The organism is Burkholderia sp. A9 (genome assembly GCF_000801975.1).
In genome coordinates, this window is the sequence record NZ_JSZN01000003.1 from 112,919 (window position 1) to 169,379 (window position 56,461).

The 56,461-nt window shown below is 67.0% G+C and carries 52 protein-coding genes, 2 tRNA genes and 1 pseudogene (2 of these 55 cut by a window edge); 25 read left to right on the top strand and 30 right to left on the bottom strand.

Annotated features, from left to right (window positions below; all coding sequences use genetic code 11):
- The 4 genes from metX to PI86_RS01490 all read left to right on the top strand — a co-directional run.
- Positions 1-495: the 3' end of a homoserine O-succinyltransferase MetX gene (gene metX / locus PI86_RS01475; RefSeq protein WP_014895714.1), read on the top strand. The gene continues 651 nt to the left of window position 1, outside the view; the window shows 495 of its 1,146 coding nt (coding positions 652-1,146); its start codon lies off the left edge, out of view; its stop codon occupies positions 493-495.
- A complete protein-coding gene (gene metW / locus PI86_RS01480; protein WP_014895713.1) occupies positions 492-1,100 on the top strand; it encodes a methionine biosynthesis protein MetW in 609 nt (202 codons plus the stop codon). Before metX ends, metW begins: the two co-directional genes overlap by 4 nt.
- A 116-nt stretch (positions 1,101-1,216) precedes the next feature.
- A complete protein-coding gene (locus PI86_RS01485) occupies positions 1,217-2,638 on the top strand; it encodes an AmpG family muropeptide MFS transporter (protein WP_039317979.1) in 1,422 nt (473 codons plus the stop codon).
- A complete protein-coding gene (locus PI86_RS01490; protein WP_039317982.1) occupies positions 2,628-3,659 on the top strand; it encodes a M48 family metallopeptidase in 1,032 nt (343 codons plus the stop codon). The genes PI86_RS01485 and PI86_RS01490 overlap by 11 nt, the downstream gene beginning before the upstream one ends.
- Here the strand turns inward: PI86_RS01490 and PI86_RS01495 are convergent.
- Complete coding sequence (locus tag PI86_RS01495) at positions 3,614-4,594, bottom strand: AraC family transcriptional regulator (RefSeq protein WP_052319345.1); 981 nt, start codon at positions 4,592-4,594, stop codon at positions 3,614-3,616. The genes PI86_RS01490 and PI86_RS01495 overlap by 46 nt on opposite strands.
- 229 nt (positions 4,595-4,823) lie before the next feature.
- On the opposite strand from PI86_RS01495, the gene PI86_RS01500 reads away from it, so the two are divergent.
- Complete coding sequence (locus tag PI86_RS01500; RefSeq protein WP_014895709.1) at positions 4,824-5,876, top strand: NAD(P)-dependent alcohol dehydrogenase; 1,053 nt, start codon at positions 4,824-4,826, stop codon at positions 5,874-5,876.
- Between the two features lie 107 nt (positions 5,877-5,983).
- Here the strand turns inward: PI86_RS01500 and PI86_RS01505 are convergent, their stop codons facing one another.
- The 5 genes from PI86_RS01505 to gatC form a co-directional block, all read right to left on the bottom strand.
- On the bottom strand, positions 5,984-6,757 hold the full coding sequence (locus tag PI86_RS01505; RefSeq protein WP_039317984.1) for an exodeoxyribonuclease III: 774 nt from the start codon (positions 6,755-6,757) through the stop codon (positions 5,984-5,986).
- 55 nt (positions 6,758-6,812) lie between these two features.
- Positions 6,813-7,652 (bottom strand): polyphosphate kinase 2 family protein, encoded by an 840-nt coding sequence (locus PI86_RS01510; RefSeq protein WP_039317987.1) that lies wholly within the window; start codon positions 7,650-7,652, stop codon positions 6,813-6,815.
- A gap of 126 nt (positions 7,653-7,778) precedes the next feature.
- Positions 7,779-9,254, bottom strand: coding sequence for an Asp-tRNA(Asn)/Glu-tRNA(Gln) amidotransferase subunit GatB (gene gatB, locus PI86_RS01515; RefSeq protein ID WP_039317990.1), 1,476 nt, complete (start codon positions 9,252-9,254; stop codon positions 7,779-7,781).
- Positions 9,255-9,258: 4 nt separating this feature from the next.
- Positions 9,259-10,749, bottom strand: a complete 1,491-nt coding sequence (gene gatA, locus PI86_RS01520; RefSeq protein ID WP_039317992.1) for an Asp-tRNA(Asn)/Glu-tRNA(Gln) amidotransferase subunit GatA — start codon at positions 10,747-10,749, stop codon at positions 9,259-9,261.
- Positions 10,750-10,815: 66 nt separating this feature from the next.
- The gene (gatC, locus tag PI86_RS01525) at positions 10,816-11,115 is read right to left on the bottom strand and encodes an Asp-tRNA(Asn)/Glu-tRNA(Gln) amidotransferase subunit GatC (RefSeq protein WP_006477478.1); all 300 of its coding nucleotides are present in this window, start codon (positions 11,113-11,115) and stop codon (positions 10,816-10,818) included.
- Between the two features lie 367 nt (positions 11,116-11,482).
- Between gatC and PI86_RS01530 the strand changes: the two genes are divergently transcribed.
- From PI86_RS01530 to rodA, 5 genes are all read left to right on the top strand, one after another.
- Complete coding sequence (locus tag PI86_RS01530; RefSeq protein WP_004189550.1) at positions 11,483-12,526, top strand: rod shape-determining protein; 1,044 nt, start codon at positions 11,483-11,485, stop codon at positions 12,524-12,526.
- 126 nt (positions 12,527-12,652) lie between these two features.
- Positions 12,653-13,729, top strand: coding sequence for a rod shape-determining protein MreC (mreC, locus tag PI86_RS01535; protein ID WP_039317997.1), 1,077 nt, complete (start codon positions 12,653-12,655; stop codon positions 13,727-13,729).
- Positions 13,726-14,238, top strand: coding sequence for a rod shape-determining protein MreD (gene mreD / locus PI86_RS01540; protein WP_009687274.1), 513 nt, complete (start codon positions 13,726-13,728; stop codon positions 14,236-14,238). The genes mreC and mreD overlap by 4 nt, the downstream gene beginning before the upstream one ends.
- Before the next feature lie 112 nt (positions 14,239-14,350).
- The gene (gene mrdA / locus PI86_RS01545; RefSeq protein ID WP_039318006.1) at positions 14,351-16,621 is read left to right on the top strand and encodes a penicillin-binding protein 2; all 2,271 of its coding nucleotides are present in this window, start codon (positions 14,351-14,353) and stop codon (positions 16,619-16,621) included.
- 11 nt (positions 16,622-16,632) lie between these two features.
- Complete coding sequence (rodA, locus tag PI86_RS01550) at positions 16,633-17,781, top strand: rod shape-determining protein RodA (protein ID WP_014895702.1); 1,149 nt, start codon at positions 16,633-16,635, stop codon at positions 17,779-17,781.
- Between the two features lie 103 nt (positions 17,782-17,884).
- On the opposite strand, the gene PI86_RS01555 is transcribed toward rodA, so the two are convergent.
- The 14 genes from PI86_RS01555 to def all read right to left on the bottom strand — a co-directional run bounded on the left by PI86_RS01555 (position 17,885) and on the right by def (position 30,642).
- Positions 17,885-18,661 carry a tetratricopeptide repeat protein gene (locus tag PI86_RS01555; RefSeq protein ID WP_039318009.1) on the bottom strand — a complete coding sequence of 259 codons (777 nt, stop codon included), beginning with the start codon at positions 18,659-18,661 and terminating at the stop codon, positions 17,885-17,887.
- Positions 18,658-19,443 (bottom strand): HpcH/HpaI aldolase family protein, encoded by a 786-nt coding sequence (locus PI86_RS01560; RefSeq protein WP_014895700.1) that lies wholly within the window; start codon positions 19,441-19,443, stop codon positions 18,658-18,660. The genes PI86_RS01555 and PI86_RS01560 overlap by 4 nt, the downstream gene beginning before the upstream one ends.
- A 316-nt stretch (positions 19,444-19,759) precedes the next feature.
- A complete protein-coding gene (queD, locus tag PI86_RS01565; RefSeq protein ID WP_039318014.1) occupies positions 19,760-20,200 on the bottom strand; it encodes a 6-carboxytetrahydropterin synthase QueD in 441 nt (146 codons plus the stop codon).
- 18 nt (positions 20,201-20,218) lie between these two features.
- Positions 20,219-20,851, bottom strand: coding sequence for a 7-carboxy-7-deazaguanine synthase (gene queE, locus PI86_RS01570; protein ID WP_006755430.1), 633 nt, complete (start codon positions 20,849-20,851; stop codon positions 20,219-20,221).
- 75 nt (positions 20,852-20,926) lie between these two features.
- A complete protein-coding gene (gene queC / locus PI86_RS01575) occupies positions 20,927-21,661 on the bottom strand; it encodes a 7-cyano-7-deazaguanine synthase QueC (protein WP_014895698.1) in 735 nt (244 codons plus the stop codon).
- A 357-nt stretch (positions 21,662-22,018) separates the two neighbouring features.
- Positions 22,019-22,094 (bottom strand) — tRNA-Phe (locus PI86_RS01580).
- Positions 22,095-22,156: 62 nt separating this feature from the next.
- Positions 22,157-22,858 (bottom strand): response regulator transcription factor EsaR, encoded by a 702-nt coding sequence (gene esaR / locus PI86_RS01585; RefSeq protein ID WP_039318021.1) that lies wholly within the window; start codon positions 22,856-22,858, stop codon positions 22,157-22,159.
- Complete coding sequence (gene esaS / locus PI86_RS01590; RefSeq protein ID WP_039318024.1) at positions 22,859-25,273, bottom strand: sensor histidine kinase EsaS; 2,415 nt, start codon at positions 25,271-25,273, stop codon at positions 22,859-22,861.
- Positions 25,263-25,853, bottom strand: coding sequence for a DUF4390 domain-containing protein (locus PI86_RS01595; RefSeq protein WP_039318027.1), 591 nt, complete (start codon positions 25,851-25,853; stop codon positions 25,263-25,265). Before PI86_RS01595 ends, esaS begins: the two co-directional genes overlap by 11 nt.
- Positions 25,850-27,238: a 16S rRNA (cytosine(967)-C(5))-methyltransferase RsmB gene (gene rsmB, locus PI86_RS01600; protein WP_039318030.1), complete on the bottom strand. Its 1,389-nt coding sequence runs from the start codon at positions 27,236-27,238 to the stop codon at positions 25,850-25,852. Before rsmB ends, PI86_RS01595 begins: the two co-directional genes overlap by 4 nt.
- Positions 27,239-27,413: 175 nt before the next feature.
- Positions 27,414-28,271 (bottom strand): zinc metalloprotease HtpX, encoded by an 858-nt coding sequence (gene htpX, locus PI86_RS01605; protein ID WP_014895693.1) that lies wholly within the window; start codon positions 28,269-28,271, stop codon positions 27,414-27,416.
- A 99-nt stretch (positions 28,272-28,370) separates the two neighbouring features.
- Positions 28,371-29,012 carry a LysE family translocator gene (locus tag PI86_RS01610; protein WP_039318033.1) on the bottom strand — a complete coding sequence of 214 codons (642 nt, stop codon included), beginning with the start codon at positions 29,010-29,012 and terminating at the stop codon, positions 28,371-28,373.
- A gap of 110 nt (positions 29,013-29,122) precedes the next feature.
- Positions 29,123-30,106, bottom strand: a complete 984-nt coding sequence (gene fmt, locus PI86_RS01615) for a methionyl-tRNA formyltransferase (RefSeq protein WP_039318036.1) — start codon at positions 30,104-30,106, stop codon at positions 29,123-29,125.
- Positions 30,107-30,138: 32 nt separating this feature from the next.
- Complete coding sequence (gene def / locus PI86_RS01620; RefSeq protein ID WP_039318039.1) at positions 30,139-30,642, bottom strand: peptide deformylase; 504 nt, start codon at positions 30,640-30,642, stop codon at positions 30,139-30,141.
- 189 nt (positions 30,643-30,831) lie between these two features.
- On the opposite strand from def, the gene dprA reads away from it, so the two are divergent.
- The 3 genes from dprA (at position 30,832) to PI86_RS01635 (ending at position 35,354) form a co-directional block, all read left to right on the top strand.
- Positions 30,832-32,148, top strand: a complete 1,317-nt coding sequence (gene dprA, locus PI86_RS01625; RefSeq protein ID WP_039318042.1) for a DNA-processing protein DprA — start codon at positions 30,832-30,834, stop codon at positions 32,146-32,148.
- A gap of 36 nt (positions 32,149-32,184) precedes the next feature.
- The gene (locus PI86_RS01630; RefSeq protein ID WP_039318045.1) at positions 32,185-32,565 is read left to right on the top strand and encodes a thioredoxin family protein; all 381 of its coding nucleotides are present in this window, start codon (positions 32,185-32,187) and stop codon (positions 32,563-32,565) included.
- Between the two features lie 191 nt (positions 32,566-32,756).
- Positions 32,757-35,354, top strand: coding sequence for a DNA topoisomerase III (locus tag PI86_RS01635; RefSeq protein WP_039318048.1), 2,598 nt, complete (start codon positions 32,757-32,759; stop codon positions 35,352-35,354).
- A gap of 260 nt (positions 35,355-35,614) precedes the next feature.
- Here PI86_RS01635 and PI86_RS01640 read toward each other — a convergent pair.
- Positions 35,615-36,529 (bottom strand): annotated as a pseudogene (locus tag PI86_RS01640) (LysR family transcriptional regulator); the annotation flags it as partial.
- 426 nt (positions 36,530-36,955) lie between these two features.
- On the opposite strand from PI86_RS01640, the gene PI86_RS01645 reads away from it, so the two are divergent.
- Complete coding sequence (locus PI86_RS01645) at positions 36,956-37,969, top strand: D-2-hydroxyacid dehydrogenase family protein (RefSeq protein WP_039318218.1); 1,014 nt, start codon at positions 36,956-36,958, stop codon at positions 37,967-37,969.
- A gap of 49 nt (positions 37,970-38,018) precedes the next feature.
- On the opposite strand, the gene PI86_RS01650 is transcribed toward PI86_RS01645, so the two are convergent.
- Both PI86_RS01650 and PI86_RS01655 read right to left on the bottom strand, forming a co-directional pair.
- Positions 38,019-38,885 carry a patatin-like phospholipase family protein gene (locus PI86_RS01650; protein ID WP_039318051.1) on the bottom strand — a complete coding sequence of 289 codons (867 nt, stop codon included), beginning with the start codon at positions 38,883-38,885 and terminating at the stop codon, positions 38,019-38,021.
- A gap of 8 nt (positions 38,886-38,893) precedes the next feature.
- Positions 38,894-39,298 (bottom strand): PaaI family thioesterase, encoded by a 405-nt coding sequence (locus PI86_RS01655; protein WP_014895683.1) that lies wholly within the window; start codon positions 39,296-39,298, stop codon positions 38,894-38,896.
- A gap of 191 nt (positions 39,299-39,489) precedes the next feature.
- Between PI86_RS01655 and PI86_RS01660 the strand changes: the two genes are divergently transcribed.
- Together PI86_RS01660 and PI86_RS01665 are read left to right on the top strand one after the other, a co-directional pair.
- Positions 39,490-39,565 (top strand) — tRNA-Lys (locus PI86_RS01660).
- A 187-nt stretch (positions 39,566-39,752) separates the two neighbouring features.
- Positions 39,753-40,802: a DUF3592 domain-containing protein gene (locus PI86_RS01665; RefSeq protein WP_039318054.1), complete on the top strand. Its 1,050-nt coding sequence runs from the start codon at positions 39,753-39,755 to the stop codon at positions 40,800-40,802.
- A 24-nt stretch (positions 40,803-40,826) separates the two neighbouring features.
- On the opposite strand, the gene PI86_RS01670 is transcribed toward PI86_RS01665, so the two are convergent.
- A complete protein-coding gene (locus PI86_RS01670; protein ID WP_039318057.1) occupies positions 40,827-41,441 on the bottom strand; it encodes a CGNR zinc finger domain-containing protein in 615 nt (204 codons plus the stop codon).
- A gap of 81 nt (positions 41,442-41,522) precedes the next feature.
- Here PI86_RS01670 and PI86_RS01675 point away from each other — a divergent pair, with 81 nt between their 5' ends.
- Complete coding sequence (locus PI86_RS01675; protein WP_039318060.1) at positions 41,523-42,338, top strand: alpha/beta fold hydrolase; 816 nt, start codon at positions 41,523-41,525, stop codon at positions 42,336-42,338.
- Between the two features lie 40 nt (positions 42,339-42,378).
- On the opposite strand, the gene PI86_RS01680 is transcribed toward PI86_RS01675, so the two are convergent.
- Genes PI86_RS01680 through PI86_RS01690 form a run of 3 tightly spaced genes read right to left on the bottom strand, consistent with a single transcriptional unit; the run spans position 42,379 to position 44,611 of the window.
- Positions 42,379-43,137 carry an amino acid ABC transporter ATP-binding protein gene (locus PI86_RS01680; protein ID WP_039318063.1) on the bottom strand — a complete coding sequence of 253 codons (759 nt, stop codon included), beginning with the start codon at positions 43,135-43,137 and terminating at the stop codon, positions 42,379-42,381.
- On the bottom strand, positions 43,134-43,814 hold the full coding sequence (locus PI86_RS01685) for an amino acid ABC transporter permease (protein WP_039318065.1): 681 nt from the start codon (positions 43,812-43,814) through the stop codon (positions 43,134-43,136). Before PI86_RS01685 ends, PI86_RS01680 begins: the two co-directional genes overlap by 4 nt.
- Before the next feature lie 14 nt (positions 43,815-43,828).
- On the bottom strand, positions 43,829-44,611 hold the full coding sequence (locus PI86_RS01690; protein ID WP_039318068.1) for an amino acid ABC transporter substrate-binding protein: 783 nt from the start codon (positions 44,609-44,611) through the stop codon (positions 43,829-43,831).
- Between the two features lie 325 nt (positions 44,612-44,936).
- On the opposite strand from PI86_RS01690, the gene PI86_RS01695 reads away from it, so the two are divergent.
- Positions 44,937-45,209 carry a hypothetical protein gene (locus tag PI86_RS01695; RefSeq protein WP_039318070.1) on the top strand — a complete coding sequence of 91 codons (273 nt, stop codon included), beginning with the start codon at positions 44,937-44,939 and terminating at the stop codon, positions 45,207-45,209.
- Between the two features lie 89 nt (positions 45,210-45,298).
- Here PI86_RS01695 and phnY read toward each other — a convergent pair whose 3' ends face one another.
- On the bottom strand, positions 45,299-46,753 hold the full coding sequence (phnY, locus tag PI86_RS01700) for a phosphonoacetaldehyde dehydrogenase (protein ID WP_039318072.1): 1,455 nt from the start codon (positions 46,751-46,753) through the stop codon (positions 45,299-45,301).
- Between the two features lie 28 nt (positions 46,754-46,781).
- The gene (gene phnA / locus PI86_RS01705) at positions 46,782-48,020 is read right to left on the bottom strand and encodes a phosphonoacetate hydrolase (RefSeq protein ID WP_039318074.1); all 1,239 of its coding nucleotides are present in this window, start codon (positions 48,018-48,020) and stop codon (positions 46,782-46,784) included.
- A 218-nt stretch (positions 48,021-48,238) separates the two neighbouring features.
- On the opposite strand from phnA, the gene PI86_RS01710 reads away from it, so the two are divergent.
- The 7 genes from PI86_RS01710 (at position 48,239) to PI86_RS01735 (ending at position 55,953) form a co-directional block, all read left to right on the top strand.
- Complete coding sequence (locus PI86_RS01710; protein ID WP_039318076.1) at positions 48,239-49,294, top strand: putative 2-aminoethylphosphonate ABC transporter substrate-binding protein; 1,056 nt, start codon at positions 48,239-48,241, stop codon at positions 49,292-49,294.
- 100 nt (positions 49,295-49,394) lie between these two features.
- A complete protein-coding gene (locus PI86_RS01715) occupies positions 49,395-50,486 on the top strand; it encodes a putative 2-aminoethylphosphonate ABC transporter ATP-binding protein (RefSeq protein ID WP_039318078.1) in 1,092 nt (363 codons plus the stop codon).
- Positions 50,483-52,210, top strand: coding sequence for a putative 2-aminoethylphosphonate ABC transporter permease subunit (locus PI86_RS01720; protein ID WP_039318079.1), 1,728 nt, complete (start codon positions 50,483-50,485; stop codon positions 52,208-52,210). Before PI86_RS01715 ends, PI86_RS01720 begins: the two co-directional genes overlap by 4 nt.
- Before the next feature lie 48 nt (positions 52,211-52,258).
- A complete protein-coding gene (locus PI86_RS01725; RefSeq protein ID WP_039318082.1) occupies positions 52,259-53,389 on the top strand; it encodes a 2-aminoethylphosphonate--pyruvate transaminase in 1,131 nt (376 codons plus the stop codon).
- Positions 53,390-53,512: 123 nt separating this feature from the next.
- Complete coding sequence (locus PI86_RS01730) at positions 53,513-54,901, top strand: FAD-dependent oxidoreductase (RefSeq protein WP_039318086.1); 1,389 nt, start codon at positions 53,513-53,515, stop codon at positions 54,899-54,901.
- Positions 54,902-55,237: 336 nt separating this feature from the next.
- Positions 55,238-55,684 carry a hypothetical protein gene (locus PI86_RS16775; RefSeq protein WP_152608017.1) on the top strand — a complete coding sequence of 149 codons (447 nt, stop codon included), beginning with the start codon at positions 55,238-55,240 and terminating at the stop codon, positions 55,682-55,684.
- Positions 55,681-55,953, top strand: coding sequence for a hypothetical protein (locus PI86_RS01735; protein ID WP_039318089.1), 273 nt, complete (start codon positions 55,681-55,683; stop codon positions 55,951-55,953). The genes PI86_RS16775 and PI86_RS01735 overlap by 4 nt, the downstream gene beginning before the upstream one ends.
- A 181-nt stretch (positions 55,954-56,134) precedes the next feature.
- On the opposite strand, the gene PI86_RS01740 is transcribed toward PI86_RS01735, so the two are convergent.
- Positions 56,135-56,461, bottom strand: the 3' portion of a protein-coding gene (locus PI86_RS01740) for a phosphonate utilization associated transcriptional regulator (RefSeq protein WP_039318090.1). The gene runs 399 nt beyond the window's last position; only the last 327 of its 726 coding nucleotides appear in the window; the start codon falls outside the window, past its right edge; its stop codon occupies positions 56,135-56,137.

The following is a 56,461-nucleotide window of genomic DNA, read 5'->3' on the forward strand; positions in this document are numbered from 1 at the left end:
CGCGTCGCGCGGATGATCGGCCACATCACGTACCTGTCCGACGACGACATGGCCGAGAAATTCGGCCGTGCGCTGCGCCGCGCGGACGGCGCGCTCGACGCGTACAACTTCAGCTTCGACGTCGAATTCGAGGTCGAGTCGTACCTGCGCTACCAGGGCGACAAGTTCGCCGACTACTTCGACGCGAACACGTACCTGCTGATCACGCGCGCGCTCGACTACTTCGACCCGGCGAAGGCGTTCGACGGCAACCTGACGGCCGCGCTCGCGCACACGCAGGCGAAATACCTGATCGCGAGCTTCTCGACCGACTGGCGCTTCGCGCCGGCACGCTCGCGCGAGATCGTGAAGGCGCTGCTCGACAACAAGCGCACGGTCAGCTACGCGGAAATCGATGCGCCGCACGGCCACGACGCGTTCCTGCTCGACGACGCGCGCTATCACAACCTGCTGCGCGCGTATTACGAACGAATCGCCAACGAGGTGGGCGTATGAACCAGCAAGCGCTGAATTCCCTGTCCGCGCGCGCGGACTTCCGCACGATCGCACGCTGGGTCGAGCCGCGCTCGACCGTGCTCGACCTCGGCTGCGGCGACGGCTCGCTGCTCGCGCTGCTGATGGAAGAGCTGGACGTCACCGGTTACGGCATCGAACTGCACGACGCGGGCGTGCTCGCGAGCGCGAAGAACGGCATCAACGTGATCCAGCAGAATCTCGAGGACGGCCTGCGACTGTTCGAAGACCACAGCTTCGACATCGCGATCCTGTCGCAAACCTTGCAGACGATCCACCAGACGGCCGCGATCCTGCGCGAAACGGCGCGCGTCGGCCGCGAGTGCATCGTGTCGTTCCCGAACTTCGGCTATTGGTCGCACCGGCTGTCGGTGCTGCAAGGCCGGATGCCCGTGTCGAAATCGCTGCCGTACCAGTGGCACAACACGCCGAACGTGCGGGTGCTGACGATCAAGGATTTCGAGGCGCTCGCGCCCGAAGTCGGCGTCACGATCCTCGACCGCGTCGTGCTGCATGAAGGCCAGCCGATTCGATGGGGTGCGAACTGGCGTGGTAGTCTTGCTGTCTACCGCGTCAAGCGCAGCTGAGCCGCGGGGCCGTTGACGGATGATCCGGCCCGCACATGTGTGCGGCCGCCCCTCCTGCGCCGTCCGCGCCGCCTGCGCTGCCGCCGCAATCAGTCAACGCTACCCGGTTCCTGTCCATGTCCAAAACGCCACACGAGGCGCCCGCACTCACCGCTCACGAGGATCACCCCGGCTGGCGCGCCTATCTGAACACGCACATGCTGATCTGCGTGTTCCTCGGCTTCACGTCGGGGCTGCCGCTGTTCACGCTCGTCTACCTCGTGCAGGCATGGCTGCGCTCCGAGGGCGTGAACCTGAAGGAAATCGGCCTGTTCGCGCTGATCCAGTTCCCGTATACGTGGAAGTTCCTGTGGGCGCCGCTGATGGATCGCTACATCCCGCGCCTGCCCGGCTGGCGGCCGGGCCGCCGGCGCGGCTGGATGCTGCTCACGCAGGTGCTGGTCGCCGGCGCGATCGCCGCGCTCGGCTTCGTGTCGCCGCGCGATTCGATCTGGACGGTCGCCGCGCTCACGACGCTCGTCGCGTTCTTCGGCGCCAGCTCCGACATCGTGATCGACGCGTATCGCCGCGAGCTGCTGCGCGACACCGAGCAGGGCCTCGGCAACGCGGTGCACGTGAACGCGTACAAGCTCGCCGCGCTGATTCCCGGCTCGCTGGCGCTGATCCTGTCCGACCACATGCCGTGGGACGCCGTGTTCGCGCTCACCGGCGCGTTCATGCTGCCGGGCATCCTGATGACGCTGCTCGTGCGCGAGCCCGAAGTGGTCGGCACACCGCCGCGCAACCTGCGCGACGCGATCGTGCTGCCGTTCCGCGAATTCATCCAGCGCGACGGCTGGGCCGGCGCGCTGCTCGTCATCGCGTTCATCTTCCTGTTCAAGATCGGCGACACGATGGCGACCACGCTGTCGACGTCGTTCTTCCTCGACATCGGCTTCACGCGCACCGAGATCGGCATCGTCGCGAAAACCACCGCGCTCGTCGCGAGCGTCGCCGGCGGCATCATCGGCGGCGTCTGGCTCGTGAAGATCGGCATCGGCCGCGGGCTGTGGATCTTCGGCGCGCTGCAGATGGTGTCGACGCTCGGCTTCGCGTGGCTCGCGCAACTCGGCCCCGGCTCGCCGGTGCTCGCCGTGCTCTACGACTTCACGGTATCGACCAGCCACGCGATCGCGGCGGGGCTGTCGGTGTTCGGCATCGCCGTCACGCCGCAATTCAGCCCGATGACGGTCGCGCTCGCGATCGTCTACGGCGTCGAAACCTTCACGACCGGCCTGACGATGGCCGCTTTCGTCGCGTATATCGCGAGCACGACCGACCCGCGCTACACCGCCACGCAGTTCGCGCTGTTCACGAGCCTCGCCTCGGTGCCGCGCACACTCGCGTCGGCCGCGAGCGGCTTCATCGTCGCGAAGATCGGCTGGTTCGACTACTTCATCGTGTGCACCGCGCTCGCGATCCCCGGCATGCTGCTGCTGTTCAAGATCGCGCCGTGGAACGGTACCGCGCGCAACGGCGAGGCCAGCCGTGCGCAATGATCGACTGCATCGCCTGGCACGCGTCGCCGTGTCGCTGAGCGTCGGCATCGCGACGCTCACGGCGACCGGTGCGCACGCGGCCGACGCGAGCGCGACCGCGCCCGCCACCGCGCCGGCTGCGCCGTCGACGGCGGCGGCCCCCGTTCCGCCTTCCGCCGCCGAAGCCGCGCAGCCAACCGGTGCGGCCGTGCCCGCGAAAGCCTATACGCCGACACCGCAACAGGTCCGCTACGGCAACGCGATCGCGTTCCGCACGCTGATCCCGTCGCCGCTGCTCGAACAGCTCACCGCGAGCGAATACGCGCAGATCGTGCAGGCGGCCGCGGACAGCGACCGCCTGCTGCCCGCGAACCAGCCGCGCGTGAAGCGCCTGCGCGCGATCGTCATGAAGCTCGCACCGTATTCGGTGAAATGGAACGATCGCGTGAAGAACTGGACGTGGGAGGTCAACGCGATCCGCTCGCGCGACATCCGCATCACCTGCCTGCCGGGCGGCAAGGTGCTCGTGTACGGCGGGATGCTCGATCGCATCCGCCTGAACGACGATGAATTCGGCGTGCTGCTCGCGCACGGCATCGCGCATGCGCTGCGCGAACACGCGCGCAGCAATTTCAGCGTGACGTCGCAAACCTCGCTACGCGCGGCCGCGCTGCCGCCGCTGTTCGGCGTCGGCGATCCGCTGCCGCAGGCGCTGAACCTCGGCGCGCGCCTGCAGACGCTGCGCTTCGACCCGACCGACGAGACCGAAGCCGATGTGATCGGCGGCGACATCGCCGCACGCGCGGGCTTCGATCCGCGCGCGGCGATCACGCTGTGGGACAAGCTCGCGGCGGCGACGCGCGCGAACAAGACGACGGGCTTCATCTACATGCACCCGTACAGCGCGACGCGGCGGCAGGATCTGCTGAACCGCCTGCCGGACCTGATGCCGCTGTACGCGAAGGCGACGGCCAAGCGCATCGACACGCTGCCCGACTACGCAGGCATCAGCGCGCAGCGGCGCAAGGTCGTGCGGCGCTGAGCGCCGCAGTCGACCGGCCGGCCTCCGCTTTCGCGCATCGCGCGCACCTCGTCTCCGGGGCTGCGGCCGAACAGCCGCTTGAACTCGCGGCTGAATTGCGACGCGCTCGCGTAGCCGACCCGCGCGGCAGCAGCGCCCGCCCCCACGCCGTCCTGCATCATCATCAACCGCGCCTGGTGCAGGCGCGCGGCCTTCACATACTGCATCGGCGACGTCGCCGTCACGTGCTTGAACTGTGCGTGGAACACCGCGAGACTCATGCCGGCCTCGCGCGCGAGCGTCTCGACGTCGAGATCGGCCTTCAAATCCGCATGAATACGCCGCAGTGCCTTCGCGATGCGACCGAAATGATGCTGCTGGACGAGCGCCGCGCGAATCGCGTCGCCTTGCGCACCCGTCAGCACGCGGTACGCGATCTCGCGCATGATCGCCGGCCCGAGCACGCAGGTGTCGTGCGGCGACGCGAGCGCTTCGAGCAACCGCACCACCGCGTCGGCGAGCGGCGCATCGAGCGGCGTCGAATAGACGCCGTGCGGCTCGCTGATCGCAGCACCCAGCGTTTCGTCGAGCAGGATCGCGAGCTCGGCGATCACCGCAAGATCGACGCGGATCGAAATCGCGAGAAACGGCTCGTCCATGCTCGCGAAGGTCTCGCATTCGAACGGCAGCGGCACCGACAGCACGAGATATTGCTGCGCGTCGTAGACGAACGAGCGATCGCCGAGATAGCCGAGCTTGCGGCCCTGGCACACGACGATGATGCTCGGCTCGTACAGCACCGGCATGCGCGGTACGGGGCGGCTCACGCGGATGAAGCGCACGCCGTCGAGTGCCGCCAGCGTATCGCCCTCGTTCGGCGCGAGGCGCAAATGCAGCTCGATCATGCGGCGCCGCACCCGGTCGCCCGAGTCGTCAAAAAGGGGCCGGAAGCTCATCGGCGTCGTCCTGTACGGCAAGAGAATCTGGCTCGCAATGTAGCACCTTGAAAGCGTTTTGACGGCCGTTCGCGCGCAATTCGAGAGGAATAGGCAAATCTTCGAGACCTTCGTGTATTTCGCCGACGCGGCGCGCTCCTTACGATGGGCACCTGCCTCGCCGCGTCGCCACATGATGCGGCGGCAGTCTGTTTCGCCGGAAGTTTTCCCGGACAAGGAGCCCCCCTGCATGAGCACAACCTACGCTTACGCGGCGACCGACGCGCAGTCGCCGCTCGCCCCGTTCGAATTCCAGCGCCGCGCGCTGCGCGACCTCGACGTCCAGATCGAGGTGCTCTACTGCGGCGTCTGCCACTCGGACCTGCACCAGGCCCGCAACGAATGGCGCAACACGATCTATCCGGTCGTGCCGGGCCATGAAATCGTCGGCCGCGTGACCGCGACCGGCCCGCAGGTGTCGCGCTTCAAGGTCGGCGAGCTGGTCGGCGTCGGCTGTCTCGTCGATTCATGCCGCACCTGCCCGAGCTGCGCGGAAGGCCTCGAGCAATATTGCGAGAACGGCTTCGTCGGCACCTACAACGGCCAGGACCGCGTGAGCGGCGACGTCACGTACGGCGGCTATTCGACGCAGCTCGTGGTCGACGAGGCATTCGTGCTGCGCGTGCCCGAGACGCTCGACCCGGCCGGTGCCGCGCCGCTGCTGTGCGCGGGGATCACGACCTATTCGCCGCTGCGCCAGTGGAACGTCGGCCCCGGCAAGAAGGTTGGGATCGTCGGCCTCGGCGGGCTCGGCCACATGGGCGTGAAGCTCGCGCGCGCGATGGGCGCGCACGTCGTGCTGTTCACGACGTCGCCGTCGAAGATCGAGGATGGCAAGCGCGTCGGCGCGCATGAGGTGGTGATCTCGAAGGACGACGCGCAGATGAACGCGCACCTGAACAGCTTCGACTTCATCCTGAACACGGTCGCCGCGCCGCACGACCTGAATCCGTTCCTGCACCTGCTGAAACGCGACGGCACGATGACGCTCGTCGGCGCGCCGGAGCACGACCATCCGTCGCCGCAGGTGTTCAACCTGATCTTCAAGCGCCGCCGCCTCGCGGGCTCGCTGATCGGCGGGATCGCGGAGACGCAGGAAATGCTCGACTTCTGCGCGGAGCATGGCATCACGTCGGATATCGAAACGATTCCGATGCAGCAGATCAATGCCGCTTACGAGCGGATGCTGAAGAGCGACGTGAAGTACCGGTTCGTGATCGACATGGCGTCGCTCAAGCAGTAAGCGGCGCGCCAAGCGAAACGGGCCGCATGTCTGACATGCGGCCCGTTCTGCATCCGGCGACCGGCAGGTTCGACTGCGGTGCGCACCACGTCGCATCGCGTCGACGATTACTTCTTGTAGTCGTAATCCACCGTCAGCGGCGCGTGATCGCTGAACTTGATGTCCTTGAAGATCGACGTGCTTTTCGCGGTGCCGGCCACACCCGGCGTCGCGATCTGGTAATCGATCCGCCACCCGACGTTCTTCGCGTACGCCTGGCCGCGGTTGCTCCACCACGTGTACTGCTCGGCGCGCGGATCGAGCGTGCGGAACACGTCGACATAGCCGATGTCGTCGAACAGCTGCGTGAGCCACGCGCGCTCTTCCGGCAGGCAGCCCGAGTTCTTCTGGTTGCTCTTCCAGTTCTTGATGTCGATTTCCTTGTGGACGATGTTCACGTCGCCACACAGGATCACCTCGCGCTTCTTCTTCAGCTCGGCGAGATGCGGCATGAACTCGTCCATGAAGCGGTACTTCGCTTGCTGGCGCTCTTCCCCGCTCGAGCCGGACGGCACGTACACCGACACGACCGACAGCTTGCCGTAGCGCGCCTCGACATAGCGCCCCTCGGAATCGAACTCGCTGCTGCCGAAGCCGATGATCACGTCATCCGGCTCGTGGCGGCTGTACACGCCCGCGCCGCTGTAGCCCTTCTTCTCGGCGTGGTGGAAATAGCTCCTGAAGCCGTGCGGCTCGATGAATTCGGCCGGCAGGTCGTCGGCCGAGACCTTGATTTCCTGCACGCACACGCAGTCGGCATTCTGTTCGCCGAGCCATTCGAAGAAGCCCTTCTTCGCGGCGGAGCGGATGCCGTTCAGGTTGGCGGTAATCACTCGCATCATGTCGGATTCCGTTGTTCAGTTCAGTTCGGTTCGATGTGTTTGGCAGGATCGCAGCCTAGCGGATCTTCACGCCTTCGAGTTCCGGCTTCGGCGGCGGGAACTCGAGCTTCATGCCGGTCATCGTGCGCAGCAGCAGCTCGGCGATCATCACGTTGCGGTGCGTCTTCGAGTTCGCCGGGATCACGTACCACGGCGCATGCTCGGCCGACGTCGCGGCGAGCGCATCGCGGTAGGCCGACTGGTACGCATCCCAGTGCTTGCGCGCGTCGAGATCGGAGATGTCGAACTTCCAGTGCTTGGTCGGATCGTCGATGCGCGCCTGCAGCCGCTCGCGCTGCTCGTCCTTCGAGATGTGCAGGAAGCACTTGACGATCGTCGTGCCGTTCTCGGCGAGCATCGTCTCGAAATCACAGATCTGCCGGTAGCGGCGTTCGCATTCCTTGTCGCTGATGACCTCGAGCACGCGCGGCACGAGCACGTCCTCGTAGTGGCTGCGGTTGAAGATCGCGAGTTCGCCGGCAGCCGGCACCTGCGCGTGCACGCGCCACAGGAAGTCGTGCGCGGCCTCGATCGGCGTGGGCGCCTTGAACGGCACGATGCGCAGGCCGAGCGGATCGACGTCGCGGAACACCGCACGCACGGTGCCGTCCTTGCCGCTGGTGTCCATCCCCTGCAGCACGAGCAGCACGCGCTTCTTCTGCTGCGTGTGCAGGCGCTCCTGCTGCACGTCGAGCTCCGTCGACACGGCCGTCAGCCGTTCGCGGTCGGCGTCCTTCGACCCCGACGAAAACGGCTTCGCGGCCGGATCGAACGCATCGAGCTTGAATGCGGCAGCTTCCTTCTCGCGCGTGCTGTACGGCACGCGGAAATCGTCGAGCGACGGTTGTTTCGCCATTCGTTCCTCCGTTGGGCGGTGCAATGCACACGCGCACACGATAACGCATGCACCAAAGCGACGGGCCGCCCCGAACGAATTCGGCGGCGGCCCGTCGTCAGGCGCGGTTCAGGCGCGCGGCCATGTTCAGCCGAGTTTCTTCTTCAGCAGTTCGTTCACCTGCTGCGGATTGGCCTTGCCCTTGGTCGCCTTCATTGCCTGGCCGATCAGCGCGTTGAACGCCTTTTCCTTGCCCGCGCGGAATTCCTCGACCGACTTCGCGTTCGCCGCGAGCACTTCGTCGATGATCGCTTCCAGCGCGCCGGTGTCGGAGATCTGCTTCAGGCCCTTCGCGTCGATGATGCGGTCGGCCGCTGCGTCGTCGGTCGCCTTCTCGTCCCAGATCGTCGCGAAAATTTCCTTCGCGATCTTGTTCGAGATCGTGCCGTCGGCGATGCGCTGCAGCACCAGCGCAAGCTGCGCGGCCGACACGGGGATCGCGTCGATCTCGATGCCGTCGCGGTTCAGCTGCGACGACACGTCGCCCATCAGCCAGTTCGCGGCGATCTTCGCGTTCGCCGCGCCGGCCTTCGCGACCACGGCCTCGAAGTATGCGGCCATCGCCTTGCTCGACGTCAGCACACCCGCGTCGTACGCGGACACGCCGTACTGCTCGGCAAAGCGCTGCTGCATTGCGGCCGGCAGCTCGGGCATTCCGGCCTGCACGCGCTCGACCCAGTCCTGGCCGATCACGAGCGGCATCAGGTCGGGGTCGGGGAAGTAGCGGTAGTCGTGCGCGTCTTCCTTGCTGCGCATCGAACGCGTCTCGCGCTTGTCCGGATCGTAGAGGCGCGTTTCCTGCACGACTTCGCCGCCGTCCTCGATCAGCTCGATCTGACGACGCACTTCGTAGTTGATCGCTTCCTCGAGGAACCGGAACGAGTTCAGGTTCTTGATCTCGGCGCGCGTGCCGAACTTTTCCTGGCCGACCGGGCGCACCGACACGTTCGCGTCGCAGCGGAACGAGCCTTCCTGCATGTTGCCGTCGCAGATGCCGAGCCACACGACGAGCCCGTGCAGCGCCTTCGCATAGGCCACGGCCTCGGCCGCGCTGCGCATTTCCGGCTCGGTGACGATCTCGAGCAGCGGCGTGCCCGCGCGGTTCAGGTCGATCCCCGTCATCCCGGCGAAGTCTTCATGCAGCGACTTGCCCGCATCTTCCTCGAGGTGCGCACGGGTCAGGTTGACGGTCTTCTCGTACGCTTCCTTGCCGGCCTTTTCGTTGGCGGGCACCTGGATCGTGATCTGGCCGCCCTGCACGACCGGAATCTCGTACTGGCTGATCTGATAACCCTTCGGCAGATCGGGGTAGAAATAATTCTTGCGCGCGAAGATGCTGCGCGGCGCGATGGTCGAGCCGATCGCGAGGCCGAAGCGGATCGCACGCTCGACCGCGCCGCGGTTCAGCACCGGCAGCACGCCCGGCAGCGCCAGGTCGACCGGGCAGGCCTGTGTGTTCGGCTCGGCGCCGAACTGCGTCGACGCGCCGGAGAAAATCTTCGAGACGGTCGACAGTTGCGCGTGCGTCTCGAGACCGATGACGACTTCCCACTGAGTAGCCATATGCTTACACCCCCGCCGGAACTTGCTTGTGCCAGTCGGTCGCGCGCTGGAACGCGTCGGCGACCTGCAGCATCCGGGCTTCGTTGAAATAGTTGCCGATGATCTGCAGACCGACCGGGCGCTTCGCGTTCGCGCCGGCGCCGAAGCCGCACGGCACGCTCATGCCGGGCAGGCCGGCAAGGCTCACCGACAGCGTGTAGATATCCGCGAGATACATCTGTACCGGATCGTCGCCCTTCGCGCCGAGATCCCATGCGACCGTCGGCGACGCCGGGCCCATGATCACGTCGCAGGAGTTGAACGCTTCCTGGAAATCCTGCGCGATGATGCGGCGGATCTTCTGCGCCTGCAGGTAGTACGCGTCGTAGTAACCGTGCGACAGCACGTACGCGCCGACCAGGATCCGGCGCTTCACCTCGGGGCCGAAGCCCTCGGCGCGCGACTTCTTGTACATGTCGAGCAGGTCGCCGTACTGCGCGGCGCGATGGCCGAAGCGAACGCCATCGAAACGCGACAGGTTCGACGAGGCCTCGGCCGGTGCGATCACGTAGTACACGGGGATCGACAGTTCCGTCTTCGGCAGCGACACGGGCACGAGCGTCGCGCCGAGCGCTTCATACTGCTTGAGTGCCGCGTCGATCGACGCGCGCACGTCGTCGGCGAGGCCTTCGCCAAAATATTCGTTCGGCAGGCCGATGCGCAGCCCCGCGAGCGGCTTGCCCGCATCATTGCCGGCCACCCACGGCTGGCCGAGGTGGCGCGTGAAGTCTTCGTCGTCGCGCTCGAGGCTCGTCGAATCGCGCTCGTCGAAGCCCGCCATCGCGTTCAGCAGCAGCGCGCAGTCGGACGCGCTCTGCGCCATCGGGCCGCCCTGGTCGAGCGACGATGCGAACGCGATCATCCCGTAGCGCGACACGCAGCCGTAGGTCGGCTTGATGCCCGTCACGCCGGCGAACGACGCGGGCTGGCGGATCGAGCCACCGGTGTCGGTACCGGTCGCGGCCGGCGCAAGGCGCGCGGCGACGGCGGCCGAGCTGCCGCCCGAGCTGCCGCCCGGCACCGCATTGGTGTCCCACGGGTTCTTCACTGCGCCGAACGCGGAGTTCTCGTTCGACGAGCCCATCGCGAACTCGTCCATGTTGGTCTTGCCGAGCGTGACCATGCCGGCCGCCTGCAGGCGGGCGACGACGGTCGCATCGAACGGGCTCTCGTAGTTCGCGAGCATCTTCGAGCCGGCGGTCGAGCGCCAGCCGCGCGTGACGAACACGTCCTTGTGCGCGATCGGCAGGCCGGTCAGCGCGCCGCCCGCGCCGCGCGCGAGTTCGGCGTCGGCGGCCTTCGCCTGCGCAAGGGTCAGATCGGTGTCGACGTGGACGAACGCGTTCAGGTCGCGAGCCGCGTCGATCCGTTTCAGGTAGAGCTGCGCGAGCTCGACGGCCGAGCATTCCTTGGCGGCGAGCGCGGCGCGCAGTTCGGTCAGGCTTTTTGCGTGCATTGAGTGGTTTTCCTGGGAATTCTGGGTGGCGCGCGGCGCGGCGCCGGCGCGCTTGTCATCGAATGCTTACTCGATCACCTTCGGCACGAGATAGAGGCCGTCCTGGACGGCCGGCGCCGGACGCTGGTTGTCGTCGCGATTGACGACTTCCGTCACGGCGTCGTCGCGCAGGCGCTGCGCGACTTCCTGGATCTGTTCGATCGGGTGGGCGAGCGGCGCGATGCCGGCGGTGTCGACCGCCTGCATCTGCTCGACGAGCCCGAAGAATTCGTTGAGCTGGCCGAGCATATGCTCGGCGTCGGCGTCGGCCATTTCGAGTCGCGCCAGGTGCGCGATGCGTTTCACATCGGTCAGGGTCAGGGCCATGCGATCACCGGAAAAACAAGGCTGCGCAGCACATCAAAAGCAGCGCTGCGGCGGGGGGTTGGAGGGTACGATCCCACCCTCAAAAATCGGGGCCGAAGCGGCAAAAATACCGCCCGTTTCGATTCAAATACCGTGAAATTATAAGGTATCATTACGCGTTCGACCCAAACCCGGCAGCCTTTTCCCGCACCGTTTCGCCCCGCTTCGGCAAGCCGTGCGTGCTTCGTGCGATCCCCGGTAGACATCACTCGCAGCTTCGTGCGCCGCGGCGGCCGCTTCCGCCACGCTTCCCGAGGCTGTTATTTTTTCCGCTGCCGCCCTCAGCGCTCGCTATGCAGGGCCGGCCCAGAGCGAAACAGGATTCTGAATGTTCGGTTTTTTGCGCAGCTACTTCTCCAACGATCTGGCGATCGACCTCGGCACCGCAAACACCCTGATCTACATGCGCGGCAAAGGCATCGTGCTCGATGAGCCGTCGGTCGTATCGATTCGCCAGGAAGGCGGTCCCAACGGCAAGAAAACGATCCAGGCGGTCGGCAAGGAAGCCAAGCAGATGCTCGGCAAGGTGCCGGGCAACATCGAGGCGATCCGCCCGATGAAGGACGGCGTGATCGCCGACTTCACCGTCACCGAGCAGATGATCAAGCAGTTCATCAAGACGGCGCACGAGTCGCGCATGTTCTCGCCGTCGCCGCGCATCATCATCTGCGTGCCGTGCGGCTCGACCCAGGTCGAGCGCCGCGCGATCAAGGAAGCGGCGCACGGCGCCGGCGCGTCGCAGGTCTACCTGATCGAGGAGCCGATGGCGGCCGCGATCGGCGCGGGCCTGCCGGTGTCGGAAGCGACCGGCTCGATGGTCGTCGACATCGGCGGCGGCACGACGGAAGTCGGCGTGATCTCGCTCGGCGGCATCGTGTACAAGGGCTCGGTGCGCGTCGGCGGCGACAAGTTCGACGAAGCGATCGTCAACTACATCCGCCGCAACTACGGGATGTTGATCGGCGAACAAACCGCCGAGGCGATCAAGAAGGAAATCGGCTCCGCGTTCCCGGGTTCCGAAGTCAAGGAAATGGAAGTGAAGGGCCGCAACCTGTCGGAAGGCATTCCGCGCAGCTTCACGATCTCCAGCAACGAAATCCTCGAAGCGCTGACCGATCCGCTGAACCAGATCGTGTCGTCGGTGAAGATCGCCCTCGAGCAGACGCCGCCGGAACTCGGCGCCGACATCGCCGAGCGCGGGATGATGCTGACGGGCGGCGGCGCACTGCTGCGCGACCTCGATCGCCTGCTCGCAGAAGAAACCGGCCTGCCGGTGCTCGTCGCCGAAGATCCGCTCACCTGCGTCGTGCGCGGCTCGGGCATGGCGCTCGAGCGCATGGACAAGCTGGGCAGCATCTTCTCGTACGAGTGATCGTCTAGGCAGTTTCTTGACATGACGCACCCGCGGCGTGGCCGGATCGCTCGTTCAGAACGAACCGCCACGCCGTTTGCGCGTCTGAGCATTATTTAACCGATCACCACGCGCCCGGCGCCGACCATGGAATACAGTCCGCCGCCCCTCTTCAAGCAAGGCCCGCCCGCGCTCGCGCGGCTCTTCTTCTTCGTCGCCCTCGCCATCGCGCTCCTCGTGTCGGACGCGCGCTTCAGCACGCTCGAAATCGTCCGCGGCGTGCTCGGCACCGTGCTGTACCCGCTGCAGCGCGCGGCGCTCGTGCCGCGCGACCTGTTCATGGGCGCGGCCGACATCGCCGTCACGGGTGCGTCGCTGCGCCACGAGAACGACGCGCTGCGCAAGCGCAACCTGCAGCTTTCCACGCAGGCCAACCAGGCCGCGGTGCTCACGCAGGAAAACGGGCACCTGCGTGCGGTGCTCGAGTTGCGCCAGCACATTGCGACGCAGTCGACGCCGGTCGAGATCCAGTACGACACGAGCGACCCGTTCACGCAGAAGATCGTGATCGGGCAGGGTTCGCAGCAAGGCATCCAGAACGGCGCGCCGGTCGTCAGCGAAGACGGCGTGGTCGGCCAGATCACCCGCGTGTTCCCGCTGCAGGCCGAAGTCACGCTGATCACCGACCGCGATCTCGCGATTCCGGTGCAGGTGCTGCGCACCGGCCTGCGCAGCGTGATCTACGGCACGCCGAAGGGCGATGCGCTCGACCTGCGCTTCGTGCCGACGAGCTCCGACCTCGTGGTCGGCGACGAACTCGTCACGAGCGGCCTCGACGGCGTCTATCCGCCGGGCCTGCCGGTCGCGAAGGTCGTGCGCGTCGACAAGCTCGCCGATACCGCATTCGCGCGCGTGACCTGCGCGCCGGTCGCCGCCGTGCGCGGCGCGCGCCAGATGCTCGTGTTGCATTACCAGAACGACGTCCCGCCGCGCCCGGCCGAGCCCGATCCGGCCGCCGACAAGAACGCGAAGGGCAAGAAGGGCGCCAAGGCCGCCGCGAAGGGCGAGAAGGCCGAGAAGGCCGACGCGAACGCGAAGCCGGCCGCCGCGGCCGCGCCCGGTGCGAAACCCGCGCCGGCTGCGCCCGCTGCGCCTGCCGCGCCGGCCAAGCCCGCCGCCGCGCCCGTGAAGCCCGCGGCCGGGCAACCAGGAGCCCAGCGATGAACCGCCCGCAATACATCCTGCAGCCGGTCAACCCGTACTTCATCGTCTTCAGCCTCGCCGCCGCGTTCCTGCTGAACCTGATGCCGTGGGGCCGCCTGCCCGGCGTGCCCGACTTCGTCGCGCTCGTGCTGCTGTTCTGGAACATCCACCAGCCGCGCAAGGTCGGGATGGGCGTCGCGTTCGCGCTCGGCATCCTGATGGACGTGCATGACGCGGGGCTGCTCGGCGAGCACGCGCTCGCCTATACGCTGCTGTCGTACGGCGCGATCACGATCCACCGCCGCGTGCTGTGGATGCCGATCGGCGTGCAAGTGCTGTACGTGACGCCACTGCTCGTCGTCGCGCAGCTCGTGCCGTTCGTGATCCGCCTCGTGATGGGCGCCGCGTTCCCCGGCTGGCGCTATCTGGTGGACGGCTTCGTCGAGGCCGCGCTGTGGCCGATCGCGAGCCACCTGCTGCTGATGCCGCAACGCCGCCCGGTCGACCCGGACGACACGCGCCCCATCTGAGCCGGACCGACCTTGAATACCCGCCGCCCCCACGCCCGCCGCGCGCCGCGCTCCGGGGCGGCCCCTCGCCCGCGCCCGCTCGCCGCGCCCGGGCCAGATCGACTGTAACCGCATGACCGAATTCAACGACACCCAACAGCAGCTCTCGAAGTTCCGCCTGCGCGTCGCGGCGGCGGGCGTGTTCGTGTTCGTCTGCTTCGGGCTGCTCGCGAGCCGTTTCTTCTACCTGCAGCTGATGCAGCACGGCAAATACGCGCTGCAGGCCGAGGAAAACCGCATCTCGGTCGCGCCGATCGTGCCGAACCGCGGGATCATCACCGACCGCAACGGCGTGATCCTCGCGAAGAACTATTCGGCGTACACGCTCGAGATCACGCCATCGAAGCTCGACGACACGCTCGACAACACGATCGACAAGCTGTCCGAGATCGTCCCGATCGACGCGCGCGACCGCCGCCGCTTCAAGAAGCTGCAGGAAGACTCGAAGAACTTCGAGAGCCTGCCGATCCGCACGCGCCTCACCGACGCGGAAGTCGCGCGCTTCACCGCGCAGCGCTTCCGCTTCCCCGGCGTCGACGTGCGTGCACGGCTGTTCCGCCAATACCCGCTCGGCATGACGGCCGCGCACGTGATCGGCTACATCGGCCGGATCTCGAAGCGCGACCAGGATCGCATCGACGCGATGAGCGACGACAACGACAGCGATCAGGAGCATTACGATCCGCGCCGCGACGCGAACAACTACAAGGGCACCGACTACATCGGCAAGATCGGCGTCGAGCAGAGCTACGAAACCGAACTGCACGGGCTGACGGGCTTCGAGGAAGTCGAGGTCACGGCCGGCGGCCGGCCGGTGCGCACGCTGTCGCGCACGCAGGCGACGCCCGGCAACAACCTCGTGCTGTCGCTCGACATCGCGCTGCAGCAGGTCGCCGAGCAGGCGTTCGCCGGCAAGCGCGGCGCGCTCGTCGCGATCGAGCCGAAGACGGGCGACGTGCTCGCATTCGTGTCGTCGCCGAGCTTCGACCCGAACTCGTTCGTCGACGGCATCGACCAGCAGACCTGGGACGAACTGAACAACTCGCCCGACAAGCCGCTCCTGAACCGCCCGCTGCACGGCACCTACCCGCCCGGCTCGACCTACAAGCCGTTCATGGCGCTGGCCGGCCTGACGCTCGGCAAGCGCACGCCGGGCTGGGGCTTCCAGGATCCCGGCTACTTCACGTTCGGCGGCCACACGTTCCGCAACGACGTACGCTCGGGCCAGGGCTGGGTCGACATGAACAAGGCGATCATGGTGTCGAACGACACCTACTTCTACATGCTCGCACGCGACCTCGGCGTGAACGCGATCGCGAACTTCATGAAGCCGTTCGGCTTCGGCCAGATCACCGGCATCGACATCCAGGGCGAGGCGCGCGGGATCCTGCCGTCGACCGACTGGAAGAAGAAGGCGTTCAAGAAGGCCGCGCAGCAGAAATGGTTCGACGGCGAGACGATCAGCCTCGGGATCGGCCAGGGCTACAACTCGTACACGATCCTGCAGCTCGCCCATGCCACCGCGACGCTCGCGAACGACGGCGTCGTGATGAAGCCTCACCTCGTGAAGGAAGTCGAGGATCCGATCACGCGCGGGCGCCACCTGACCGTGCCGAAGGAAAGCGATGTGATCCCGCTCAAGCAGGCCGACATCGACGTCGTGAAGCGCGGGATGGAAAACGTGATCGAGAACCCGTCCGGCACCGCGTACAAGGTGTTCCGCGGCGCGCCGTACCTCGCGGCCGGCAAGACCGGTACCGCGCAGGTGTTCTCGCTGCAGGGCTCGAACTACAAGGGCCACCTGCTCGCCGAGCACCTGCGCGACCACGCGCTGTTCATCGCGTACGCGCCGGTCGACCATCCGCAGATCGCCATCGCGCTGGTCGTCGAGAACGGCGGCTGGGGCGCGCAGGCCGCGGGCCCGATCGCGCGCCGCGTGCTCGACTACTACCTCGTCGACCGCCAGAACCCGAAGAACGAAGCCGCGGCCGTAGCCGCCGCCGCGTCGGCGACCGAGCCGGTGAGCGCGCCCGTGATCGGCGATGCGGTGAAGGCCGCCGCCGTCGCGGCCGGTTTCACCGCGCTGCCGCAGCCGGTCGTGCCGAAGGCTGCCAGCGCGGCGGAGGCCGCCTCGGCCGCGTCGGCGCCCGCTGCATCGAGCGCGGCACTGCCGGCGGACGCGAGCGCCGCGGCGCCGATGGCCGCGAGCCTGCCGCCGATCCGGCGCCCGCACCGGCCGCACCGCCCTGCCAGCGACGCGCAGCCGCTCGCCACCGCGCCGCGCGACGACAACTTCCGTGCCACGGCCCCCGCGAAAGCGGTGACCGCCGGCACCGCTCATTAACGGAGATAGGCATGCAATTCGACAAGCGCGCCTGGCTCGACAAGATCAAGCAGATGTTCGCGGGCTTCGACCGCCCGCTCGCCCTCATCGTGTTCCTGCTGATGTGTGTCGGCATCGTCACGCTGTACAGCGCGGCGATCGACATGCCGGGCCGCGTCGAGGACCAGTTGCGCAACATCCTGCTGACGTTCGTGCTGATGTGGGTGATCGCCAACATCCCGCCGACGACGCTGATGCGCTTCGCGGTCCCGCTCTATACGTTCGGGGTCGCGCTGCTGGTCGCGGTCGCGCTGTTCGGGATGACCAAGAAGGGCGCGAAGCGCTGGCTGAACGTCGGCGTCGTGATCCAGCCATCGGAAATCCTCAAGATCGCGACGCCGCTGATGCTCGCGTGGTACTACCAGCGCCGCGAAGGCGGGCTGCGCTGGTACGACTTCATCGCCGCGTTCGCGATCCTGCTGGTGCCGGTCGGCCTGATCGCGAAGCAGCCCGACCTCGGCACGGGCCTGCTCGTGTTCGCGGCCGGCTTCTTCGTGATCTACCTCGCCGGACTGTCGTTCAAGCTGATCGTGCCGGTGCTCGTCGCGGGTGTGATCGCGGTCGGCTCGATCGCCGTGTTCGAAGAGCGCATCTGCCAGCCCGAAGTGCAGTGGCCGCTGATGCACGACTACCAGAAGCACCGCGTGTGCACGCTGCTCGACCCGACCTCCGACCCGCTCGGCAAGGGCTTCCACACGATCCAGGCCGTGATCGCGATCGGCTCGGGCGGCGCGCTCGGCAAGGGCTACCTGAAGGGCACGCAGGCCCACCTCGAGTTCATTCCGGAGAAGCACACCGACTTCATCTTCGCGGTGTTCTCGGAAGAATGGGGGCTGGCCGGCGGCCTCGTGCTGCTGACGCTGTACATGGCGCTGATCGCGCGCGGGCTCTATATCGCCGCGCAAGGCGCGACGCTGTTCGGCCGGCTGCTCGCGGGCTCGCTCACGCTCGCGTTCTTCGTCTATGCGTTCGTCAACATCGGGATGGTGAGCGGCGTGCTGCCCGTCGTCGGCGTGCCGTTGCCGTTCATGAGCTACGGCGGCACCGCGCTCGCGACGCTCGGTGTCGCGATCGGGATGATCATGAGCGTCGGGCGACAGCGGCGGCTGATGAAGAGCTGACGACGCGGCACGGCTCGCAGCCGCAAGCAGTCGCTGCAACGGAAAACGGCGCCACGGGCGCCGTTTTTCATGGTGGAAGCCGAATGCGGCGGGCGCGGGCCGATCACTGCTGCGGCGGGCGCGGGCTCCCATGATCCTCACCGGCGCCCGGGGCAGGCTCCTGCGCCTTCAGCCGCGCGCTCAGCTCCTTGAATTTCAGTTCGGCCGTCTCGTCGCCCTGCGCGGCCGCCGCCGCGTAATACGCGCGCGCGATGTTCAGGTTCTGCGTGACGCCGTCGCCGCCGCGCTCGTAGAACGACGCGGTCACGTACTGCGCGGTCGGCTCGCCCGCGTCGGCCGCCTGCTTGTACCACGCGAACGCCTGCCGGTTGTCGCGCGGCGTGCCGCGCCCGTCGAGGAACTGGTTCGCGAGCGACAGCTGGGCCTGCACGTGCCCCTGCTTCGCTGCCCGCAGGAACCACCGGTGCGCTTCGGCCGGATTGCGCGCGACGAACTCGCCGTCGTCGAACATCCGCCCGTACACGTACTGCGCATGCGACATGTTCGCGTCGGCCGCCCGTTTCAGCCAGCGCAGCCCTTCGTCGACGTTCGCGGTCACGCCGACGCCGGTGAGCAGCATCATCGCGTAATTGAACTGCGCGAGCCGGTCGCCGCGCTCGGCCGCGTCGTGGAACTGCACCAGCGCTGCGCGATAGTCGCCGGCGTTGTAGTCGGCGACCGCCGATTGCGTCTCGTGCGCGGGATCGGGTTTCGCGGGCGCCGCACCCTGCGCGCCCGCGGCGACGCACACGGCCCACAGCCCGAGCAGCGCGGCGATCCGCCCGCGCACACCGGTCGCACTCCACGCGCGCGTGCGGCCCGCGCCGTCACCTCCGTTCATGACCGTACCTCCTGCAGCGCCTGCCGCGTCGCGCGCAGCAGCCAGCTCACGTCCGCCGACAGCGTGATCATCCGGTAGCCGGCCTCGCGATACTGGCGTGCAGTTGCCGTATCGCTCGCGAAAATGCCGACCGCGACGCCGGCCTGCTTGCCGGCCGCGAGCACGCGCGCCATCGCTGTTTCGACGTCCGGGTGGCGGCTGTCGCCAAGATGCCCGAGGCTCGCCGCGAGATCGGCCGGGCCGATGAACAGGCAGTCGACGCCCGGCGTCGCGGCGATCCGCTCGACCTCGTCGATGCCGCGCGCCGATTCGATCTGCACGATCACCGCCACCTGCGCGTTCGCCGTCTGCAGGTAGTCGCGGCGCATGCCGAACGCCGCCGCGCGCACCATGCCGGCGACGCCGCGCAGCCCGTCGGGGGAATCTGGCGACGGGAAGCGCGTGAGCCGCACCGCGTGGGCGGCCTCGTCGGGCGTCTCGATGCACGGGAACATCAGCGTGCGCGCGCCGGCGTCGAGTGCGCGCTTCACGAGCCACGGTTCGCGCCCAGGCACGCGCACGACGGGCTCGCTCGGCAGGTGTGCGGCAGCCAGCGCGCGCAGTTGCGACGCGACGTCGCGGCTGTCGTTCGGCGCGTGCTCCATGTCAATGCAGAGCCAGTCGTAGCCGGCGTGCGCGAGCGCTTCCGCGGCCGAATCGCAGCCAAGCGACAGCCACAGGCCGTACAGCGGCTCGTCGCCGTCGTGCAGACGTTGTTTGAGAGAGTTGGTGAGCGTGCTCATCGATACGGCCTCCTGGACGGAACGGCAATCGAACGGGACAAGCAACAGGCGAAGCGGGCACAACCTGGCGGGCCGCCATGCCAGGCGGCGCCGGACCGGGCCCTGGAACGTCAGTCGGCCGTGGGCGGCCGATCTGACAGCGCGGGCCGTGCGACGGCGCACGGATGCGTTTTCCGGTGCCACGCAACGATCATAGCGCGGTGCTACGCGGAATGTGGGAACAGGCAGGGCAGCGCCGGACGAGGCCGCACGGCGCGGTGGCAGGCAGCCCGCGCCGGCTGGCGGGGCTGCCGGAACGGCAGGATCAGCGGCCGGGCTAGCGCTCGACGTCGGCCCAGCAGTTCGGCGTTTCGTACAGGCGCACGCGTTCCAGACGCAGGTTCACGCCGTAGTGCGCGTCGTACACGTTCGCGAGGATGTCGAACGCGATCGCCGCGAGGTTCTCGACGGTCGGGATCCGGTCGATCACGACGGTCTTGTGGTCGGCCATCTGCTCGAGGAACGAGCGCACGACTTCGTCACGCGCATAGACCAGGAACGCGTGATCCCACTTGTTGACGAGGTGCTCGACCGCGAGCGCCTTCACGTCGGCGAAATCCATCACCATGCCGCGGTCGGGCGCCCCCTCGGTATCGACGAGATCGCCGCGCAGCGTGACTTCGAGCACATAGCGATGGCCGTGCAGGTTCCTGCACTGGCTGCGGTGATCGGGAATGCGGTGGCCCGCGTCGAATTCGAGTTTTCGGGTAATCAGCACGATGTCAAAAGCCGTGGCTCAGGGAATGTTCAGATATTTGTGGGTCTGCATCGACAGCCGCCACTGCGGATGCCGCTTGCACCAGTCGATCGCGAGCTTCGTGTTGAGATCGCGCGACGGGCCGTCCATCGGCTGCACGAGAAAATACTCGAAATCGAGCTTCGCGTAGTCGGCGAGCCGCTGGTTGTCCTGCGGGATCACGACCTTCAGTTCATTGCCCTTCGTGACGACGAGCGGCGCGTCGGCCTTCGGGCTCACGCAGATCCAGTCGATCGTCTCGAGCACCGGCAGCGAGCCGTTGGTCTCGATCGCGATCTCGAAGCCCGCCGCGTGCAGCGCGTCGACGAGCGGCTGGTCGAGCTGCAGCATCGGCTCGCCGCCGGTGCAGACGACGAAGCGGTGCGCCTCGCCGTCCGGCCACAGGCCGGCGATCGTCGCGACGAGCGCCTCGGCATCCTTGAACTTGCCGCCGTTCTCACCGTCGGTGCCGACGAAGTCCGTATCGCAGAAACGGCACACGGCCTCCGCACGATCCTCTTCGCGGCCCGACCACAGATTGCAGCCGGCGAACCGGCAGAACACGGCCGGACGGCCCGCGTTCGCGCCCTCGCCCTGCAACGTGTAGAAAATTTCCTTGACCGCGTAAGTCATCGTTCTTCGTCCGGCTCGCGCCGCTCGTTGTCGATCAGAATCCGTTATCCATCAAGCGCTGCCGGCGCACCCGCGTCACAGCGGCGCTTCGGTCACCCGCTCGCCCTTCAGGTAGGCCTCGTAGCCGCGCTTGCGCAGCTTGCAGGCCGGGCATTCGCCGCAGCCGAAGCCCCAGTCGTGCAGTTCCGCGCGCTCGCCCACATAGCACGTGTGCGTCTCGACGCGAATCAGTTCGACGAGCGCCTCGCCGCCGAGCTGCTCGGCGAGTTGCCACGTCTGTGCCTTGTCGAGCCACATCAGCGGCGTCTCGAGCACGATGCGCGTGTCCATGCCGAGGTTCAGCGCGACCTGCAGCGCCTTCATCGTGTCGTCGCGGCAGTCGGGGTAGCCCGAGAAATCGGTCTCGCACATCCCGCCGACCAGCACGCGCAACCCGCGGCGATAGGCGATCGCCGCGGCGATCGTCATGAACATCAGGTTGCGTCCGGGCACGAACGTATTCGGCAGGCCGTTCGCGGCCGTCTCGATCTCGATCGTGCGCGTCATCGCGGTATCGCTGATCGCGCCGAGCACCGACAGGTCGATCATGTGATCGTCGCCGAGGCGGTCCGACCAGGCGGGAAAATCGCGCTTCAGTGCTTCGCGCACGCCTTCGCGACATTCGAGCTCGACGCGATGGCGCTGGCCGTAATCGAAGCCGAGCGTCTCGACCGTCTGGTAGCGTTCGAGGGCCCAGGCCACGCACGTGGCCGAGTCCTGCCCACCGGAAAACAACACGAGCGCGCCGTCTTTAGCGTCTGTCCGAATCACCGTGATACTCCGTGAATGTGTAGGCTCGCGTCGCGCTGCGCCCCGGGGCCGGCTGCCGCCGGGCGGCCCGACGCGTGCCGGCCTGCGCCGGCTCGACCAGTATAGGCAGCGTGGTCGGCCGCGAACGCGGCGGAGCGCTTATACCGCCCATCGCGCAGCATCGTTGCCGCGCATCACGGCGGCGCCTGCGGACAGCCTTGCCGTGTGCCTGAAACGATTCGCTAAGTCATTGAGCGGGCACGGATTTTATCACGCCCCACCAAATGCTGCCGTGGCACGCCGCCGATGACGCGCAACGCAATACCCACCACAAACGAAAAACCCCAAGAACCTTCCGATTCTTGGGGTTTTAAATGCTGGTGGCCTGGGACGGAATCGAACCATCGACACGCGGATTTTCAATCCGCTGCTCTACCAACTGAGCTACCGGGCCAACGAAGAAGAGAAAGTATATCCAGCCAGCTTCACTTGCGCAAGTGCTTTCGCAAAATATTTTTATACGGCGCCTTCGGACGGCTTCTTGCCGAGCTCGACACCGAGTTGCTTGAGCTTGCGATACAGGTGCGTGCGCTCGAGGCCCGTCTTCTCCGCGACGCGCGTCATGCTGCCGTTTTCGCGCGCGAGGTGATATTCGAAGTACGCGCGCTCGAACGCATCGCGCGCTTCGCGCAACGGGATGTCGAACGGGATCGCGGCCGTCTGCCCTGCAAGGCCGAGTGCCGCGACCATGTCGTCGCCGAGCGTCGGCAGCGCCGCCGCGGACGCGACCGCCGACTGGCCCGATGCCTGGCCCGCACCGGCCTTCGCCGCCGCGTTGACGGACACCGGTGCTGCGCCGCGTGCGAGACCGTGCTCGACGGACTTCAGCAGCTTCTGCAGTGCGATCGGCTTCTCGAGGAAATCGAGTGCGCCGATCTTCGTCGCCTCGACGGCGGTGTCGATCGTCGCGTGCCCGGACATCATGATCACGGGCATCGTCAACAGGCCCTGCGCCGCCCATTCCTTGAGCAGCGTGACGCCGTCGGTATCGGGCATCCAGATATCGAGCAGCACGAGATCGGGCGCCTGATTCAGGCGGTATTCCCGCGCGGCCTGCGCGTTCTCCGCCGCCTCGACGACATGTCCTTCATCGCTGAGGATCTCCGAGAGCAATTCCCGGATGCCCATTTCATCATCTACCACCAGGATGGTTGCCATTTACGCTGCCTTTGTCTGCACACTTGCTTTTGTCTTAGCGGGGGCCGTCCCGCCCTGCGCGCCGGGTTCGGCGCCTGGCGTATCGCTCGCCATCTGCAGGAACAGGATCGACACCTGCGCACCCTCGACGGTCTCGCCGTGCATGCGATTGCGCAGATCGATCCGCGCGCCGTGCTCATCGACGATTTTCTTGACCGTGGCCAATCCGAGCCCCGTGCCCTTCGCCTTCGTCGTCACGTAAGGCTCGAACGCACGGGTCAGGATGCGTGCCGGAAAACCGGGCCCGTTGTCGGACACGGTAAGACGTACCGCGACGCGCGTTTTGCCCTCTGCGTCGGGATCGCCATATTCTACTGTCTTGGTTTCGATCAACACACGCGGATGCGCGACTTCCGCGACCGAATCCTGTGCGTTCTGCAGCAGGTTGTGAATCACCTGGCGCAGTTGCGTCGCGTCGCCGCGAATCACCGGCAGCGACGGCGCCAGTTCCGCGACGATCGCACTCTTGCCTTCGCCGACACCGTACAGCCCGAGCACCTCGCTCGCGAGTTCGTTCAACTGCAGGTTCGAGAGCACGGCCGGCGGCGTGCGCGCGTATTCGCGGAAGTCGTCGACCATCCGCTTCATCGCGGCCACCTGGTTGACGATCATCGTCGCGCCGCGCTTGAGCACGTCCGCATCGGACGGCGCGAGCTTGTCGGACAGCTTCATCTGCAGCCGCTCGGCCGACAGCTGGATCGGCGTCAGCGGGTTCTTGATCTCGTGCGCGAGCCGCCGCGCGACCTCGCCCCACGCGACCGAACGCTGCGCGGAAATCACGTCGGAGATGTCATCGAACACGACGACGTAACCGGACGTCTGCGGATCGTCGGCCTGCCCCTCGACCGTCGACACGAGGCGCGTGCCGCGCACGAGCAAGGTCAGCGGATCGGCTTCGCCCGGCACGTCGACCGCGAACTGCTGCTGCCAGTGGCCACGATCGCCGCTGCCGCCGTCGGATGCCGCTTCGCGATCGGCGAACGCCTTGCGTACCATCGCGCCGAATTCCGCAACGACGTCGATCCGGTCGAGCGCCGTGCCGATCAGCGAGTTGAACGGCTGCCGGAAGATCCGCTCCGCGCCGCGGTTGGCCGTCGTCAGCCGGAACTGGCGATCGAGCACGAACACGCCGGCCGTCAGGTTCGCGAGGATGCTCTCGAGATACGTCTTCGAATGCTCGAGCGCGACCCGGTTCTTCTCGACCGCGAGCCGCGCCTCGGACAGCTGGCGCGTCATCGCGTTGAACGACTGCGTGAGGAAGCCGAGCTCGTCGCGCGACTTGATCTCGCGCTTCGGCGTGTAGTCGCCTTCCGTGATTTCCTTCGTGCCCTGCGCGAGCAGGAACAGCGGCCGCGCGAGTTGCTGGCCGAGCGCGAGCGCGAGCATCATCGCGATGAAGGTCGCGAGGAACAGCGCGAGCGTCAGCGTGCCGATGTACATCTTGCGCAGCCCGGTGCGGCCGAGCGATTTTTCCTGGTACTCGCGATACGCGCGCTGCACGGCGTCCGCGTTGTGCGCGAGCGTGGGCGGCACCGGCTGGGTGAGTTGCAGGAACCGCTCCGCCGGCTGCAGCAGCGACGTCGTCGCATCGGGGATCGGCCGCACGACGCGCAGCCGCAACGCGCCCTTCGCGCCGTGCGCACGCGGGTCGCCGTCGACTTCGCCCTCGATCGCCGCATACGCGCCGTGCTCGCGCGCCTGGCTCAGCATCAGCGGAGTCGGCAGGTCATCCGGAATCAGCGCGGCGAAATTGCCCGACGCCTGCGCAACGATGTGCAGGTCGGGCGCCGCGCCCGAGGCGCCGCGGCTCGGCTCGACGATCGTCGCGTCCTGCACGCCGAACTGGTCGCGCAGGCGCAGCAGCGTGAGCGTCGTGCCGTTCGTGTTCGCATCGACGCTCGCGAGCTGGTCGGACATCAGCCGCGCCTTCGTCTGCAGGTCGGACAGCGACGCATCGAGCATCCCGCGGCCGAGGTTCAGGCCGGCCGTCAGCGCAGTCTCGACGTTCACGTCGAACCACGATTCGATGCTGCGCGACACGAACTGGTACGACACGATGTAGATGATCCCGCCCGGCACCACGCCGACGAGCGCGAAGAACACCGCGAGCTTCGCGAGCAGCCGCGTGCCGAACTTGCCCTTCCTCAGGCGCACGACGATCATCCCGATCAGCCCGAGCACCACCAGCAGGAACACGAGCGCGACGATGATGTTCATCGCGTACAGCCAAGAGTAGTAGCGGTCGAAGAATTCCGTGTTCGCGCTCGCGGCCGCAAGCAGCACGAGCAGCAGCAGCGCAGTGAGCGCGACGGTCGACACGATCACGCGGACGAGGAGGCTCTTCCCGCTGGCCGCGCGGCGCACTTTATTTAGCACGTTCGGTCACCGTGAAGTTGAAGCGCTTCCAGTCGGACCCGAGCGTCCAGTCGCGGTTGTTCACCGCGTCGACCTGGAACGGCTTCGGCATCAGCGCCGTATCGAGCTGCATCCGCACCGATGCCGTATAGGTTTCGCCGGCACGCACCTGATTGCGGTCGATCACGTGCCATGACGTGATGTGCCTGACGACCGCGAGCGCATCCTTCAGCGACGGGAAGCCGAGTTGCAGGCCGCCCGTCGACACGCGGTATTCGCGCGTGAGCGGCTGGAACGACAGGCGGATCGTCTGCGACACCGACACCGGCTGCTCGTCGAACCAGTACCAGCGCGCGCGGCCCAGTTCGAAGTCGGTCGTGAAGTAAAGCGGGATGCCCTTGTTGACGGCATCCTCGAGGTTCGGATTCAGCTCGAAATCGAAGCGGGCATCGAGGCTCCAGCCGCTTCCGTCGGCCTGCAGCGACGCGCGCTGCACGGCGATCGATTCGGCGCGCGCCGGCCGGACGACAGTCAGGCACAGCGTCAACGCGACCATCAGGACGGCGGCGAGCCGAAGTGGAAAAAGGTGTTTGATCGTCACCGTTTCTGAAACCGCGCGTAGAAAAATCCGTCGTGATCGGTGTTCTGGTCGAGTGCGCCGGCAGCCCCGCCGTGCACGCCGCCCGGCAGCAGTTGGCCGGGCGCGTCCAATCGTACCGCATCTTCACAGGCCGCTTCAAACCAGCGGGCCTGCAACTCGCCTTCTTCCGGGAAGATCGAACAGGTCACGTAGAGCAGTTCGCCGCCCTGCTTCACGAGCGGCCACAGCGCCGCCAGGATGCGGCGCTGTTCCGCGACGAGCGCGGCGATGTCGGCTTCGCGGCGCAGCCAGCGGATGTCGGGGTGGCGGCGCACGATGCCGGATGCCGAGCACGGCACGTCGGCCAGGATGCGGTCGAACGCACGGCCGTCGTACCACGCGTCAGGCGCGCCCGCATCGCCGACGCGCACGTCCGCCGTGAGCGACAGGCGCGCGAGGTTCTCGCCGATGCGCGCCGCGCGGGCCGCGTCGCTCTCGAGCGCGACGACGTCCGCGTCGGCCAGCTCGAGGATATGGCCGGTCTTGCCGCCCGGTGCCGCGCACGCGTCGAGCACGCGCATGCCGTCGCGCACACCGAGCCATTCGGCCGCGAGCTGCGCGCCGGCGTCCTGCACCGACACGACGCCGTCGGCGAAGCCCGGAATGCGGTCGACCGGCAGCGCCGACGCGAGCCGCACCGCATGGCGGCCGATCGCGGTCGCTTCGATGCCGCTGGCGCGCAGCGTGTCGAGATACGCGTCGACGGTCGCGCGGCGCGCGTTCACGCGCAACGTCAGCGGCCCCTGGCGCTCGCCGGCCGCGAGCATCGCCTGCCACGCGTCGGGCCATGCGCGCTTCACCGCATCGACCCACCACGTACGGTAATTCCAGCGTGCGACCGGATCGCCCTGCATCGCCGCGACGAGCGCGTCGCGCTCGCGCAGGAAACGCCGCAGCACCGCGTTGACCATACCCTTCGCGAACGCGTATTCGCGCCGCGCGCCGATCACGGTCACGGCCTGGTCGACGACCGTGAACGCCGGATACGCGGCCGTGTCCTCCGGATCGAGCAGCAGCGCGAGCGCGCCGGCGAGCACCGCGTGCACATGCGCGGCCGGCGCCTTGCTGACGAGCTGGCCGATCAGCCAGTCCGCGCTGCCGAGGCGACGCATCGTCCGGTACGCGACGTCCTGCGTCGCGCCGCGCGCCAGCGCCTGCGCGCCGGCGGGCATGTGCGCGAACACCGCGGCGAGTGCCGCCGGCAGCGCCGTACCGCGCCGCACCGCATCGACCGCCTGCGCGGCCGAGTCGAGCGCGAAGGCCAGCGAATCGGGCGCGAGGTGCAGCGCGGACAGGCGCGCCGGGCGGCCGGAGGAAGACGGGACGGAGGAACGGGTTCGTGTCATCGGAGCAAAATCGGCAAACGGGTGCGGCTAGCGGCAGGAACCCTGCAGCCGCGTGGCCGCCGCGATCCCAAACCGCGCATTGTAGCGTGTGGACATGCGGCCCCTTTACGGGACGCGCAAATGAAACACCCCGCAGCGCGAGGCATGCGGGGCGAGGTGTCGAGTGCGACGCGACTTAGTCGAAGCGGCCGGTACGCGCCATCTCCATCAGGCGCGCGATGCGCTCCTCGGTCGCCGGGTGCGTGGAGAACAGGTTCTGCAGGCCGCCGCCGTGCAACGGGTTCATGATCATCATCTGCGCGGTGGCCGGATGCGCCTCGGCCGCCTGGAACGGAATGCCGGCCGCATAACGATGGATCTTGTCGAGCGCGGTAGCGAGCGACTGCGGATCGCCGGAAATCTGCGCGCCGCCGCGATCGGCCTCAAACTCGCGCGCCCGCGAGATCGCCATCTGGATCAGCGCGCCGGCGATCGGCGCGAGCAGCGCGACCGCAATGCCCGCGATCGGGTTGGCCGGCCGGCCGTTCTCGTCGCGACCGCCGAAGAACATCGCAAAGTTGGCCAGCGCCGAGATCGCGCCCGCCATCGTCGCGGTGATCGTCGAGATCAGGATGTCGCGGTGCTTCACGTGCGCGAGCTCGTGCGCCATCACGCCGCGCATCTCGCGCTCGGACAGCACGCGCAGGATACCCGTCGTCGCGGCAACCGCCGCGTGCTCGGGGTTGCGGCCCGTGGCGAACGCGTTCGGGGCATCCTCGTTGATCAGGTAGACGCGCGGCATCGGCAGGTTCGCGCGCGTGGCCAGCTCGCGCACCATCCGGTAGAACTGCGGCGCCGTGTTCTCGTCGACTTCCTGCGCGTTGTACATGCGCAGCACCATCTTGTCGGAGAACCAGTACGAGAAGAAATTCATGCCGAGCGCGAACAGCAGCGCGATCGTCATGCCGCGCGAACCGCCGATCATGCCGCCGATCACGATGAACAGGGCCGTGATCCCGGCCATCAGCATCGCCGTTTTGACCCAATTGAACATACCCACTCCTTATCCGTCAGGGACCCGCCGCACATCACAGCGCACGGCGGAAAATTGTAAGCGATTCGTTAGATAAGGTCTTGCCGGAAAAATTCAATTTCAGCGTTGCGACGCCGCGAGCCGCAGCCCAAGCCCGACGAACGCGCTGCCGACCGTGCGGTCGAGCCACTTCTTGACGCACGGCTTGCCGGAAAAGCGCTGCGTGACGCTGCCCGCCACCCATGCGACGACGCCGGTCCAGATGGTGCTCATCACGACGAACACCGCGCCGAGCGCCAGGAACGCCAGCGTCTTGTGCGGGCTGTCGGCCGACACGAACTGCGGGAAGAACGACACGAAGAACAGGACGACCTTCGGGTTCAGCACGTTGGTCCAGAAACCCTGCATGAACAGCTGGCGCAGCGGCTTCGCGGCTGCGGCCTGCGCGGCATCGGCGCCCGCCGGCGCGGCGGACTGCTTCGTGACGATCATGCGCACACCGAGGTAGATCAGGTACGCGGCGCCGACCAGCTTGATCACCGTGAACGCGGCGGCCGACGCCGCGAGCAGCGCGGTCAGGCCGAATGCGCAGGCAAGCGCGTGCACGCAGCAGCCGGCCGAGATGCCGAACGCCGACATCAGCCCCGCGCCGCGGCCCTGCGCGACGCTGCGGCCGACGATATACGCGGTATCGGGGCCGGGCGTGACGTTCAGCAGGAAAACCGCGAGTACGAAGAAGCCGAAATGGGTGATGCCAAACATGAAAACCTCGAAACCGGAAAGCGCAGGGAAATTCTACGCGCGCCTGCCGCGCCGCGCGACTCGGCCGTCCGGCCGATTGCGCGCGGCCGGCACGCCGGATCGAATGGCGCTCAGGCCGGGTCGGGCAACGCGAAGCGCTGGCCCGCTGCGAGCGGCGAGCCAGCCAGGAATTCGCGCGCGGGCAGCCGCTTGCCGCCCGGCTTCTGCAGTTGCGTCACGCGCAGCGCGCCGCTGCCGCATGCGACGACCACGCCTTCCGGCGCAGCCTCGACGATCGTGCCGGGCGCCGCGTCGCCGCGCGCCGCCACGGGCTCGGCCGCCCACAGCTTGATTGCCGCGCCGTCGAGCGTCGCGACGCCGCCCGGGAACGGGTCGAACGCGCGCACCTGGCGTGCGAGCACGTCGGCCGGCTTGCGCCAGTCCAGCGCCGCCTCGTGCTTGCCGATCTTTTCCGCATAGGTCACGCCGTCGGCCGGCTGCGGGGTGGCAGGCAGCGTGCCGTCACGCTCGAGCCGCACCAGCGCGTCGACGATCAGCCGCGCGCCGTCGGCGGCCAGCCGGTCGTGCAGCGTCGCGGTCGTATCGTCGGGCGCGATCGCGACGCGTGCTTCCTCGATCATCGCGCCGGTGTCGAGACCGACGTCCATCTGCATCAGCGTGACGCCCGTCTCGGCGTCACCGGCCTCGATCGCGCGGTGGATCGGCGCGGCACCGCGCCAGCGCGGCAGCAGCGACGCGTGGACGTTGATGCAACCGGCGCGCGGGATGTCGAGCACTTCCTGCGGCAGCAGCAGACCGTACGCGGCGACCACCATCACGTCGTGCGGGGTCGTGCGCAGCAGCTCGATCGCGTCGGCCGCCTCCGCCGGGTACTTGCCCGCGCGCCGTAGCGACGGCGGCTGCGCGACGGGCATGCCGTGCTCGACGGCATAGCGCTTCACCGCGCTCGCCTGCAGTTTCATCCCGCGCCCTGCGGGGCGGTCGGGCTGGGTAAGCACGAGCGGCACCGAAAAACCGGCCTCGTGGATCGCGGCGAGTGCGGCCGCGGCGAATTCCGGCGTGCCGGCAAAAATCACGCGCAACGTATGGGTCATGAAAGCGTTCGGGAGGGCTGGTTGAACGCGCGTCACATCGCGCGTTCGAGTTTCTTCATCTTCGTCTTGATGCGGGTCTGCTTCAGCGGCGACAGGTATTCGACGAACACACGCCCCATCAGGTGATCCATCTCGTGCTGCACGCACACGGCCAGCAGGCCCTCGCAGTCGAGCTCGAAGGGCTCGCCCTGCTCGTTGAGCGCGCGCACGCGCACGTGGTCGGGACGCTCGACTTCGTCGTAGATCCCGGGCACCGACAGGCAGCCCTCCTCATAGACCTGCTTCGCGTCGCTCGACCAGATGAGCTCGGGGTTGATGAACGCGCGCAGCTCGTTCTTCTCCTCGGAGATGTCGATCACGATCACGCGCTCGTGCACGTCGACCTGCGTCGCCGCGAGGCCGATGCCCGGCGCTGCGTACATGGTTTCAGCCATGTCCGCGACGAGCTTGCGGATCCGGTCGTCGACCTGGTCGACGGGCTTGGCGACCTTGTGCAGGCGCTTGTCGGGGTAATGAAGAATGTTCAGCAAAGCCATGGTGTTCGGTATTCGTGGGGCGGCGTGCCGCATCGGCCATCCGGCCGGCTGGCGCCGCCGCCGCGATGCAATGAAGATGAGGCGGACGCGCGGCATACCGATGCAATGCCGCAGGTCGTGCCTCCTGCAATTGGCCGGACGCCCGTGCGCGCGGCCCTGTCGAGTATTTCGGATGATGAAAATTTTATCATGGCGCCACGCTGTCCGCTGGCCGTCGCGTTCGAGGGGAACCTCATGTCGCCGCAAACGCTGACCACCTCCGCGCTGCGCGCCTGGCTACAGCTCGCGCATGCGCCGGGGCTCGCCCCCGCCGTGCTGCATGCGCTGCTCGATGCATTCGGCTCGCCGGCGGCGCTGCTGCGCGCGTCCGACGAGGCGATCGCCGCGGCGAGCAGCGCCGCCGCCGCGCGGGCCGTGCGCGCGAGCGAGCAGGACGACCTCGACACGCGTACCGACGCCACGCTCGCCTGGCTCGATGCGCCGGGCAACGCGATCGTCGCGCTCAACGATCCCGCCTATCCGCCGCGGCTGCGCGACCTGCACGATCCGCCGCCGCTGCTATATGTAAAGGGCCGGCTCGACCTGCTCCACGCACGTGGCCTGGCCGTGGTCGGCAGCCGCCACGCGACGCCGCAAGGACTCGCCGATGCGACGCGCTTCGCGCACGCGCTGTCCGATGCCGGGCTCGCGATCGTCTCGGGCCTCGCGCTCGGCATCGACGCCGCCGCGCATCGCGGCGGGCTCGACGGCCGCGCGGGCACGATTGCGGTAATCGCGACCGGCGCCGATCTCGTCTATCCGGCGCGGCACCGCACGCTGGCGCACGAGATCGCCGCCCGCGGCGCGATCGTGTCGGAATGGCCGCTCGGCACGCCCGCGCGGGCGTCGCATTTCCCGCAGCGCAACCGGCTGATCGCCGCGCTCGCGGCCGGCGCGCTCGTCGTCGAAGCCGCGCCGCGCTCCGGCTCGCTGATCACCGCGCGGGTCGCGAACGAGTTGGGCCGCGACGTGTTCGCGATGCCCGGCTCGATCCACGCGCCGCTCGCGCAGGGCTGCCATGCGCTGATCCGCGACGGCGCGAAGCTCACCGCGACGCCGCTCGACGTGCTCGAGGAATACGGGCTGGGCGAACCGGCGGCTCGGGTCAACCACGCCACGGCGAATTCGGGCCAGAGCCACGATGACGGCGACCCAGGCCACGCCGCCGTGCGCCGCGCGACGGCAGATGCCGTCGATTCCGCCGCCGCGCCCGCCCGCATCGAGGCCGCACCGCCCCCGCTGCCCGACGACCCGGCCCAACATGCCGTACTCGCCGCATTGGGATACGGCCCCGTTACTTACGAGTGGCTCGCCGAGCACAGCGGCCTGTCCGACGACGTGCTGCACCGCGCGCTGCTCGCGCTCGAACTGGCCGGCCGCGTCGCGAGCGTCGCCGGCGGACGCTTCGCGCGGCTTGACGCGGCGCCCACCCCGCCCGCGTCCGGCATGCTACATTCCCTCGCATAGGGGCGGCCGTGCCGCCGACGAAACTCAAGGAATGCCATGCCCGTGCTGAATCTCGACACCGATGCGGATCGGATCGCCGAGCGCCTCGCCGATCCCGACACGCTGCTGGTCGCCTGCCTGTGCGCCGAATGGTGCGGCACGTGCCGCGACTACCGGACGGCCTTCGAGCAGCTCGCCGACGCGCATCCCGACGCCTGCTTCGCCTGGATCGACATCGAAACCCATGCCGACCGGTTCGACGATCTCGACGTCGAGAATTTCCCGACCATCCTGATCGAGGACACGAACACCGCGCGCTTCTTCGGCACGGTGCTGCCGCACGCGGCGATCGTCGAACGGATGTTGTCCGACCTGACCGCGGTGCCCGGCGCGCCGCACGCACCGAAATTGCGCAACGTCCTGACCGTCGAGGCGTGAACCGCGCGCCGGCCGCGCGGCTTTTGGCGCCCTTGCGCGTGGCGCCGCGCCGGGCGCTTGCCGCCGGTGCGGCCCCCCTCTATGATGAGCCGCTTTTTGCATGCCGAGCCGCCGTCGCCGCGGCGTGTGCTATAAAGCCGTCGTAAAAGGGACCCACGCCGGCGAACCCGGTCTACCAACACACACCTGTCATGTCCAAAGCACTGATCATTGCGGAAAAGCCTTCTGTCGCGAACGACATCGCGCGCGCTTTGGGCGGCTTTACCAAGCATGACGAATACTTCGAGAGCGACGAATTCGTCCTTTCGTCCGCGGTCGGCCACCTGCTGGAAATCGCCGCCCCGGAAGAGTACGAGGTCAAGCGCGGGAAATGGAGCTTCGCTCATCTGCCCGTCATCCCCCCGCATTTCGACCTTAACCCGATCGCAAAAAGCGAATCGCGCCTGAAGGTCCTTACCAAGCTGATGAAGCGCAAGGACGTCGATCGCCTGATCAACGCATGTGACGCGGGGCGCGAGGGCGAGCTGATTTTCCGCCTGATCGTGCAGCACGCGAAGGCGAAGCAGCCGGTCCAGCGCCTGTGGCTGCAGTCGATGACCCCGCAGGCGATCCGCGACGGTTTCGCGCACCTGCGCAGCGATACGGACATGCAGCCGCTCGCCGACGCCGCACGTTGCCGCTCGGAAGCCGACTGGCTCGTCGGGATCAACGGCACCCGTGCGATGACCGCGTTCAACAGCAAGGGCGGCGGCTTCTTCCTGACGACCGTCGGTCGCGTTCAGACGCCAACGCTGTCGATCGTCGTCGAACGCGAAGAGAAAATCCGTCGTTTCGTTCCGCGCGACTATTGGGAAGTAAAGGCTGACTTCGCGTGCGCGGGCGGCTTCTACGAAGGCAAGTGGTTCGACCCGAAATTCAAGCGCGACGAACTCGATCCGGAACGGCGCGACTCCCGCCTGTGGAGCCTGCCGGCCGCCGAAACCATCGTCGCCGCGTGCCGCGACCAGGTCGGCACGGTATCCGAGGAATCGAAGCCGTCGACCCAGTTGTCGCCGCTGCTGTTCGACCTGACGAGCCTGCAGCGCGAGGCGAACAGCCGCTTCGGCTTCTCCGCGAAGAACACGCTCGGTCTTGCGCAGGCGCTGTATGAAAAGCACAAGGTACTGACGTATCCGCGTACCGACGCGCGCGCGCTGCCGGAAGACTACATTTCGACGGTGCAGTCCACGCTCGAGATGCTCAAGGAGAGCCACAACTACCTGCCGCATGCGAAGCAGGTGCTCGACAAGGGCTGGGTGAAGCCTAACAAGCGGATCTTCGACAATTCGAAGATCAGCGACCACTTCGCCATCATCCCGACGCTGCAGGCGCCGAAGTCGCTGTCCGAGCCTGAGCAGAAGCTGTACGACATGGTCGTGAAGCGCTTCCTCGCGGTGTTCTTCCCCGCGGCCGAATTCCGCGTCACGACGCGGATCACCGAAGTCGCCGGCCATCACTTCAAGACCGAAGGCAAGGTGCTGGTCGAGCCGGGCTGGCTGCAGGTGTACGGCCGCGATGCCGAAGGCGCGGATGCGAACCTCGTGCCGGTGCAGAAGAACGAGAAGGTGAAGACGGACGAGATCGCCGCCGTCGCGCTCGTGACGAAGCCGCCCGCACGCTACTCGGAAGCGACGCTGCTGTCCGCAATGGAAGGCGCGGGCAAGCTGGTCGAGGACGACGAGCTGCGCGAGGCGATGGCCGCGAAGGGCCTCGGCACGCCGGCGACGCGCGCGGCGATCATCGAAGGCTTGCTCGGCGAGAAGTATCTGGTGCGCGAAGGCCGCGAGCTGATCCCGACCGCGAAGGCATTCCAGCTAATGACGCTGCTGCGCGGGCTCGGCGTGAAGGAACTGACCGCGCCCGAACTCACCGGCGAATGGGAATACAAGCTGTCGCAGATGGAGCGCGGCAACCTCGGGCGCGACGCGTTCATGCAGGAAATCGCCCGCATGACGCAGCAGATCGTCAAGCGCGCGAAGGAATACGATTCCGACACGATCCCCGGCGATTACGCGACGCTCGAGACGCCGTGCCCGAACTGCGGCGGCCAGGTGAAGGAAAACTACCGCCGCTTCGCGTGCACGAAGTGCGAGTTCTCGATCTCGAAGATTCCGGGTAGCCGGCAGTTCGAGATCGCGGAAGTCGAGGAGCTGCTGCGGGAGAAGACGATCGGTCCGCTGTCCGGTTTCCGCAGCAAGATGGGCCGTCCGTTCTCGGCGATCCTGAAGCTCTCGTTCGACGACGAAACGAAGAACTACAAGCTCGAGTTCGACTTCGGCCAGGACCAGGGCGGCGAGGAAGGCGAGGCGCCCGACTTCTCCACGCAGGAGCCGGTCGGCGCGTGCCCGAAGTGCCAGGGCCGCGTGTTCGAGCACGGCATGAGCTATGTGTGCGAGCACTCGGTTGCGAACCCGAAGACCTGCGACTTCCGTTCGGGCAAGGTGATTTTGCAGCAGGAAATCACCCGCGAGCAGATGGCCAAGCTGCTCGCCGACGGCCGCACGGATCTGCTGCCGAACTTCAAGTCGTCGCGCACGGGCCGCAACTTCAAGGCATTCCTCGTCAAGCAGCCGGACGGCAAGATCGGTTTCGAGTTCGAGAAGAAGGAGCCGAAGGCCGCCGCCGCGAAGAAGACGGCAAAATCGGCGACGAAGGATGCCGAAACCGTGACGGAAGGCGCCGACGAGAAACCGGCACCGGCCCGCAAGACCGCAGCCCGCAAGACGACGACGCGCAAGACGGGCTCTTAACGACCCGGCCGCCGGGGCTTCCCCCGGCGCGTCGCACGCCGGTCAAACGGCGAAAAAAACGCGGATCGATCGCTCGATCCGCGTTTTTTCTTTGGGCCCGCTGTCGGTGCAAGGCCGCCGCGCCGTTACAGCGGCGACGGCACCGCGACGCGCGCGCGCGTCGAACGCGCGAGGCGCGGCTGCAGGTTCGGGTCGGTCGATTCCGGCTGCTCGGCACGCATCTCGACGCCGATCGGGGCAAGCGTCGCACTCTGTGCGGCCCACTGCTCGCCCATCATTGCGTCGGTCGAGTGGCTGAAATACTCGACGAGGTGGTCGATGAAGGTACGCACCTTCGCGGGCAAATGGCGCCGGCTCGGATAGGCGATGTTGATCTCGACCTGCGGCAGCCGGAAATCCGGCAGCAGCCGCACGAGCGCGCCGCGCGCGATGTCGCTGCCGATCAGGTAGCTCGGCAGGATCGCGACGCCCATCCCGAGCAGCGCGAACTGGCGCAGCATCGCGGTGTTGTTCGCGACGATTACGTTGGTCGGGCGCACGCGCACTTCGCCATCCGGCCCCGTGAACACGCGCTCGTCGCCCCAGTATTCGGTCGGCAGGCTCAGGGCCGGGTGCTCGGCGAGGTGTTCCGGGTGAGTCGGCACGCCGTGCTTTTCCAGATAGCTTGGCGTCGCGCACACGGTCATGCAACCGGTGGTCAGCCGCCGCGTGACGATGCTCGCGCTGCGCATCTGGCGCGTAACGACGATGCCGACGTCGAAACCTTCCTCGACGAGATCGACCTGGCGGTCGACCAGCGTCAGATCCGGCACCACTTTCGGGAAATTTTCCGTGTACGACTGCAGGACGGGCGCAAGGTTGTGCAGGCCGAACACGACCGGCGCAACGATGCGCAACGTGCCGACCGGCTCGTGATTGCGCGCGACGACCATCTGTTCGACATCCTCGAGCTCATCGAGAATCTGGCGCGCCCGCTCCAGATAGACCTGGCCCGACTCCGTCAGCGAAAGGCTGCGCGTGGTGCGGTTCAGCAAACGCGTGCCGAGCCGCCCTTCCAGATCGGCGACGTGACGCGTCGCGACCGCGTTGGAGATATCCATAGCACTCGCGGCCCGCGCGAAACTGCCGAGATCCGCAACCTTGACGAACACGCGCATCGACTGCAAATGATCCATAAACGACTCCTGCCGCTGTTACAACTTCAAAAAGTTGAAGCAAATGCGTAATTCTCCTACGACAGCGGAAATGATGCAGAGTTGCTCAACAAACCCCCGGTTGACGATAAAAATAGTCAAAAATCCTCACCCGTTGCGGATGGATGACCCAATTATTCTGATTGGAGCAACAATTGGGTGAACCTCGTCGGGTAAGCGGCCGAATCAGGAAGGACGTGTTTGATGCGACACAGCAGCGCACGGCGCCGCACTGCACGGAAGCGGCGCCGGATCAGGCCGGCGCCAATTGCGGCGGAGCGTAACAACCTGTTAAAAAGACACCACGAACCACGCCGACGTAGCATCATGTCGGCCCCGGCCGGGCGGGACGGGTGCGCGACGTGCGCCGCCGCCACCGCCGCTTTCAACGCGCGACTCCCGCTGATCATGAAAATTGCCATCCTCGACGACTACCAGGACGCCGTCCGCAAGCTGAACTGCTTCGAGATGCTTGCCGAGCACGACGTGAAGGTCTTCAACAATACGGTGCGCGGCCTGGGACAGCTCGCGAGCCGTCTGGCGGAAGTCGAGGCGCTCGTGCTGATTCGCGAGCGCACGCCGATTTCGTCGCAACTGCTCGCCAAGCTGCCGAACCTGCGCATGATCAGCCAGACCGGCCGCATTTCGAGCCACATCGACCTCGAAGCGTGTACCGACCGCGGCATCGCGGTGCTCGAAGGCACGGGCTCGCCGGTCGCGCCGGCCGAACTGACCTGGGCGCTCGTGATGGCTGCCCAGCGCCGCATTCCGCAATACGTCGCGAACCTGAAGCAGGGCGCATGGCAGCAGTCGGGCCTGAAGACGTCGGCACTGCCGCCGAACTTCGGCCTCGGCCAGGTGCTGCGCGGCCAGACGCTCGGCATCTGGGGCTACGGCAAGATCGGCCGGCTGGTTGCCGGCTACGGCAAGGCGTTCGGGATGAACGTGCTGATCTGGGGCCGCGAGCATTCGCTCGAGGCTGCACGCGCCGACGGCTACACGGCCGCCGAGAGCCGCGAAGCGCTGTTCGAGCAGAGCGACGTGCTGTCGCTGCACCTGCGGATGCACGACGACACGCGCGGGATCGTCAAGCAGGAAGACCTGATGCGGATGAAGCCGACGTCGCTGCTCGTCAACACGAGCCGCGCGGAACTGCTCGAGGAAAACGCGCTCGTCAACGCGCTGTCGCACAACCGTCCGGGGATGGTCGCGACCGACGTGTTCGAGAGCGAGCCGATCCTGCAGGGCTACAGCCTGCTGCGGATGGAAAACGTGATCTGCACGCCGCACATCGGCTACGTCGAGCGCGAAAGCTACGAGCTCTATTTCAGCGCGGCGTTCCGGAATATCCTCGCGTTCGACCAGGGCGACCTGTCGAGCGTCGTCAACCCGGAAGCGCTGACGCCGCGCCGAGTGCGCTGACCGGCGCGGGCCGCGCTCGCCGCGCGGCCCCGCTGCCGGCTTCCCGCCTTCAGGCGGCCACGCGGCCGCCCGTCATCGCGTCGACGCGCGTGAGGAAATGCTCGCCGTCGCGCAGTCCGAGGTCGTACGCATGCCGCATCTGCGACGGACTCGTGTAATCCCAGCTCGAAATCGGTACCTTGCTCGACGGCTGCACGTACAGCCGCCGCTGGTCGCCGTGCGCGACCGTGAACATCTGCGGGCGCGGATACAGCCGCGTGACGAGCACCAGCACGTCGCCCGGCGATGCGTCGAGCGCGCCGACCGGCACGTTGTCGACCATCCCGCCGTCGAGCACGGGCCGGCCGCCGCGACGCAGCACCGGTGTGAACGGTGGCGTGCACGACGACTGCAGGATCAGGTCGGCGAGTTCGTCGACGCTCGTACAGGCCTGCGCCCGCACGAACTCGGGCCGAAATCCGAGCGTGCGCCCGAGCGTCGGGTGCAGCGTCTTGCGCAGGTATTTTTCGATGTTGTACGCGACGAGGCCCGCAGCGACCGCGCTGCGCGCGCCGAGCCAGCGCGGCACGTGCGACACGCCGATGCGGATCTCCGGGGCGTCGGCGAGCTGCGCGAACGGCTCGCCGTAGATGTCGAGCAGCGCCTGACGGTAGATCCGGTAATGCGGAAACACGGGCTCGCGGCCAAACAGGTTGCCCCAGTACGCGTTCTTGCGGTTGTGTCGCAGCGCTTCCTCGTAATAGCGCATCACCCACGCGGCGTCGCGCGTATACAGCATGCAGGCGGTCGCCGCGCCGGCCGAGATGCCCGCGATCACGCGCGGGCGCAGGCCGAGCGCGGGCTGCGCGACGTCCCAGAAGCCGGCCTGCCACCAGCAGCGATTGCCACCGCCGGCAAAGACGATCTGATCGAACATCGCGCCGCTCAGCTGACGAGCGCGTAGGTCGACGTCGCGTGAACGGCCATCTTGCCGTCCTCGTCGAACAGCTCGACTTCCCCGAACACGAGGTTGCGGCCCATCCGCAGCACGCGCGCGGTGACGAGCACGTCACCCTTGCGCACCGGACGCATGAAGTTCGTGTTCAGCGACACGGTGGTCATCGGCCGGAACTCGCCGAGCGCGGCCGAGATCGCGACCACCATCGCCGTGTCGGCGGCGGCCGTGAACACCTGGCCGCAGATGACGCCGCCCGAATGGCGGAATTCGCCGGAAAACGGCAGACGCATCGTGACAGTGTCGTCGCCGATCGATACGGGAACCAGACCCAGCGAGCGGACCCATGGGGCCAGCAGGCGATCCAGCAATTCGCGGACTGCGTTTTCGTCCATCTTCGAATGTCCAGAAAACGTTGCGCGACCGCCGCGCAACGGGTGTGGACGTCATCATACCGGGAGCGCGCCAACTGCGATGACTCGTTACCACGCCGACGGCTTCCGTTGCCGTGACGAAATATTTTCAGGAAATTTGGTGAAAGGGCTTGCCAAGCCCAAAATGCTCGTGCATAATCTTTCTTCTGTTGGGGGCGTTAGCTCAGTTGGTAGAGCAGCGGACTCTTAATCCGTAGGTCGAGTGTTCGAGTCACTCACGCCCCACCAGGAATTCCAAAGGCCGGTCAGCGCAAGCTGACCGGCCTTTTTCCTTTTCCGGCTCCGCCCGGCCTCTGTCTCATCACGGCAGGCAATTGCATACATGCCTCGCCCATACACTTTCCGCTAGAATCGTCCGACAAATATCACACGACCGGCCCGGCGAACACCGTATCGCCGCCGGCACTGAGAGAGCATGGGACGCCAGATATGGAATCATGTGAACGAGACGCGGCCATTCAGAGGGCATGGTCACGCCGACAGCGGCGCGCAGATCGAATCGCGCAATCACCCCGATCGCATCCGGGCCCGTCGTACGACGCGCGCAGCGGATTCGGTCATGCCGCGTAGGGACGCGTTCGTCGCGCTCGCGCTCGGCGTTGCGCTGCTCGTGCTCTCGGCCGTTTTCGCCGTCACCGCCAGCGGCGTGGCCGACGATCTGGTCCGGGCGCCGGGCACGGTCGTGCGTATCGTGCAAGACAGCGACGCGATGCGTGCGTACCGCCCGATCGTCGCCTATCTCGGCAACGACGGGCGCCGCCGCGAAGTCGCCGGCAATACCGCATCGACCACGCCCGCGTACGACATCGGCCAAAACGTCGACGTCCTGCTCGATCCCGCCCATCCCGACCGCCCCGCACTGATCGACGATTTCACGCAACGCTGGTTTCCGATCGCGGTGCCGGCGCTGCTCGCGGTCGTGTCGCTCACGATCGGCGGCCTGCTGCACGTGAACGAGCGCCGCAACCGGCACGACGACGCGCTGTCCTCGCCGGCCGCCCGCAAGCCGGTGGGGCGCCGCTGGAACATCGCGATCGTGCTGATTCTGATCGCAATCGGCACCGGCTTCCTGGCGGGCGCCGGCGCAGCCGGCTTGCGCCAGTGGCAGCTCGCCCGTCATTACACACACTCCACCGGCCACGTCGTCGAGATCGCCGAAACCGCACACTCGCCCGGCGCCCGCACGTCGCTCTATTCGGCAATCGTCGCGTTCACGACCGACAGCGGCCGCCGGGTCACGTTCGCACAAGGCTCGGCTTCATCGCATCCCGGGCTGTACGAAGGCGAGATCGTCAACGTGCTGTACGACCCCGTCACGCCCGAGCGCGCGGTCATCGACCGGTTCTGGGATCGCTGGGGGCTCACGGCGATCCTGCTCGCGATCGGCGCGCCGTTCCTTGCGGCCGGGCTGTTCGTTGCCGGGACACTGTGGCCCGAGCATCGGCCGCACGACGTCGCTGAATGACGGAGACGCGGCGCGGCCGCCGCTTCAGCGCTCCCTGAACGCCTCGACCTTCGCGCGATTTCCGCACGTTCGCATGTCGCACCAGCGTCGCCCGACGCCGCGCCCGCGATCGACGAAGAACCACGTACAGCGGCCGCACTGCCGCACCCGCGCGAAATCGTCGCTGCGCAGCAGCTGCTCGAACCCGAGCGCGGCCGCATCGATCCAGCGCGACGCGGCGCGCGCGTCCGGTCGCCATGCGAAGCGGCCGTCGACCGCGTCGAACGCGCTGCGCCCGATCGCATCGCGAATCGCCGCGGCGAGCCGGTCCGCCGCGCGCGCGCCGGCGCTGCCGCCGTCCGCAGCCGTCAGGTGCGAAAGCGCGGCATACGCATCCTCGCGAAAGCCATGCAGCGCAGCCAATTCGTCGGCGCCGTCCTGCCGTGCATGACGCAGAAAGCGCGCCAGATCGGCCTGCGCCAGCAATCCCGCGCTCCCTGCCCAGGCACGCACGGTCGGCCAGTCGATGAGCTTGTCCGCGTCGCGCGTCTTGCCCGTATCGGCCACGGTGTTCAGGAAGTCGAGCGCCGGATGGCCGCCGACGAAATCGGCCGCGCTCCATTCGTGCGCCGGTCGCGCAGGTTCGCGTCGAGTAACCATTTATTTCCGCCTATAGGTTTCAGATCCGGACAAACCGGCGTAACCTGTTAATAACCAAAACAGGTTAGCACGGAGACGCCGATGCTCGAACTTGGCAACCGCTTCAGTTTCGAAGGCCACCGGATCGCGTGGGGAACACTCGGTGAAGGGCCGCCGCTCGTGCTTGTGCACGGCACGCCGTTTTCGTCGCAAGTGTGGCGCCGGATCGCGCCGTGGCTCGCGCGGCGTCATCGCGTGTTCTTCTACGACCTGCTCGGCTACGGCCAGTCGGACATGCCGGACACGGACGTGTCACTCGGCCGGCAGAACGTGCTGTTCGGCGCGATGCTGGACGAATGGAAGATTGCGCGTCCGCGCGTGCTCGCGCACGACTACGGCGGCGCAACCGTGCTGCGCGCGCATTTCCTCGACGGCATCGCGTATTCGGACCTGACACTCGTGAACCCGGTCGCGATCGCGCCGCAGGGCTCGCCGTTCGTGCGACACGTCGCGCAGCACGAAGCCGCGTTTGCCGGGCTGCCGGCGTACGCGCATCACGCGCTCGTGTCGGCCTATATCGGCCATGCAGTCGCGCGGCCGTTGAGCGACGACGTGCTGTCGATCTACCGCTCGCCCTGGCTCACGACGGCCGGCCAATTCGCGTTCTACCGACAGATCGCGCAGATGCGCCAGCGCTACATCGAGGAAGCAGAGGCCCGCTACGCGCCGCCGGACTTTCCGGTGCGCATCGTGTGGGGCGAGGACGACGGATGGATTCCGCTCGAGCAGGGGCAGGCGCTCGCCGATCGCATCGCAGGCGGCAAGCTGATTCGCGTGCCGCACGCGGGCCACCTCGTTCAGGAGGACGCGCCGGAAGCGATCGTCGCGGCTGTGCTCGACGGGCACCGGCAGGATTGAGCCGCCTCAGCCGCCGCGCCGCGCCGCGTCGCGTCGTGCGTCAGAAAGCCGGCACGCCTTGCGCGAGCGTCGCGACGAACTTCGCGGTGCGCGGGTCGCGCGGCCGGCCGAACAGCTCGCGTGATGCCCCTGCCTCGACGACCCGGCCATCCGCGAGAAACACCGCATCGTGCGCGACCGACGCGGCCAGGCGCAGGTCGTGCGTGGCCATCAGCATCGTCGTGCCTTCCCGTGCGAGCTGGCGCAGCACGTCGACGACTTCGACCGACAGCTCGGGATCGAGCGCCGACGTCGGCTCGTCGCAGAGCAGCACCTCCGGCGACGGCGCGAGCGCGCGCGCGATGGCGACGCGCTGCTGCTGGCCGCCCGACAGCGTCGCGGGCCACGCATCGGCCTTGTCCGCGATGCCGACCTTGTCGAGCAACGCGAGCGCCCGCTGCCGCGCCTGCTCGCGCGGCCAGCGCTGCACGGTCACGAGCCCTTCCATCACGTTCTGCACGACGCTCAGGTGCGGGAACAACTGGAAGTTCTGGAACACCATGCCGGTCTGCCGGCGCACCGCGAACACGGCATCGCGCGACGGCCGATGGCCGGCCGCGAAGTCGATGCGCGCATCGCCGACCGTGAGCGCACCCGTCTCCGGCACTTCGAGCAGGTTCAAGCAGCGCAGCAGCGTGCTCTTGCCGCTGCCGGACGGGCCGATCAGTGCGGTCACGCTGCCCGGCTGCAACGCGAGGTCGATCGCGGTCAGCACGCGATGCCCGCCGAACGACTTGTCGATGCGCTCGAGACGGATCATCGCAACTCCGCGTGGAACAGCGCGTGACGGCCGAACCGGAACTCGAGGCGACGTTGCAGCGTCGAGAGCACGGAGCTGAACAGCAGATAGATCAGCGCGGCTTCGGTATAGAGGATCAGCGGCTCGTAGGTGACGGCCGCGATGCGCTGCGCGGCCTGGAAGATCTCGGGCACGGTCAGCACGGCCGCGAGCGAGGTGTCCTTCACGAGCGATATGAACGAATTCGACAGCGCGGGCAGCGCGACGCGCGCGGCCTGCGGCAGGATCGCGCGACGCAGCGCCTGCGCGCGCGTCATCGCCATCGAGTACGCGGCTTCCCACTGCCCCTTCGGGATCGATTCGATCACGCCGCGGATCACCTCGGCGTTGTACGCGCCGACATTCAGCGAGAAGCCGATCACGGCGGCGGTCAGCGGGTCGAGCACGATGCCGACGCTCGGCAACCCGTAGAAGATCACGAACAGCTGCACGAGCAACGGCGAACCCCGAAACAGCCAGATGTAGAAGCGTACGCCGGCCTGCGCCCAGCGCGGCCCGAACAGGCGCGCGAGCGCCGCGCCGAACGCGAGCAGCAGGCCGATCGCGAACGACGCGAGCGTGAGCGGAACCGTGAACACGAGCCCCGCAACCAGCAGGGGCCGCAGCGATTCCGCCATCAGGTGCAGCCAGGACGGCATCGTTCAGCCTCGCATCACGGCTGCGACACGTCGCGGCCGAAGTACTTCTGCGAGATCTTCGCGTAGGTGCCGTCGGCCTTGATATCCGCGAGCGCCCGGTCGACCGCGGCCACCAGCGCCGGGCTGCCCTTGCGCAGCAGCACGCCCGATGCATCGCCGGCGCCGGTCGTGTCGGTCGCCGCGATCTTCAGTTTCGCGTCGGGCTTGTGCTTGCGGAAATCGAGGTACGACAGCGAATCGTTGATGGTCGCGTCGACGCGACCCGAGCTCAGCAGGTCGATCGATTCGTTGAAGCCCTGCACTGGCACCACGTCCGCGCCGTGCGCGGCCGCGAGCTTGCCGAAATTGCTGGTCAGCGTATTCGCCGATTTCTTGCCCTTCAGGTCGTCGAACGAGCGGATCGACGTGTTGTCCGCGCGCACGATGAGCACCGCGTGCGACGTGATGTACGGCGTCGAGAATGCGTACTTCGCCTTGCGCGCATCGGTGATCGACACTTCGTTGACGACTGCGTCGTAGCGGTTCACGTCGAGGCCCGCGATCAGCCCGTCCCACTTGCCTTCGACGAACTCCGCCTTCACGCCGAGACGCTGCGCGATCGCGCTCGCGATGTCGACGTCGAAGCCCGTCAGCTTGCCCGTCGCGTCGTGATACGTGAACGGTGCATAGGTGCCTTCGGTGCCGACCCGGAACACGCCGGCCGACTTGATCTGCGACAGGTCGTCGGCAGCCAGCGCGCTCGTGACGGCCGTGGCCTGCAGCAATGCGACGACCAGGATGGAGCGTAGGAATTTCATAGTGCGGACCCCGAACGATGGAAGGGAGTGAACCCGCCGGCCCGAACGGCCGCGCGAGAGGTCCGCAAATTCTACCGACGCGTCGAGGCCCGGCAAAAACGCAAATCGGCTAACGATATGAGCGCGTCGAATAACGCGCCGGCCAGCCACGCTCATCCATCAGACGAATCCACCGCGATGCAGCGCTGCGATTGTCCGACGATTCGTTACCGGCGGTTACAGAAGCGACACCGCGGTATCACCTGTTCGGCATGCGCTACGTACCATGAACACAGGTGAACCTATTGCTCGCGGGCCTTGCCCCCACGAACGGAGTGAACGGCAAATGAAACGCATCGTGTTGTCCAGTGCCCTCGGCATCGCGGCCGCCTGCCTGTCGGCAAGCGCGTTCGCGCACGCCGACATCGGCGTGTACTTCGGCGTGCCGGGGCCGGTGATCGAGGCGCCGCCGCCGGTCTACTACCCGCCGCCGCCCGTCGTGTACGAGCCGGCGCCCGCCTATTACGCCCCGTACTACGGCGAATATCGCTACCGCCGCTACCGGCACGACAACGGCTGGCATCGCGGCTGGCGACATCACCACGACGACGACGATTGACCGTCGCCTGGCGACCGTCGCGGCCGCATCCCGTCGGGGGACAATCCACGCGCCGGCCTTCGAGCCGGCGCGTCCGCATCACACGCCACTTACCATGGCAGCGAATAGGTCTTCGTGTTGGTGAAGCTCTTCATCGCTTCCTGCACGCCCTCCTTGTAGCCGAGACCCGAATCCTTCACGCCGCCGAACGGCGTCAGTTCGAGCCGGTAGCCCGGCACTTCGCGCACGTTCACGCTGCCGACTTCGAGTTCGGTGATGAAGCGCGTGATGCTGTCGAAGCGGTTCGTGCAGACCGACGATGACAACGCATAGTCGGTGCTGTTCGACATCCGGATCGCCTCGTCGATGTCGCGAAAGCGCATGATCGGCGACACCGGCCCGAACGTCTCGTACTTCACGAGCGGCATGTCGGGCGTCACGCGATCGATGACCGTCGGCGAATACAGCGCGCCGTCGCGCACGTTGCCGACCAGCAATCGTGCCCCACGCGCAATCGCGTCGTTCACCTGCTGCTCGCAGAACTTCGCGGCCGCTTCGTCGATCACCGTACCCATGTCGACCGACGGGTCGGCCGGGTTTCCGTACGCCCACGCGCGGGTTTTCTCGACGACCAGCTCGGTGAAGCGGTCGGCCACGGCCTCGTGCACGAGCATCCGCTTGATCGCCGTGCAGCGCTGCCCCGAGTTCTTGTACGAGCCCGATACGGCGAGCGTGCTCGCCTCGTCGAGATCGGCATCCTCCATCACGATGATCGGATCGTTGCCGCCGAGCTCGAGCACCGCGCGCCGATAGCCCATCCGCGACGCGATCGACTTGCCGATCGATACGCCGCCGGTGAACGTGATCAGGTCGATCGCCGGGTTCGTGACCAGCTCGTCCGCGATGTCCTTCGGGTCGCCGGTAATCACCTGCAGCATCTGCGGCGGCAGGCCGGCTTCATAGAGGATGTCGGCGAACAGGTAGCACGACAGCGGCACCTTCTCCGACGGCTTCACGACGATCCGGTTGTTGGTCGCGACCGACGGCACGACCTTGTGCGCGACCTGGTTCATCGGATGGTTGAACGGCGTGATCGCGGAAATCACGCCGAGCAGCGGCTCGCGCTGCGTGTACACGCGGCGCTTCTTGCCGTGCGGCGTCAGATCGCACGAGAAGATCTGCCCGTCGTCCTTCAGCACTTCGCCCGCGCCGAACGTGAGCACGTCGGCCACGCGCCCGGCTTCATAGGTCGAATCCTTGATGCACAAACCGGCCTCGGCCGTGATCAGCGCGGCGATCTCGGCGGTGCGCGCGCGCACGATGTCGGCCGCGCGGCGCAGGATCGCCGCACGCTCGTGCCGCGTGAGCGACGGCCGGTACGCACGCGCGACCGCGAACGCGCGGCGCACGTCGTCGAGCGTCGCCTTCGGGACGGTGCCGACCAGCGCGCCGTCGTACGGGTTGCGCACCTCGATCACCGCGTCGCGATAGATTCTTTCACCATCGATTCGCAGTGCTTCGCGATGAAGTGCGCGGACTTCCGTCGATGCTGCAATGGCGTTCATGAGTGTCTCCCTGGCGGATGCGTCCGCGTCACTGCAGATGGTTGAGCGCGATATCGATGATGTCGAAGTTGCGCAGCCGCGCGCGCCCCGTGACGTCAGTCGCGACCGGCTTGCTGAAGATCAGCGGCACGATCTGCTCGGAGATCCCGCCGTGCGAGCGCAGCGGCACGTCGAGGCCCGACAGGTCGTGCTTGATGCGGCGCGTGCCGAGCACGACGTCCTGCTTCGAGATCACGATCAGGTCGCCCATCCGGTCGGGCGGCAGCTCGAAGCGCGCGCAGCCTTCGGCGCCGGTCAGCACGACCTCGATGCCGTCCACCGCGGCGAGTCGCGCACGCAGCGCGTCGGTATCGGCGTCATCCGGCACGTAGACGGTCGCGAACGAGCCGAGCGCGCCGTGGTGCACGACGTACGGATCGGTGATCGGCAGGATCACGCGCGCTGCGTCGTGGCCGAGCCATTCATCGAACAGCTCCTGCAGGTAGATCACGTTCGGCTCGCCGGTTTCACCGTCGTGCTTCGCGTTCATCCCGTGGTCGGCCGTGATCGCGACGATCGCGCCGAGTTCGTCGAGCCGCTTCAGGTACGTGTCCATCATCTGGTAGAACGCGTTCGCACCGTCGGTGCCCGGTGCGCACTTGTGCTGCACGTAGTCGGTCGTCGACAGGTACATCAGGTCGATCGGGCGCGTCTCGAGCAGGCGCACGCCGGCCGCGAACACGAATTCCGACAGGTCCGCGCTGTACACGCTCGGCACCGGCTTGCCGACCAGCTCGAGCACGTCGTCGATGCCGTTTTCCTCGATGCTCGCTTCATCGGCCTTCTCCGACGAGAAGCAGATGCCCTTGAGCCCCTTGCCGAGCAGGCGGCGCAGCTTGTCCTTCGCGGTGACGACCGCGACGCGCGCGCCCTGCTCCGCGAAGGTCGCGAGCACGGTGGGCGCGACGAGGTACTTCGGATCGTTCATCAGCACCTCGGCGCCGGTGTCGCGATCGTAGAAGTAGTTGCCGCTTATCCCGTGGATCGACGGCGGCACGCCGGTAACAATCGACAGGTTGTTCGGGTTCGTGAAGCTCGGCACCACGCACTCGCCCTTGAGCGCCGTGCCCGGCTTCAGCAGCGTGCGCAGGAACGGCGCGACGCCGGCCTCGGCCGCCATCTCGAGATATTCATAGGCGCAGCCGTCGACACAGACCACCACCACGGGGCGGCTCATCCAGTTGTAGCGGCGGCCGTTCACTTCCACGGATACAGGCGTTTCAGTCATGACGTTCAGTCCTTTCGGTTCGAAGGGGGTTGAGCTGTCGGCGCCCGCGCCGCGCCGAGGAGGTGTTTTCCATGCTTGACATTAAAATTGATGATTTGTAGATTGTCAACAACATGCAAATAACAGAAAGCAAAATACGGAAGCACGAGGAAGCACAAAGAGGGCTGGTCTCCACTCATCCGCCGCGTGCCGCGGCGCCACAGTCAAGGGGTCTGAAGATGAACGAAGTGCCGGTACACAAGCGTTTCAATGGATGGGCGACGGGCGCGGCCCGTGTCGCGCTGGCTGCCGCGGTCGCGCTCGGTGCGGCCCAGGCGGCGCACGCGAAGACGTCGCTGCTCGTCTACACCGCGCTGGAAGACGAGGCGATGAAGCCCTACAAGGACGCGTTCGAGAAAGCGAACCCCGACATCGAGATCCGCTGGGTGCGCGACTCGACCGGCTCGGTCACCGCGAAGCTGCTCGCGGAAAAGAACAATCCGCGCGCGGACGTCGTGCTCGGCCTCGCCGCATCGAGCCTCACACTGCTCGACCTGCAGGGGATGCTGATGCCGTACTCGCCGAAGGACTTCGACCAGCTCACGCGCAAGTACAGCGACGCGAACACGCCGCCGCACTGGGTCGGCATGGACGTGTGGGGCGCGACGATCTGCTACAACCGCGTCGCCGCACAGGCCAAGAACATTCCGAAGCCGACGTCGTGGGAAGACCTGACGAAGCCGGTCTACAAGGGCGCGATCGTGATGCCGAGCCCGGTGTCGTCGGGTACCGGCTATCTCGACGTGACTGCCTGGCTGCAAACCTTCGGCGACGACAAGGGCTGGAAATTCATGGACGCGCTCGACAAGAACGTCGCCCAGTACGTGCACTCGGGCTCGAAGCCGTGCACGCTCGCCGGCACCGGCGAATTCCCGATCGGCATCTCGTTCGAGTTCCGGGGCCACGAGCTGCAGGCGCAGGGCGCGCCGATCGACCTGGTGTTCCCGAAGGAAGGGCTCGGCTGGGACATGGAAGGCACGGCGATCATGAAGACGACCAAGCAGCCTGACGCCGCGAAGAAGCTCGCCGACTTCATGGCCAGCAAGGACGCGAACCAGATCACCGCACGCTGGTGGGCGATCGTCGCGTACCCGGGCGTCGCGCGCAAGCTGGCCGGCATCCCCGACAACTATGCGGACCTGCTCGTGAAGAACGATTTCGTGTGGTCCGCGAAGAACCGTCAATCGATCCTCGAGACCTGGCAGAAGCGCTACGGGGCGAAGGCCCAGCAGTAACGCCGCAACCGGCAGCGGGGCCGCGCCACGCGCCGCCCCGCATCCCTTTCCATCGTCGTATCCGGCCCGCGTCCGGGCCGCCCGCAGCGTGGAGGCGTGCATGGCACCCTATCTGAGCGTAGAACGCATCGAAAAGCGGTACAACGACACACAGGTCCTCACCGACATCAACCTGAGCGTAATGAAGGGCGAGATGATCTGCTTCCTGGGGCCGTCCGGCTGCGGGAAAACCACGCTGCTGCGGATCATCGCGGGGCTCGAGGCGCAAAACGCCGGCCACATCACGCAGGACGGCCGCGACATCTCGCGGCTGCCGCCGCAACTGCGCGACTACGGGATCGTGTTCCAGTCGTACGCGCTGTTTCCGAACCTCACCGTCTTCGACAACGTCGCGTACGGGCTGGTGAACCGCAGGATGAAGCGCGACGCGATCCACGAGCGCGTGCACACGCTGCTCGCGCTGGTCGGCCTGCCCGACAGCCATCGCAAGCATCCGGGCCAGTTGTCCGGCGGCCAGCAGCAGCGTATCGCGCTGGCGCGCGCGCTTGCGACGTCGCCGGGCCTGCTGCTGCTCGACGAGCCGCTGTCGGCGCTCGACGCGCGCGTGCGCGTGCGGCTGCGCCAGGAAATCCGCGCGCTGCAGCAGCGGCTCGGCGTGACGACGATCATGGTCACGCACGACCAGGAAGAAGCGCTGTCGATGGCCGACCGCATCGTCGTGATGAACCACGGCGTGATCGAGCAGATCGGCACGCCGCTCGAAATCTACCGGCAGCCCGCGTCGCCGTTCGTCGCGGACTTCATCGGCCGGGTCAACACGATCCCCGCCGAAGTCGCGCAGGACGGCACGCTGCGGGCGGGCGGCGTCGGCTTCGACTGCCGCCACGGCACCGCCCGCCCGGCCCAGGGCGCGGCGGTATCGGTCTACGTGCGGCCCGAGGACCTGCGCATCCGCGTGCCGGGCGAGACGGCCGACAACGTGCTGGCCGGCCGCGTCGAGAAGCTCGAGTTCCTCGGCGCGTTCTGCCGCGTGAGCTTCCGGATCGACGGGCTCGACGGCCAGGAGATCGTCGCCGATCTGTCGTATCACGACGTCGACCGCACCGGCGTGCAGGCCGGCGCACGCATCGACCTCGCGCTCGATCGCGAGCATGTCCGCGTGTTCCCGAGCGCGAAGGAGCGACTGCAATGAGCACCGTCCTGACCGAGCGCCGCCGCGGCGCCCCCGCCCCCGCCGACGTGCGGCAGATCACGCACTGGCACGACCGCCTCGCGCAGCTCGCGCTCGTCGCGATGGCCGCGCTGATGTCGCTGTTCCTGCTGCTGCCGCTCGCGCTCGTCGTGCAGAAATGCTTCGTCGACGCGGACGGGCGTTTCGTCGGCGCGCACAACTTCGTCGAGTACCTCGAGGACAGCGGCGTGCTGCGCTCGATGCTGCATTCGCTGACGGTCGGCGCGCTCGTCACGACGATCGTCGTACCGATGGCATTCACCTTCGCGTATGCGCTGACGCGCTCGTGCATGCCGCTGAAGAACGCCGCGCGCACGATCGCGCTGCTGCCGCTGCTCGCGCCGACGCTGCTGTCGGCCGTGTCGTTCATCTACTGGTTCGGCAACGCGGGGCTGCTGAAGCCGCTGCTGCACGGCCACTCGATCTACGGACTGCCGGGCATCGTGCTGAGCATGGTGTACGCATCGTTCCCGCACGTGCTGATGATCCTCGTCACCGCGCTGTCGCTCGCGGACGGCCGGCTCTACGAGGCCGCCGACGCGATGGGCACGCGCCGCATGCGCAAGTTCTTCACGATCACGCTGCCCGGCGCGAAATACGGGCTGATCAGCGCGACGATGGTGGCGTTCACCATGTGCATCAACGACTTCGGCGTGCCGGTGGTGATCGGCGGCTCGTACAACGTGCTGTCGACCGACATCTACAAGCTGATCATCGGGCTGCAGGACTTCAACCGGAGCGCGGTCGTGAGCCTGATGCTGCTGTGCCCGGCCCTCGTCGCGTTCGGCGTCGACTTCTTCATCCGCCGCCGCCAGCAGTCGCAGCTCGGCGCACGCTCGACGCCTTACCAGCCGAAGCCGTCGCGCGGCTTCGACGCCGCGATGCTCGCGTACTGCGCGCTGGTGTGCGCATTCTTCATCGCGGTGGTCGGCATCTCGGTGTTCGCGTCGTTCGTGAAGTTCTGGCCGTACCAGATGAGTCTCGGGCTGCAGCACTACCGGATGGGACTGATCGGGGCCGGCATCTTCGACGCGTACAAGAACAGCCTGCGGATGGCCGCGACCGTCGCGCTCGGCGGCACGATCGTCGTGTTCGGCGGCGCCTACCTGATCGAGAAGACCCGCGGCGCGCGCTGGCTGCGCGGCTTCATCAGCCTGTGCGCGATCCTGCCGATGGGCGTGCCCGGCCTCGTGCTCGGCATCAGCTACATCTTCCTGTTCAATGCGCCCGGCAATCCGCTGAACGGGCTGTACGGGTCGCTGTGGCTGCTCGCGATCGTCACGGTCGTCCACTACTACGCGTCGAGCCACCTGACCGCCGTCACCGCGCTGCGGCAGATCGACAGCGAGTTCGAGGCCGTGTCGGCGTCGCTGAAGGTGCCGTTCTACAAGACCTTCCTGCGCGTGACCGTGCCCGTGTGCCTGCCCGCGATCCTGCTGATCGCGCGCTACCTGTTCGTCAACGGGATGACGACCGTGTCGGCCGTCGCGTTCCTGTACTCGCCGGACACCCAGCCCGCCTCGGTCGCGATCCTGAACCTCGACGACGCGGGCCAGATGGGCCCGGCCGCCGCGATGGCGACGCTGGTGCTCGCGACCTCGTCGTTCGCCTGCGTGCTGTTCGCGTGCATCTCGCACCGCCTGTTGCGCCGCACGCAGGCCTGGCGCAACCCGCATCGCCGTTGATCCTTTAGCCGCATTCACGTGACGTCCCGACTTCATCCAGGAGACACCATGACGCTCGCCACCCAGCCCATCCTGCTCACCCCCGGCCCCCTGACGACCTCGGACCGCACGCGCGACGCGATGCTGCGCGACTGGGGTTCGTGGGACGGCGACTTCAACGCCATCACCGCGCGGCTGCGCGAACGGCTGCTGCAGATCGTGCACGGCGAAGGCACGCACGAATGCGTGCCGTTGCAGGGCAGCGGCACGTTCTCGGTCGAGGCCGCGATCGGCACGCTCGTGCCGCGCGACGGCCACGTGCTCGTGCCGAACAACGGCGCGTACTGCCAACGCCTCGCGAAGATCTGCCGCGTGCTCGGCCGCCGGCTCACGACGATCGACTACAGCGAGGATCGCCGCGTCGATCCGGCCGACGTCGAGCGCGCGCTCGCCGCGGATCCGACCATCACGCACGTCGCGCTCGTGCACTGCGAAACCGGCGCCGGCGTGCTGAACCCGCTGCACGACGTCGCGCAGGTGGTCGCGCAGCACGGCCGCGGGCTGATCGTCGACGCGATGAGCTCGTTCGGCGCGATCGACATCGACGCGCGCACGACGCCGTTCGACGCAGTGATCGCCGCGTCCGGCAAGTGCCTCGAGGGCGTGCCGGGGCTCGGCTTCGTGATCGCGAAGCGCACCACGCTCGAACGCTGCGAAGGCAACAGCCACTCGCTCGCGATGGACCTGTACGACCAGTGGGTCTACATGCAGCGCACGACGCAGTGGCGCTTCACGCCGCCGACGCACGTGGTCGCGGCACTCGATGCGGCCGTCGCGCAATACGTCGACGAAGGCGGGCTCGCCGCACGCGGCGGCCGCTACCAGCGCAACTACCGTGCGCTGATCGACGGGATGCGCGCGCTCGGCTTCCGGCCGTTCCTCGATCCGGCGATCCAGGCGCCGATCATCGTCACGTTCCATGCGCCGGACGATCCGAACTACGACTTCAAGCGCTTTTATCAGGAGGTCAAAAAGCGCGGCTACATTCTGTATCCGGGCAAGCTGACCGAAGTCGACACGTTCCGCGTCGGCTGCATCGGCCACTTCGGCGAAGCCGGCATTCCAGGCGCCGTCGCCGCGATCGCCGACACGCTGAAGGCGATGGGCGTGCACCGCATGTCCGCCGAAGCGGCAGCCTGACGCGATGCACCGGGCCGCACCGCGGCGCGCGGCCCACCGCCGCGCGTCGCCGTGCGGCGGTTTCGTTTTCTTTTTTCCCGCTGTGCGCGGCACGGCGCCCGACCCTTACCGGCACGACATCCGATGCGACCCTTCTGGATCGAACAAGCCCTGTTCAACGACGGCGATCTCGCCCCCGCGCTGCAGGGCGCAACCCAGGCCGACGTCTGTATCGTCGGCGGCGGCTTCACGGGGCTCTGGACCGCGATCCAGGCAAAGCAGCAGAACCCGGCGCTCGACATCGCGATCCTCGAGGCCGACCTGTGCGGCGCCGGCGCGAGCGGACGCAACGGCGGCTGCCTGCTCACGTGGTCCGCGAAATTCCTGACGCTGCGGCGCCTGTTCGGCGAAGCCGAGGCGATCCGCCTCGTGAAGGCGTCGGAAGCGGCCGTCCAGCACATCGCCGATTTCTGCCGCGCGCACGACATCGACGCCGAACTTCGGCTCGACGGCACGCTGTACACGGCGACTTCGCGCGCGCAGGTCGGCACGCTCGCGCCGGTGCTCGACGCGCTCGCCGCGTGCGGCATCCACAGCTACGAGCCGCTGCCGGCCGCCGAAGTCGCGCGCCGCTCGGGTTCCGCACGCAATCTCGACGGCGTGTACTCGCCGATCGCCGCAACCGTGCATCCGGGCAAGCTCGTGCGCGGGCTGCGCCGCGTCGCGCTCGACATGGGGATCCGGATCTACGAGCGCACGCCGCTCGTCGACTTCACGCCGGGACAACCGGCCGTCGTGCGCACGCCGTCCGGCAGCGTGCGCGCGAACAAGCTGGTATTCGCGATCAACGCGTGGATGGCGAGCCGCTTCCCGCAGTTCGAACGCACGATCGCGGTCGTGTCGAGCGACATGGTCATCACCGAGAAATGCCCGGAACTGCTCGAGAAGACCGGGCTCGTGGACGGCGTGTCGGTGCTCGATTCGCGGATCTTCGTGTACTACTACCGCACGACCGCCGACGGCCGGCTGATGCTCGGCAAGGGCGGCAACACGTTCTCGTGGCGCAGTCGCATCGCACCGGTGTTCGACCGGCGCTCGCCGTACGAGGCGCAGCTCACGCAGAGCCTGCGCGACTTCTTCCCGTCGCTCGCGGGCGTGCCGGTCACCGCGAGCTGGAACGGGCCGTCGGACCGCTCGGTGACGGGCTTCCCGTTCTTCGGCCGCCTCGACGACGCGCCGAACGTGTTCTACGGCTTCGGCTATTCGGGCAACGGCGTCGGGCCGACCTACATGGGCGGGCAGATCCTGTCGTCGCTCGTGCTGGGCCTAGACAACGCATGGACCCGCAGCCCGATCGTGCGCGGCCCGCTCGGCCAGTTCCCGCCGGAGCCGATCCGCTATGTCGGCGCGCATGTCGTGCGCAATGCGATCCGCCGCAAGGAGCGTGCGGAAGACGAGAGCCGGCAGCCGGCGCTCGTCGATACGTGGCTCGCGAAATTCGCGAGCGCGGCGGGCAAGGCCGACAAGGCGTGACCGGCGGGCGCAATGCGATGAGGGGGAAGAATCGCAAGCGCCTCGCAAGACTAGTGCACCGGCGACTTGCTCGCCCGACGCTTTGGTCGGAAAACGAACACCGGGAGCCCATCAATAAAACGCGCCGCCCGCAACGCCGCCTTTCTAAAAAATGTGTAAATCTATCTCCAAATAATTTCACACCCGCAAGACACACCCCGCCGCAAGCCCAATTAAACGCAAATTCTCCGCGAGATATTCTTCTCATTTTATCAATCGAATATCTCGATTTTATAACCCCAGATAACTTGATAGGATGCCACAACCGCAACAGAAAGCACCATTTCCTGCACATCAATGCATACGTCACCAATTATTGAAATTTTGATTAGTGACTCCCGCTCCGTTTCCAGGGGGTCGCAGTTCGGGCACGCCGCGATCGCAATTGACGGCATCGTATATGGCAGAGCACATCCAGGATGGGATGTCGATAACATAGCGAGTTATCTTGATCGTCAGCAGACCAAGATGCGTCGCGACACAATCGGCTATCTCATCAACGCTACCGAGAGCGAGAAAGGAATCATCATTTCCGAAATAAAAAAGAGGCGCCTGGAAAACAAGCACTACTCCCTCGCCGACAACAATTGCTCATCGAATATAGCCGAAGTCCTTGGCAAGGTAGGCATTCTTGCTTACGACCCGAGGTGGCAGCTGCCGGGTATCATAGCGCCTGCAGATTTGATGATCGGCTTGCGCCATTCGAAACGATTGATTGGAATTCGACGATATCCGAAGAAATGATTCGCTTTCTGCTACTAGCCGCACTCACGGTGATGATCAGTGCGTGCTCGAAATATAAAGATGAGAAATGGACGGCGCTGCGCGACATGCCTGCCTTCGCCGAACCCAACGACGACAGGACCCAACCGATCTTTACGGTCAGGAAAGGAGCGTCGTGCGTTCCTCTGACGGATCGTGTTGCGAAAATTTATGCATACACCCAAGTGCGCTGTGAATCCGAAACGGGCTGGGTACTGGACGATTTCTTTGATAAACAGCGCGGCAACTGATCAACCGCGGGTGATCACTGCATTCGGCCGGACATCATCAACGTCGAGCGGAGAGGCGCCGTCAGACTCGACTATGCAAGCGGGCCATACGCAAGCCGGCGACTCAACTACGAAAGGCCGTGATCCAGCGGCTTCACACCCTTTCGTCGTCAATGTGCGGTAAAACCGGTAACGTGACAGCTCACGCGCCAGCCTTCTCCCGCGCCGCCTTGCCCGTCGCGGGCAGCCCCTGCTCGTGCGTCCGACGCATCCGTGCGAGACCATGCGTGACGTGCTCGCGCACGAGCGCGACGGCCTTCTCCTCGTCGCCGCTGGCCAGCGCCTGCACGATCTTGTCGTGCTCGGCCGCCGACACGGCGATCGCGTCCTCCTCGGCCTCGATCGCCGCCTGGCGCAGCAGCCCGAGCTGACGCACCAGCCGGCGATAGGTGTCGGTGAGGTGCGTATTGCCGACGCCGACCACCATCGCGTCGTGGAACTGCACGTTCAGCTCGGTGTAGCGCGTGAC

What these genes read in the sequence shown, in the direction of transcription:
- PI86_RS01630 (WP_039318045.1), top strand. Translation starts at nt 32,185, where the DNA reads ATGCCCGTGCTGAATCTCGACACCGATGCGGATCGGATCGCCGAGCGC.
- rodA (WP_014895702.1), top strand. Translation starts at nt 16,633, where the DNA reads ATGCAATTCGACAAGCGCGCCTGGCTCGACAAGATCAAGCAGATGTTC.
- PI86_RS01735 (WP_039318089.1), top strand. Translation starts at nt 55,681, where the DNA reads ATGATTCGCTTTCTGCTACTAGCCGCACTCACGGTGATGATCAGTGCG.
- PI86_RS01665 (WP_039318054.1), top strand. Translation starts at nt 39,753, where the DNA reads ATGGGACGCCAGATATGGAATCATGTGAACGAGACGCGGCCATTCAGA.
- PI86_RS01670 (WP_039318057.1), bottom strand. Translation starts at nt 41,441, where the DNA reads ATGGTTACTCGACGCGAACCTGCGCGACCGGCGCACGAATGGAGCGCG.
- fmt (WP_039318036.1), bottom strand. Translation starts at nt 30,106, where the DNA reads ATGACCCATACGTTGCGCGTGATTTTTGCCGGCACGCCGGAATTCGCC.
- PI86_RS01710 (WP_039318076.1), top strand. Translation starts at nt 48,239, where the DNA reads ATGAACGAAGTGCCGGTACACAAGCGTTTCAATGGATGGGCGACGGGC.
- htpX (WP_014895693.1), bottom strand. Translation starts at nt 28,271, where the DNA reads ATGTTCAATTGGGTCAAAACGGCGATGCTGATGGCCGGGATCACGGCC.
- PI86_RS01690 (WP_039318068.1), bottom strand. Translation starts at nt 44,611, where the DNA reads ATGAAATTCCTACGCTCCATCCTGGTCGTCGCATTGCTGCAGGCCACG.
- def (WP_039318039.1), bottom strand. Translation starts at nt 30,642, where the DNA reads ATGGCTTTGCTGAACATTCTTCATTACCCCGACAAGCGCCTGCACAAG.
- PI86_RS01725 (WP_039318082.1), top strand. Translation starts at nt 52,259, where the DNA reads ATGACGCTCGCCACCCAGCCCATCCTGCTCACCCCCGGCCCCCTGACG.
- PI86_RS01685 (WP_039318065.1), bottom strand. Translation starts at nt 43,814, where the DNA reads ATGCCGTCCTGGCTGCACCTGATGGCGGAATCGCTGCGGCCCCTGCTG.
- dprA (WP_039318042.1), top strand. Translation starts at nt 30,832, where the DNA reads ATGGCGCCACGCTGTCCGCTGGCCGTCGCGTTCGAGGGGAACCTCATG.
- PI86_RS01610 (WP_039318033.1), bottom strand. Translation starts at nt 29,012, where the DNA reads ATGTTTGGCATCACCCATTTCGGCTTCTTCGTACTCGCGGTTTTCCTG.
- queE (WP_006755430.1), bottom strand. Translation starts at nt 20,851, where the DNA reads ATGACTTACGCGGTCAAGGAAATTTTCTACACGTTGCAGGGCGAGGGC.
- PI86_RS01560 (WP_014895700.1), bottom strand. Translation starts at nt 19,443, where the DNA reads ATGAGCACGCTCACCAACTCTCTCAAACAACGTCTGCACGACGGCGAC.
- mreC (WP_039317997.1), top strand. Translation starts at nt 12,653, where the DNA reads ATGGAATACAGTCCGCCGCCCCTCTTCAAGCAAGGCCCGCCCGCGCTC.
- PI86_RS01680 (WP_039318063.1), bottom strand. Translation starts at nt 43,137, where the DNA reads ATGATCCGTCTCGAGCGCATCGACAAGTCGTTCGGCGGGCATCGCGTG.
- PI86_RS01510 (WP_039317987.1), bottom strand. Translation starts at nt 7,652, where the DNA reads ATGGCGAAACAACCGTCGCTCGACGATTTCCGCGTGCCGTACAGCACG.
- PI86_RS16775 (WP_152608017.1), top strand. Translation starts at nt 55,238, where the DNA reads ATGCATACGTCACCAATTATTGAAATTTTGATTAGTGACTCCCGCTCC.
- PI86_RS01635 (WP_039318048.1), top strand. Translation starts at nt 32,757, where the DNA reads ATGTCCAAAGCACTGATCATTGCGGAAAAGCCTTCTGTCGCGAACGAC.
- esaR (WP_039318021.1), bottom strand. Translation starts at nt 22,858, where the DNA reads ATGGCAACCATCCTGGTGGTAGATGATGAAATGGGCATCCGGGAATTG.
- PI86_RS01530 (WP_004189550.1), top strand. Translation starts at nt 11,483, where the DNA reads ATGTTCGGTTTTTTGCGCAGCTACTTCTCCAACGATCTGGCGATCGAC.
- mrdA (WP_039318006.1), top strand. Translation starts at nt 14,351, where the DNA reads ATGACCGAATTCAACGACACCCAACAGCAGCTCTCGAAGTTCCGCCTG.
- gatA (WP_039317992.1), bottom strand. Translation starts at nt 10,749, where the DNA reads ATGCACGCAAAAAGCCTGACCGAACTGCGCGCCGCGCTCGCCGCCAAG.
- PI86_RS01675 (WP_039318060.1), top strand. Translation starts at nt 41,523, where the DNA reads ATGCTCGAACTTGGCAACCGCTTCAGTTTCGAAGGCCACCGGATCGCG.
- phnY (WP_039318072.1), bottom strand. Translation starts at nt 46,753, where the DNA reads ATGAACGCCATTGCAGCATCGACGGAAGTCCGCGCACTTCATCGCGAA.
- PI86_RS01500 (WP_014895709.1), top strand. Translation starts at nt 4,824, where the DNA reads ATGAGCACAACCTACGCTTACGCGGCGACCGACGCGCAGTCGCCGCTC.
- PI86_RS01505 (WP_039317984.1), bottom strand. Translation starts at nt 6,757, where the DNA reads ATGATGCGAGTGATTACCGCCAACCTGAACGGCATCCGCTCCGCCGCG.
- PI86_RS01645 (WP_039318218.1), top strand. Translation starts at nt 36,956, where the DNA reads ATGAAAATTGCCATCCTCGACGACTACCAGGACGCCGTCCGCAAGCTG.
- PI86_RS01555 (WP_039318009.1), bottom strand. Translation starts at nt 18,661, where the DNA reads ATGAACGGAGGTGACGGCGCGGGCCGCACGCGCGCGTGGAGTGCGACC.
- rsmB (WP_039318030.1), bottom strand. Translation starts at nt 27,238, where the DNA reads ATGACACGAACCCGTTCCTCCGTCCCGTCTTCCTCCGGCCGCCCGGCG.
- PI86_RS01715 (WP_039318078.1), top strand. Translation starts at nt 49,395, where the DNA reads ATGGCACCCTATCTGAGCGTAGAACGCATCGAAAAGCGGTACAACGAC.
- PI86_RS01695 (WP_039318070.1), top strand. Translation starts at nt 44,937, where the DNA reads ATGAAACGCATCGTGTTGTCCAGTGCCCTCGGCATCGCGGCCGCCTGC.
- PI86_RS01720 (WP_039318079.1), top strand. Translation starts at nt 50,483, where the DNA reads ATGAGCACCGTCCTGACCGAGCGCCGCCGCGGCGCCCCCGCCCCCGCC.
- PI86_RS01485 (WP_039317979.1), top strand. Translation starts at nt 1,217, where the DNA reads ATGTCCAAAACGCCACACGAGGCGCCCGCACTCACCGCTCACGAGGAT.
- phnA (WP_039318074.1), bottom strand. Translation starts at nt 48,020, where the DNA reads ATGACTGAAACGCCTGTATCCGTGGAAGTGAACGGCCGCCGCTACAAC.
- metW (WP_014895713.1), top strand. Translation starts at nt 492, where the DNA reads ATGAACCAGCAAGCGCTGAATTCCCTGTCCGCGCGCGCGGACTTCCGC.
- PI86_RS01650 (WP_039318051.1), bottom strand. Translation starts at nt 38,885, where the DNA reads ATGTTCGATCAGATCGTCTTTGCCGGCGGTGGCAATCGCTGCTGGTGG.
- mreD (WP_009687274.1), top strand. Translation starts at nt 13,726, where the DNA reads ATGAACCGCCCGCAATACATCCTGCAGCCGGTCAACCCGTACTTCATC.
- PI86_RS01730 (WP_039318086.1), top strand. Translation starts at nt 53,513, where the DNA reads ATGCGACCCTTCTGGATCGAACAAGCCCTGTTCAACGACGGCGATCTC.
- gatB (WP_039317990.1), bottom strand. Translation starts at nt 9,254, where the DNA reads ATGGCTACTCAGTGGGAAGTCGTCATCGGTCTCGAGACGCACGCGCAA.
- PI86_RS01655 (WP_014895683.1), bottom strand. Translation starts at nt 39,298, where the DNA reads ATGGACGAAAACGCAGTCCGCGAATTGCTGGATCGCCTGCTGGCCCCA.
- gatC (WP_006477478.1), bottom strand. Translation starts at nt 11,115, where the DNA reads ATGGCCCTGACCCTGACCGATGTGAAACGCATCGCGCACCTGGCGCGA.
- PI86_RS01495 (WP_052319345.1), bottom strand. Translation starts at nt 4,594, where the DNA reads ATGAGCTTCCGGCCCCTTTTTGACGACTCGGGCGACCGGGTGCGGCGC.